The sequence below is a fragment of the Empedobacter brevis NBRC 14943 = ATCC 43319 genome, from assembly GCF_000382425.1.
Taxonomy (GTDB): domain Bacteria; phylum Bacteroidota; class Bacteroidia; order Flavobacteriales; family Weeksellaceae; genus Empedobacter; species Empedobacter brevis.
This window is the reverse complement of record NZ_KB908300.1, coordinates 1-57671: the sequence shown is the minus strand read 5'-3', so window position 1 is coordinate 57671 and position 57671 is coordinate 1. Positions and strand designations below refer to the sequence as shown.

Annotated in this window: 46 protein-coding genes and 1 tRNA gene; 22 read left to right on the top strand and 25 right to left on the bottom strand. The window is 32.5% G+C overall.

From position 1 onward, the window contains the following. Nucleotides 1–328: 328 nt before the first annotated feature. The 7 genes from H277_RS0114130 to H277_RS0114100 all read left to right on the top strand — a co-directional run bounded on the left by H277_RS0114130 (nt 329) and on the right by H277_RS0114100 (nt 10011). Nucleotides 329–973 (top strand): 2OG-Fe(II) oxygenase, encoded by a 645-nt coding sequence (locus H277_RS0114130; protein ID WP_019976267.1) that lies wholly within the window; start codon nt 329–331, stop codon nt 971–973. A 120-nt stretch (nt 974–1093) separates the two neighbouring features. After that, a complete protein-coding gene (locus H277_RS0114125) occupies nt 1094–1774 on the top strand; it encodes a response regulator transcription factor (protein ID WP_026357621.1) in 681 nt (226 codons plus the stop codon). 1 nt (nt 1775) lies between these two features. Continuing rightward, nucleotides 1776–3113 (top strand): sensor histidine kinase, encoded by a 1338-nt coding sequence (locus H277_RS0114120; RefSeq protein WP_026357620.1) that lies wholly within the window; start codon nt 1776–1778, stop codon nt 3111–3113. A 140-nt stretch (nt 3114–3253) separates the two neighbouring features. Beyond that, on the top strand, nt 3254–4423 hold the full coding sequence (locus H277_RS19165) for a multidrug effflux MFS transporter (protein ID WP_019976264.1): 1170 nt from the start codon (nt 3254–3256) through the stop codon (nt 4421–4423). 145 nt (nt 4424–4568) lie between these two features. Next, nucleotides 4569–5819: a TolC family protein gene (locus H277_RS0114110; RefSeq protein ID WP_019976263.1), complete on the top strand. Its 1251-nt coding sequence runs from the start codon at nt 4569–4571 to the stop codon at nt 5817–5819. 4 nt (nt 5820–5823) lie between these two features. Next, nucleotides 5824–6915, top strand: coding sequence for an efflux RND transporter periplasmic adaptor subunit (locus H277_RS0114105; protein WP_169337522.1), 1092 nt, complete (start codon nt 5824–5826; stop codon nt 6913–6915). Nucleotides 6916–6918: 3 nt separating this feature from the next. Continuing rightward, nucleotides 6919–10011: an efflux RND transporter permease subunit gene (locus tag H277_RS0114100; protein WP_019976261.1), complete on the top strand. Its 3093-nt coding sequence runs from the start codon at nt 6919–6921 to the stop codon at nt 10009–10011. A 76-nt stretch (nt 10012–10087) separates the two neighbouring features. Here the strand turns inward: H277_RS0114100 and trxB are convergent, their stop codons facing one another. Beyond that, entirely contained in the window at nt 10088–11029 is a 942-nt protein-coding gene (trxB, locus tag H277_RS0114095; RefSeq protein ID WP_019976260.1) for a thioredoxin-disulfide reductase, read from the bottom strand. Nucleotides 11030–11099: 70 nt separating this feature from the next. After that, complete coding sequence (gene holA / locus H277_RS0114090; RefSeq protein WP_019976259.1) at nt 11100–12110, bottom strand: DNA polymerase III subunit delta; 1011 nt, start codon at nt 12108–12110, stop codon at nt 11100–11102. Between the two features lie 3 nt (nt 12111–12113). Between holA and H277_RS0114085 the strand changes: the two genes are divergently transcribed. Continuing rightward, nucleotides 12114–12563, top strand: coding sequence for a type I restriction enzyme HsdR N-terminal domain-containing protein (locus tag H277_RS0114085; RefSeq protein WP_019976258.1), 450 nt, complete (start codon nt 12114–12116; stop codon nt 12561–12563). A 367-nt stretch (nt 12564–12930) separates the two neighbouring features. Here the strand turns inward: H277_RS0114085 and H277_RS0114080 are convergent, their stop codons facing one another. The 3 genes from H277_RS0114080 to H277_RS0114070 all read right to left on the bottom strand — a co-directional run bounded on the left by H277_RS0114080 (nt 12931) and on the right by H277_RS0114070 (nt 15550). Continuing rightward, nucleotides 12931–13566, bottom strand: coding sequence for a carbonic anhydrase family protein (locus H277_RS0114080; RefSeq protein ID WP_019976257.1), 636 nt, complete (start codon nt 13564–13566; stop codon nt 12931–12933). A gap of 48 nt (nt 13567–13614) precedes the next feature. Then, nucleotides 13615–15159: a SulP family inorganic anion transporter gene (locus H277_RS0114075; RefSeq protein ID WP_019976256.1), complete on the bottom strand. Its 1545-nt coding sequence runs from the start codon at nt 15157–15159 to the stop codon at nt 13615–13617. 100 nt (nt 15160–15259) lie between these two features. Continuing rightward, nucleotides 15260–15550 carry a hypothetical protein gene (locus H277_RS0114070; RefSeq protein WP_146810445.1) on the bottom strand — a complete coding sequence of 97 codons (291 nt, stop codon included), beginning with the start codon at nt 15548–15550 and terminating at the stop codon, nt 15260–15262. Nucleotides 15551–15829: 279 nt separating this feature from the next. On the opposite strand from H277_RS0114070, the gene H277_RS0114065 reads away from it, so the two are divergent. From H277_RS0114065 to H277_RS0114040, 6 genes are all read left to right on the top strand, one after another. After that, entirely contained in the window at nt 15830–16648 is an 819-nt protein-coding gene (locus H277_RS0114065; protein ID WP_019976254.1) for a hypothetical protein, read from the top strand. A 183-nt stretch (nt 16649–16831) separates the two neighbouring features. Further along, complete coding sequence (locus H277_RS0114060; RefSeq protein ID WP_026357618.1) at nt 16832–18718, top strand: S9 family peptidase; 1887 nt, start codon at nt 16832–16834, stop codon at nt 18716–18718. Nucleotides 18719–18914: 196 nt separating this feature from the next. Continuing rightward, complete coding sequence (locus H277_RS0114055) at nt 18915–19616, top strand: hypothetical protein (protein ID WP_019976252.1); 702 nt, start codon at nt 18915–18917, stop codon at nt 19614–19616. Nucleotides 19617–19681: 65 nt separating this feature from the next. Continuing rightward, on the top strand, nt 19682–21868 hold the full coding sequence (locus H277_RS0114050) for an ATP-binding protein (protein ID WP_019976251.1): 2187 nt from the start codon (nt 19682–19684) through the stop codon (nt 21866–21868). Further along, a complete protein-coding gene (locus tag H277_RS0114045; RefSeq protein ID WP_081623234.1) occupies nt 21855–22412 on the top strand; it encodes a biliverdin-producing heme oxygenase in 558 nt (185 codons plus the stop codon). Before H277_RS0114050 ends, H277_RS0114045 begins: the two co-directional genes overlap by 14 nt. A 186-nt stretch (nt 22413–22598) precedes the next feature. Beyond that, nucleotides 22599–23867, top strand: a complete 1269-nt coding sequence (locus tag H277_RS0114040) for an alkaline phosphatase family protein (protein WP_019976249.1) — start codon at nt 22599–22601, stop codon at nt 23865–23867. A 55-nt stretch (nt 23868–23922) separates the two neighbouring features. Here H277_RS0114040 and H277_RS0114035 read toward each other — a convergent pair whose 3' ends face one another. From H277_RS0114035 to H277_RS0113970, 14 genes are all read right to left on the bottom strand, one after another. After that, nucleotides 23923–24879 carry an EamA family transporter gene (locus H277_RS0114035; protein WP_019976248.1) on the bottom strand — a complete coding sequence of 319 codons (957 nt, stop codon included), beginning with the start codon at nt 24877–24879 and terminating at the stop codon, nt 23923–23925. 69 nt (nt 24880–24948) lie between these two features. Beyond that, a complete protein-coding gene (locus tag H277_RS0114030) occupies nt 24949–25563 on the bottom strand; it encodes a deoxynucleoside kinase (RefSeq protein WP_019976247.1) in 615 nt (204 codons plus the stop codon). Nucleotides 25564–25773: 210 nt separating this feature from the next. Then, nucleotides 25774–26556 (bottom strand): hypothetical protein, encoded by a 783-nt coding sequence (locus H277_RS0114025; protein ID WP_019976246.1) that lies wholly within the window; start codon nt 26554–26556, stop codon nt 25774–25776. After that, on the bottom strand, nt 26557–27324 hold the full coding sequence (locus tag H277_RS0114020; protein ID WP_019976245.1) for a sulfite exporter TauE/SafE family protein: 768 nt from the start codon (nt 27322–27324) through the stop codon (nt 26557–26559). Nucleotides 27325–27405: 81 nt separating this feature from the next. After that, nucleotides 27406–28722, bottom strand: coding sequence for a hypothetical protein (locus tag H277_RS0114015; RefSeq protein ID WP_019976244.1), 1317 nt, complete (start codon nt 28720–28722; stop codon nt 27406–27408). A gap of 62 nt (nt 28723–28784) precedes the next feature. Next, a tRNA-Arg gene (locus tag H277_RS0114010) sits at nt 28785–28856 on the bottom strand. 38 nt (nt 28857–28894) lie between these two features. Beyond that, nucleotides 28895–29911, bottom strand: a complete 1017-nt coding sequence (locus H277_RS0114005; RefSeq protein WP_019976243.1) for an acyl-CoA dehydrogenase family protein — start codon at nt 29909–29911, stop codon at nt 28895–28897. After that, entirely contained in the window at nt 29895–30482 is a 588-nt protein-coding gene (gene pnuC, locus H277_RS0114000) for a nicotinamide riboside transporter PnuC (protein ID WP_019976242.1), read from the bottom strand. Before pnuC ends, H277_RS0114005 begins: the two co-directional genes overlap by 17 nt. Nucleotides 30483–30670: 188 nt before the next feature. After that, nucleotides 30671–31027 carry an MmcQ/YjbR family DNA-binding protein gene (locus H277_RS0113995; RefSeq protein WP_019976241.1) on the bottom strand — a complete coding sequence of 119 codons (357 nt, stop codon included), beginning with the start codon at nt 31025–31027 and terminating at the stop codon, nt 30671–30673. 88 nt (nt 31028–31115) lie between these two features. Beyond that, nucleotides 31116–32567, bottom strand: coding sequence for a SusD/RagB family nutrient-binding outer membrane lipoprotein (locus H277_RS0113990; RefSeq protein ID WP_019976240.1), 1452 nt, complete (start codon nt 32565–32567; stop codon nt 31116–31118). Between the two features lie 23 nt (nt 32568–32590). Continuing rightward, nucleotides 32591–35794, bottom strand: coding sequence for a SusC/RagA family TonB-linked outer membrane protein (locus H277_RS0113985; protein ID WP_019976239.1), 3204 nt, complete (start codon nt 35792–35794; stop codon nt 32591–32593). 245 nt (nt 35795–36039) lie between these two features. Next, a complete protein-coding gene (locus H277_RS0113980; protein WP_019976238.1) occupies nt 36040–37593 on the bottom strand; it encodes a calcineurin-like phosphoesterase C-terminal domain-containing protein in 1554 nt (517 codons plus the stop codon). A gap of 162 nt (nt 37594–37755) precedes the next feature. Continuing rightward, nucleotides 37756–38337 (bottom strand): DUF5715 family protein, encoded by a 582-nt coding sequence (locus H277_RS0113975; protein ID WP_019976237.1) that lies wholly within the window; start codon nt 38335–38337, stop codon nt 37756–37758. 43 nt (nt 38338–38380) lie between these two features. Further along, a complete protein-coding gene (locus tag H277_RS0113970; protein ID WP_019976236.1) occupies nt 38381–39025 on the bottom strand; it encodes a DUF5715 family protein in 645 nt (214 codons plus the stop codon). 261 nt (nt 39026–39286) lie between these two features. Here H277_RS0113970 and H277_RS0113965 point away from each other — a divergent pair, with 261 nt between their 5' ends. The 3 genes from H277_RS0113965 to H277_RS0113955 are packed head-to-tail and all read left to right on the top strand — an operon-like array spanning nt 39287 to nt 41945. Further along, entirely contained in the window at nt 39287–40162 is an 876-nt protein-coding gene (locus tag H277_RS0113965) for a carbon-nitrogen hydrolase (protein WP_019976235.1), read from the top strand. Nucleotides 40163–40173: 11 nt separating this feature from the next. After that, nucleotides 40174–40887, top strand: coding sequence for a subclass B1 metallo-beta-lactamase EBR-6 (locus tag H277_RS0113960; protein ID WP_019976234.1), 714 nt, complete (start codon nt 40174–40176; stop codon nt 40885–40887). Further along, a complete protein-coding gene (locus H277_RS0113955) occupies nt 40884–41945 on the top strand; it encodes an agmatine deiminase family protein (protein WP_019976233.1) in 1062 nt (353 codons plus the stop codon). Before H277_RS0113960 ends, H277_RS0113955 begins: the two co-directional genes overlap by 4 nt. Before the next feature lie 326 nt (nt 41946–42271). Here the strand turns inward: H277_RS0113955 and dinB are convergent, their stop codons facing one another. From dinB to H277_RS0113925, 5 genes are all read right to left on the bottom strand, one after another. Next, nucleotides 42272–43351 (bottom strand): DNA polymerase IV, encoded by a 1080-nt coding sequence (gene dinB, locus H277_RS0113945; RefSeq protein WP_019976231.1) that lies wholly within the window; start codon nt 43349–43351, stop codon nt 42272–42274. Between the two features lie 18 nt (nt 43352–43369). After that, nucleotides 43370–45637, bottom strand: a complete 2268-nt coding sequence (locus tag H277_RS0113940; RefSeq protein WP_019976230.1) for a cation:proton antiporter — start codon at nt 45635–45637, stop codon at nt 43370–43372. Between the two features lie 247 nt (nt 45638–45884). Continuing rightward, nucleotides 45885–46781, bottom strand: a complete 897-nt coding sequence (locus tag H277_RS0113935; RefSeq protein WP_019976229.1) for a tyrosine-protein phosphatase — start codon at nt 46779–46781, stop codon at nt 45885–45887. Between the two features lie 15 nt (nt 46782–46796). Beyond that, nucleotides 46797–47504, bottom strand: a complete 708-nt coding sequence (locus H277_RS0113930; RefSeq protein ID WP_019976228.1) for a class I SAM-dependent methyltransferase — start codon at nt 47502–47504, stop codon at nt 46797–46799. A gap of 50 nt (nt 47505–47554) precedes the next feature. Then, nucleotides 47555–48523 (bottom strand): YpdA family putative bacillithiol disulfide reductase, encoded by a 969-nt coding sequence (locus tag H277_RS0113925; protein WP_019976227.1) that lies wholly within the window; start codon nt 48521–48523, stop codon nt 47555–47557. A 144-nt stretch (nt 48524–48667) separates the two neighbouring features. Between H277_RS0113925 and H277_RS0113920 the strand changes: the two genes are divergently transcribed. The 5 genes from H277_RS0113920 (at nt 48668) to H277_RS0113900 (ending at nt 55812) form a co-directional block, all read left to right on the top strand. Then, on the top strand, nt 48668–49255 hold the full coding sequence (locus tag H277_RS0113920; RefSeq protein ID WP_019976226.1) for a TetR/AcrR family transcriptional regulator: 588 nt from the start codon (nt 48668–48670) through the stop codon (nt 49253–49255). 11 nt (nt 49256–49266) lie between these two features. Beyond that, on the top strand, nt 49267–50580 hold the full coding sequence (locus H277_RS0113915) for a TolC family protein (protein WP_019976225.1): 1314 nt from the start codon (nt 49267–49269) through the stop codon (nt 50578–50580). Between the two features lie 12 nt (nt 50581–50592). Next, nucleotides 50593–51663 (top strand): efflux RND transporter periplasmic adaptor subunit, encoded by a 1071-nt coding sequence (locus tag H277_RS0113910; RefSeq protein WP_019976224.1) that lies wholly within the window; start codon nt 50593–50595, stop codon nt 51661–51663. Nucleotides 51664–51676: 13 nt separating this feature from the next. After that, complete coding sequence (locus H277_RS0113905) at nt 51677–54853, top strand: efflux RND transporter permease subunit (RefSeq protein ID WP_019976223.1); 3177 nt, start codon at nt 51677–51679, stop codon at nt 54851–54853. A gap of 137 nt (nt 54854–54990) precedes the next feature. Continuing rightward, a complete protein-coding gene (locus tag H277_RS0113900; protein ID WP_019976222.1) occupies nt 54991–55812 on the top strand; it encodes a hypothetical protein in 822 nt (273 codons plus the stop codon). A 40-nt stretch (nt 55813–55852) separates the two neighbouring features. On the opposite strand, the gene H277_RS0113895 is transcribed toward H277_RS0113900, so the two are convergent. Further along, the gene (locus H277_RS0113895) at nt 55853–57145 is read right to left on the bottom strand and encodes a serine hydrolase domain-containing protein (RefSeq protein ID WP_019976221.1); all 1293 of its coding nucleotides are present in this window, start codon (nt 57143–57145) and stop codon (nt 55853–55855) included. Between the last annotated feature and the right edge of the window lie 526 nt (nt 57146–57671).

Below are 57671 nucleotides of genomic sequence, written 5' to 3'. Positions count from 1 at the left end.
TAGTATCTTATAAGATTCATAGCTATTTACATGGTAATCAGAACGAGTTATCTGAAAAGAGTGTTTCTTGCTAAAATTTTAATCTTGACATGAGAATAGTTACGTCTTAATCACTTTCTCAGCAATCTTTATTAGATGTTCATTTTTAGTGATTTATATTTTGTTGTGAAGTTTGAAAAAATGGTAAAAGGTTACCAAGAAAGATGGTGAAACAATTGAGAAACAATTAAAAAAGTCACTCCGTTAAAATAACGGATAAAAAAAATAAAAATCATGATTATGTTTTTCTCAATAAAAATTACTTTTACTAAAGTTTTCATAACAATGAATGAGTAATATTACATTAAACCCAATTTATGAAAAGATTATTGATGACTTATCAAATCAAAAATACTCTATTTCAGACTTTTTTTTCTCGGTAGAGGAAACAAAACAACTTCGCGAAGCAATTATTCGAACGGAAGATAAACACGATTTTCATCAAGCAGCCATTGGAAATTCTCAAAATGAGCAAGTCATAAAGTCTATACGAGGAGATAAAATTAAATGGATGGATGAAATGAATAAAACAAAAACAGAAGAAATTTTCTTTTCTAAAATCAATGATTTTATTGATTATTTGAATAAAACATGTTATATGGGAATTGAGGAAAGTGAGTTTCATTATGCGATTTATCCTGAAGGAACTTTCTATCAAAAACATGTTGACGCCTTCAAGAATGACGATCGTCGAACACTTTCTATTGTTCTTTATCTGAATGATGAACAATGGAAAGATGAATTTGGAGGTCAATTAACGTTGTTTTTACCAGGTGAAGATAAGGAAGAAAAAGAGTTGGATATTCTTCCGTTAGCTGGACGTTTGGCTGTTTTTGACAGTAAAACAATTCCACATGAAGTAAAAACTGTAAACCGTCCAAGATATAGTATAACAGGTTGGTTAAAAACACGTTCGACATCAGTCGTTATTTAGGACATATAAAAAAAGAGCTTGTAAAAAGCTCTTTTTTTATGAATTAAAATAGGATTAGAATATCAATTGTATTTATTTCTTGCTGTTAAAATGATTAATTTTGGAAAAACTGAACGAATTATGCAAATTTTAGTGATTGAAGATGATAAACGAATTAGTGATTTCTTAATCAAAGGATTAGAAGAGAATGGTCATTTGGTTACACTTTGCAAAGATGCCGAAACAGTTTTAGAAAAATTTCTCAACATACATTTTGACTTGATTATTTGCGATATTATGCTACCAAAAATGGATGGAATTCAATTGGTACAAACACTTCGTTACAAGAAAATATTCACTCCAATCTTAATGCTTAGCGCTTTGAATACGGTGCAGGATAAAGTTTCAGCTTTGGATTACGGTGCAGATGATTATATTACAAAACCATTTCATTTTGACGAATTGTTGTCACGGATTAAGGCGTTGACACGTAGAAATCAATTTCGTTCTCAAGAAAAACCTGAAAACAAATTGATTTTTGATTCATTGGAAATTGATTTGGATCAATATAAAGTGTATGTTAATCAAGAAGAAACTGAACTCTCTCCACGAGAATTTAAATTACTGAATTATTTAATTGAGAATAGTGACAAGACGGTTACGCGAATTCAAATTTTGAATGCAGTTTGGGGAATTACATTTGATAATCATACAAATGTAGTGGATGTTTACATTTCCTATTTGAGAAATAAAATAGAGAAAAACGGAACGAAATATATTCACACAGTGAAAGGGGTTGGTTATATGTTTAAAGCGGATTAAAATGAAGCTGCAGCATCGATTATCAATTTATTCTGTCCTGTTGTTTGGTGTAATCGTATTGATTGTATCCTCAGTTGTCTATTTTTCTTTTTATAAGTTGATGGAGAAAAAGGAATTGCAATCACTGCAGAATAAAACCTTAATAGCTGCTATTTATTATCTGGAAGAGGATGAGTTGTCAAAAATTGAACATGAAAATATAGCCAATCAATTACAAAAAGCGCTTTCCAGAAAAAATATAGTTGTTTATGATTCGTTAAATAAGATGTACAATGGTCATATGAAAACTGATAAGCAGATTTCAACAGATTTTATTGAACGAATACGTCGCAATAATGTGGATTTCCAAACGTCCAAAGATTTTTTCTACAATGGAATCTATTATAAAGATAATCAAGGAGATTTTGTCGTGATAGTTCGTGAACCAAAAGACGAATTCAATGATCAAATGCAATCGTTGTTGCATATTTTAATCACTGTTTCTTTAGTAGGGCTCTTATTTGTTTATCTTTTTTCAAATTACTTGGGCTATATCGCGTATGAGCCTATTATTAACATCATTCATCATATAAATGAAAGGGATACAAAAAATTTTAATGAACCCATCATTTTAAAAAAATCATATTCGGAAATTGAAGATTTATTGAAAACATACAACCATTTTATTGAGCGGATTTCACAGGTTTTTAATATACAAAAGAACTTTATCAATTATGTCTCTCATGAATTGAGAACTCCTATAGCTGCTTTATTGGGAACTTTGGAGGTGACTGATCATAAAAAGCGTACAGTTGAAGAATATGAAGAGGTCATTAAACAATTAAAACAATATACCAACGATCTTCAGGAAACACTAGATCAGATGATGTTGTTATCTGGTGCCAAAACCAGTTTTGAATTTAGTCAGATTCGCATTGATGAGGTAGTGTGGCAAGTGATTGAAAATGCTGTTATGTACCATCAAGCCAAGATTAATGTTGAAATTAACGTTGAAAACAATGCATTGCTTTCAATTCAAGGAAATGAAAAACTGTTAGAACTTGCTTTGAACAATATTTTGGGTAATGCAATTAAGTATTCCGACAATCAACCTATTCAAATAGTGTTTATCGAACACAATAATCAATTAGAATTACATATTATCGACCAAGGAATCGGGATTGTCGAATCGGATTTAATGCAAATCAAAGACAACTTTTATAGAGGTCAGAATACGGAAAAATATCAAGGAAAGGGAATTGGTTTGTCAATGGCCAATATAATTTTAACTTTGCATAAGATTGATTTAGTAATTACAGCAAATCAACCAAAAGGAACTATTGTAAAATTACTTGTTTAATATTTCTAGAGAAAAATGTTTTTTTATTTAAAAATTAGCTGAACGTATTCATTTTAAAATTCTCAATTTATGGAGAATTAAATTAAATGGGAGTTACTTCTATCTCCCACAGAATATCTATTCACTAAATTTTAAATATAATGAACAATCAAAACAAGTCATTTTTATGGCTTATCATATTTCTTATTGGGTTTCCTCAAATAAGTGAAACCATTTATACCCCGTCATTAGCAGATTTAGCTAAGACGTTTCATGTGAGTGGAAATCAAATTCAGCAAACTTTAGGCATTTATTTTATAGGTTTTGCAATTGGCGTTTTCTGCTGGGGAATTATTTCAGATTTTATTGGCCGAAAAAGCAGTATGCTTTGCGGAATACTGTTGTATATACTGGGATCTTATTTATGTTTAATCTCAAAATCATTGGAATTTCTACTTTTTTCCAGATTTATTCAGGCTTTTGGTGCAGCAGCTGGTTCTAATGTCAGCCAAACCATTTTAAGAGATGTATGTACCGATAAAGAAAGAATGGTCATTTTTAGCAAAATTTCTGCTGTTTTGGCTTTTTCTCCGGCTATTGGTCCATTGTTAGGAAGTGTAGTAGCCGAAATATGGAATGTATCGATGGTTTTTAAATTATTACTTCTAATTGGAGTGCTTGCTTTTTTATGGTCGAGTATAAGTTTGAAAGAAACGTTAAATCGTGACATAAAAATAACAGACAGTTACAAATCAATTGTTATTTCTATTTGTAAAGATCGTTATTTTTGGCTTTATGGTACTCTAATCGGCACGATAAACGGTGTTATTTTTAGTTATTATGGAGAAGCACCATTTATCTTTATTGAAGATTATCATTTTTCAATTATTGAATATGGATGTATCGGTTTTATTGTGGCTGCGGCCTGTTTTTCAGGGGCTAATTATTGTAGAAAAAAGATAGGATTAATTGATGCAAAACAAATTTTAAACAAAGGAAATTTGTTTTTCTTTACAGGAATAGCTGGATTATTTATTCTCAATTTTCTTCCATTAAAAGAGAAGGTTAATGTCTCATTTTTATTGGCAGGAATTTTCTTAATGATGTTTGGCTTATCGGTAATATTACCAATTTGCTTAAGTAATGCGTTGAATAATCATAAGGCATATTTAGGAATTGCCGGAGCATTATTGGGATTATTTTACTATTGTATTGTAGGGGGATTAACCATAATAATGAGTATGCTTCATGGAACGTCAGCAATTGCCTTTCCTTTATTTTTATTCTTTTGTTTTTTAATGAATGCTTTTGTCATTAGTCGACTAAAATAGCATTAAATAGCCATCTTATTCGTTAGCTTTTGCAAAGAATAAGATGGTTTTCTACTTTGAATTGCTTTTCTAATCTATTTCTAATTTGTTTTAAAAGTTCCCTTAATTTGAGGAAACTACTTTTGAACTTTGAAATTAGAACAAAGTGAAAACGATTTATTTAGTTGCAATCCCTTTTGTTTTGGCTATACAAACAAAGGCACAAACTGTCACATTAGACAATTTAGAAGCAGCATTTCTTCAAAAAAATTATGAATTAATTGCCAATAGGTTTAACATCGATCGAATTGATGCAGAGATAGTTCAAGAGAAAGTATGGAATAATCCGACTTTAAGTATTTCTGAAGTTAATCTTTGGAAAACATACAATATTGAAGAACAACCCTATCTGATTGGTAAATATGGGAGAAATCAACAGATTTCGGTTGAATTGGAACAATTGATTGAAACTGCAGGTAAACGAAAAAAGAGAGTAGCGCTTAAAGAACTGGAAAAAAAATCAGCTCTTTTTGATTACGAGGAACTACTTCGTGAATTGAAAAAAGAATTAAGACAGACCTATTTTTCTTTGGCACATGTACAATTGGCGAAGCAACAACTTCAAAACAGCATCGATCTGTTTGAACAGATGAATACGCAATATAAGAGGCAGGCAGACTTAAAAAATGTTCCGAAAGCCGACTTTTATAGGCTTCAGACCGAATTGATCGGTTTACAGAAAGATCAAATTGAATTGAATAATCAAGGTGTTGAATTGTTGAACAAATTAAAACTGTTGACTCAAAATACTGAATTAAAGGTAGAGGATATCGATTTTTCTCTTTTTGAACAGCATTCTAAGTTAATTCCATTGGACATCAAGCAGCAGGCAGTCAATCAGAATATTGGAGTAAAAAGGCAGGGAAATGAAATTGACTTAGCTGAAAAACAATTGGTTTTGGAGAAAGCACAACGAGTTCCTGATTTGGCCTTTCAAATCAATTATGATCGGGGAGGAAACATTATGCGTGATTTTGTAGGAATTGGTTTAAGTGTCGATTTACCGATTTTTAATACCAATAAAGGGAATATAAAAGCAGCTGAAATCACTGTTAGTCAGCAGAAAATAACAATGGATGCTGCATATTTTGAGTTGGATAATACAATTGATCGTATTCAGAACCAACTTGTTCTTTTAGATAAATCATTATTGAAATGGAAAGAACTGAATGATGATGATCAATTGACAATGATCGATAATTATAAAAAACATTTGCAAAATAAGCAGGTAACACTTCTCGAATTTATAGATTTTATTCAAGCCTACCGCGAATCCCAGCAGGCTTATTTAGAGTTATTGGAAAATTATCAATTGACAGTTGAAGAATTGAATTATATCGTTGGACAAGATTTATAATATGATGAAAAAAACATTTTATTTTTTAACCGCTTTTACTGTGTTTTTAAGCAGTTGTAATCAACAAGAAACACAAGAAGAAATTCCGCAGGAAACAAAGTTTTGTTTAAATGATCAACTAAAGAAGTCGACAGAAATTGTTTCGATTTCTGAGCAGCCAATTCATGAGCAATTAACTTTATCAGGTAAAATTGAATACAACGATAATGACCTGGTTGTTTATAAAAGTCTTTTACAAGGAGTAATTGACAAAGTTAATTTTGAATTGGGTAATTATGTTCACCAAGGACAAGTTTTAGCTGTCGTGAGATCGAACGAGGTATTAGATTTGACCCAACAGAAACGCTATTATCAAAACCAAATGGAGTTGATTAGAAAACAAATCAGAACGAAAAAAGAATTGTTAAATGATGGAATGGCTTCACTACCAGAAGTGACAGAAGCTGAACATGAATTGCAATCAACACAAATTGAAATTGATAAAATCAATGCGACGTTGAAAATGTTTCGCGCAGTAGGAAACGGACAATTTCAAATATTGGCTCCTAAAAATGGATATATCGTACAAAAAAATATGAGTGTAGGACAATCAATTACAGCTGATTCAGACGATAATCTTTTTTCTATTTCCAATTTAAAACAAGTTTGGGTAATGGTTAATATTTATGCAAATAACCTACAGTATGTTAAAACAGGTGATGCTGTAAAAGTGAAAACTGTTGCTTTCCCGGATCGTATATATACAGGTAAAATAGATAAGGTGTATAATGTTTTTGATGACAATGAGCATGTACTGAAAGCACGTGTTGTCTTGGATAATCAGGACCTGAATTTAATGCCTGGTTTGAGTGCTGATATTATAATCAATAAACAAAATGTAATCGGTAATGCATTTGCGGTTCCAAATAAGGCGTTGGTTTTTGAAAACAATAAAGAGTATGTTGTCGTTTATAAAGACGATTGTACAATGGAGGCAAGAAGGATAACAAAAATAGGACAGAATGAAACATATACATTTGTTAGTGAGAAGTTCAAGTCAAATGAAAAAGTGATTTCACGTAATGCCTTGATGATCTATGAAGAATTAAATAAATAACAAATGAAAAAGTTAGTTCAAGCTGTCGTAACTTTTTCGTTACGCAATACCACCTTTATCTTATTTGCAACTTTTACGCTTCTTTTTGCAGGAATATTTTCTTTGAAACATACACCTATAGAAGCTTTTCCTGATGTGACCAATACTAGGGCTCGTATTATTACACAATGGCCGGGAAGGAGTGCAGAAGAGATGGAAAAGTTGGTAACTCTGCCGGTTTCTAAGGTGATGAATAGTATTCCGCATAAATCAAATATTCGCTCAATTTCTCTTTTTGGATTATCTGTTGTAACGGTTCAATTTGAAGATGGAGTAGATGATTTTTATGCTCAACAATATGTATCCAACAAATTAAGTGGAGTTGATCTCCCTGAAGGAGCTGATGCTGATATAGAACCGCCTTCAGGAGCAACAGGTGAAATTTTTAGATATGTCATAAAAAGTGACCTTCCGATTAAAGAAGTAACAGCAATTCAGGATTGGGTAATAGAAAGAGAGTTACTAGCTGTACCGGGAGTGGCTGATGTGGTTAGTTTTGGAGGAGAAGAGAAAACCTTTGAAATTAAAATCAACCCGACTGAATTAAAGAATTATGATTTATCACCATTGGATGTTTATGAAGCTGTTTCTAAATCGAATATCAATGTAGGAGGAGATGTTATTCAGCAAGGAGATCAGGCTTATGTGGTTCGCGGAGTTGGGTTATTGGATAAGATTGAAGATATAGGCAATATTACAATCAAATTAAATGGTTCGACACCTATTTTAATCAAAAACGTAGCAGACGTAGTCGTTTCAAATAAACCGAGATTGGGACAGGTTGGTTATAATGAACATGATGATATGGTAGAAGGAATTGTGATCATGTTAAGAGGAGAAAATCCTTCAGAAGTAATTACAAACCTTAAAGCAAAAATAGAAGAACTAAATAGCAGGACTTTACCTGATAATGTCAAGATCGAAACTGTAGTTGACCGGACTAAATTGGTTGATAATACCGTACACACTGTATCGAAGAACATTATTGAAGGAATTTTACTGGTTTCGTTAATTGTATTTATCTTTTTATACAATTGGAAATCGACATTTATTGTGGCTTCGGTTATTCCATTATCGTTTCTTTTTGCTATTATCATGTTAAAGATACAGGGGTTACCTGCCAACCTGATTTCAATGGGTTCTTTAGATTTTGGGTTATTGTTGGAAGGGACTTTAGTTATTGTGGAAACTGTTTTTGTGGCGTTGGCTACTATGCAGCATAAAGTAGGAGCCGAACGTTTTGCAAAAATGAGCAAAATGGGCGTCATTAAAAAAAGTGCCGGTAGTGTGGCATCGTATATTTTCTTTGCTTTAATTATTCTGATTGTTGCTTTATTGCCAATCTTTTCTTTCCAAAAAGTAGAAGGAAAAATGTTCTCTCCTTTGGCATTTACATTGGGATACGCATTACTAGGTTCTTTGATTTTGAGTTTAACTTATGTACCGGCGATGTGTAAACTGCTTTTCAAAAAGAATATGGATGAAAAGGAGAATTTTATCACCCGATTTTTTCAAAAAACCATATTTGGTTTATATGCAACCGCATTCCGCTATAAAAAAGCAACGATTGGAATATTTTTGGGAATATTAGCCATTTGTTTGTTTAAATTCTCTCATTATGGATCAGAATTTCTTCCCAAGTTAAACGAAGGAGCTATTTATATTCGAGCAACTTTACCCAATAGTGTCAATTTACAAGAATCAACTCGCTTGACGAAAGAGATGAAAGAATTGATGCAGAAGGATTGTGAGGAAATCGATTTTATATTGACACAAACTGGACGGCCAAATGACGGAACAGATCCTACTGGTTTTTTTAATATTGAATTCAATGTGCAATTAAAAGATGAAAAAGATTGGAAACGAAAGATATCCAAGGATGAGATCATACAGGAAATGAGAGCTAAACTGAATCATTATCCGGGGATCGTATTTGGTTTTTCTCAACCAATTCAAGACAATGTTGAAGAATATGTAGCAGGGGTTAAAAGTTCATTGGTCATAAAAATTTTTGGCGACGATTTATATGATTTAGAGAAATATGCGAATAAAGTAGCCGCATCTATAGAAAAGGTGAATGGAATTACAGATATCAATGTTTATAAAAATATAGGTTTACCAGAACTTAGAATAGAATTGAGCGATACCAAAATGGCAAAGTATGGAATTAGCACAGCAGATGTTCAGGCAGTGATTGAAATGACGATTGGAGGTCGCGCTGCAACGAAATTTTATGAAAATGATCGACAATTCGATGTAATTCTCCGTTTTCAGGAAGCTTATCGCGACACTCCAGAGAAAATCGGGAATATATTAATTCCCACAAGTAATGGACAAAATGTACCATTGCAGGAAATTGCATCAATTGGTTATCAAACAGGGCCGGCATTTATTTACCGAGAAGGCAATAGTCGATACATTGGAGTTGGTTTCAGTATAGAGGGGCGTGACTTAGGAAGTACCATTGATGAAGCAAAAAAAGTTGTAGCAAAAGAAGTTAAGCTACCCAAAGAAAATTATATGGAATGGGCAGGGGAGTTCGAAAGTAAAGAACGGGCAGCGAAACAATTGATGCTGGTAGTCCCTATTTCATTGGTTTTGATTCTACTATTATTATACACCAATTTTGGGAATGTAAAAGATACAGCTATTGCAGCTTTGACTTTACCTTTCGCATTTATTGGAGGATTTATTTCGCTTTGGGTAACCGGAACAATTTTCGGAATATCTGCCGGAATAGGATTTATTATTCTTTTTGGAGTAGCGACTATTGATGGAATAGTTTTAATCGGTGTGATTCGCGACAATATAAAACATAAGATAAAGTTGAAGGAGGCTATTATTAGTGGAGTCAAAAGTAGAATTCGTCCAGTTGTAATGATTGCACTCATGGGCTCGATGGGATTATTACCAGCAGCTCTTTCCACCGGAATGGGGTCAGAAATTCAAAAACCATTGGCTATTATGATTGTAGGAGGGTTGATTATTTGTTTGATTTTATCCTTTACAATTCTACCGGTTGTTTTTTATTATACCTATCGGAATAAATACGAATAGTCATTTTACAGATTTCTTTTAAATAAAAATAGCGGACAAGTGTCCGCTATTTTTATTATATCATGAAATATTAAAATTAGTCAAAAAACTCTGCAACATAACGTTCTGCGTCCAATGCAGCAGCACAACCAGAACCGGCAGCAGTAATTGCTTGTCTGTAAACTGAATCCTGTACATCTCCGGCAGCAAAAACGCCAGGAACATTTGTTTTGTAAGAACGATCTTGTGTGATTAAATACCCTGTTTCATCCATATTCAATTTCCCTTTGAATAGTTCTGTATTCGGTTTGTGTCCAATAGCGATGAAAACACCATCTACTATTAATTCTTTTTCTTCATTTGTAACATTGTTGATAATTCTAGCTTTCTCAACGACATTATTTCCTTCTAATCCAATTAATTCATGGTTGTATAAAACCTCCAGGTTATGTGTGTTGGCAACACGATCCTGCATAGCTTTAGAAGCACGCATTTCATCTTTACGAACCAATAAATAGACTTTATTACAAAGTTTCGACAAATAAGTTGCTTCTTCAGCAGCGGTATCACCACCACCAACAACAGCAACATCCTTTCCACGGTAAAAGAAACCGTCACAAGTGGCACAAGCAGAAACTCCGCTACCAGCATATTTTGTTTCATCATCTAAACCTAAATATTTTGCGGTAGCTCCAGTAGAAATAATAATAGAACGAGTTGTGTATTCACCGTTATTCGATTTTACAGTATGTACATCGCCTTCTTTCTCTCCAAATGAGACTTCTGTTACATATTCATATTTAATCTCTGTCCCAAAACGTTCAGCTTGTTTTTGTAAATCAGCCATCAATTCTGGTCCGGTAACGGCTTCCGGGTAACCTGGAAAATTTTCAACATCTGTAGTTGTTGTTAATTGCCCACCTGGTTCCATTCCTGTTAAAATTAAAGGATTCATGTTTGCACGCGCTGCATAGATTGCAGCTGTATAACCTGCAGGTCCCGACCCAATAATGATGACATCTCTTACGTTATTTTCCATTGTCTTGTTTTATTTTTTACAAATTTAGTATTTCTTATTTAGTTTTTTTGATGGATTGAATAGATGAAAATTATAGATGCATAATTTTATATACTAATTCAATCAATAATTGACTTGGTGTGACATTACCTGTTGTTCCAACACCTTTTCCTTTCAAATCATATTCGCGGATGAAAGAGATAATTCTCGTTGCTTTTTTGAGTGGATAATTATTCGCAGCTGTCATCATTCCTTGGACAAAGTAAGGATTAATACCTAAGACTTTTGCTAGATTTTGCTTCGATTTATCTGCCGTCACATGAACCTGAATAATATTCGTAAACAAATTGAAAATTGTAGTGATTGAAACAACATACGGATTGTCCTTTGGATTTTTCTCAAAATATTTGATGATTTTGAACGCTTTTTCAATGTTTTTTGTTTCGATGGCATTTCGAAGTTCAAAAACGTTATAATCTTTACTAATTCCAATATGTTCTTCGATGTGATTTGTTGTAATTGTTTTGTCTGCTCCCACAATTGTAAATAATTTATCCAATTCGTTATTTAAACGAGATAAATCTGCACCAACATATTCTGTCAGAAGAAATTTGGCTTTTTGTTCAATTTTAAATTGATTATCCGAAACTTTTTGTTCGATCCAGGCAGGAAGCTCACTTTCGTAAATCTTTTTAAACTCAAAATAAAACCCTTTCTCATTTAGAATTTTATAGATTTTTTTGCGTTTGTCAAGAGAATTTCCTTTGTAATTAATGATTAAAACAGTCGATTCTTGTACTTGATTGGCATACATTTCCAATTGATCGATTGTACGGCTCATGTGTTGCGCTTCTTTTACAATAACAACCGCTTTTTCTGCTCCCATAGGATATTGACGTGCCATCCCGATTAATTGTCCAATTTCTATATCTTGCCCGTAAACGATGGTTTGATTAAATCCTTTTTCTTCTTCCGGTAAAATAGTTTCTTCCAATAAATCAGTAATTTGATCGATGAAAAACGGCTCATCGCCCGCTAAGAAGTAAATCGGTTTATAGTTTTTGTTTTTTATATCTTTGATCAAAGATTCTACAGGACTCATACAATGACTGAATTAGTACAATTAAATTTTTCCGAAAAATACCAAATAAGATTGAAACAAGCCCAAGATAAACTGTATATCTTTTGCCTAATTAGAAAAAAATGGTTGGTTTATACGCCTGAAGAATGGGTTAGGCAGCACGTTCTAAATTATTTGATAAACGATTTAGGCTATTCTGTTTCTGCTATAGCTTTGGAAGTTCCGGTTGATATAACAGGAATGCGAAAACGTGCCGATATTGTAGTTTTCCGACAAGAAACACCATGGATTATGGTAGAGTGTAAAGCACCTCATATTACAATTTCACAAGCTACTTTTGATCAAATTGCTCGTTATAATATCGTTTTAGGAAGCCAGTTGTTAATGGTAACGAATGGTTTGAATCATTTTTATTGTAAGATGGACTTTGAAGAAAAACGGTATGATTTTTTGAAAGAATTGCCCAGAAAATAAAAGTTTTATAAGCTATAAATAATGAGATATGTTTAATCCTTTAAGAAGAAATATATAAGGACTAAAAAAACAAGGCTTTGGCCAGAAGAATAAGTTAACCATTTCGATTCCAGATGGAAATTATCAACCTTTCTATGAAAGACTTGGAGTTGACACAAAAGAAATAAGAGTACTAAACAACGATGAATTTCTTTTATAATAGAAAAAATACGAGAGAATTCTATTCATTCGTGTTCTGTAAATGATATCAGAAAATACCCTTTGGTGCAAGTTAAGTGAGGTTAACAATAATAAAACAAAAAGCCACTCGCAGAGTGGCTTTTTGTTATTTAAAATCTTATCTAAAGAATTAAAGAATTAATGTGTTTTATAACCAATTTACAACACCTGTTTCTACACAGTAGTTTGCACCAATAATTTTGATTTTTCCTTCTTTTTCTAAGTTATTTAAGGTTGTGCTTTGATTACGAATATCTTCTATTGTTTTCTTTACATTTTGATGATTTAATCTTTCTAATAAATCAGCATTTTTAGAAGAACGTTCTTCTCCTTCTTGAATAATTTCATCAATAATTGGAGTAAAATGATCTACTAAATGACATAAATTATTCATCTCCGTTGTATGAATTGTAGCAGCATCTAATCCGCCTTTTAATGCACCACATTTAGAGTGTCCCAAAACAACAATCAATTTTGACCCGGCGACATTGCAACCAAATTCCATAGAACCTAAAATATCTTGGTTAACGAAATTTCCTGCAATCCGTACACTAAAAATATCTCCTAAACCTTGGTCAAAAATTAATTCGGCAGAAGTACGGCTATCAATACAGCTTAAAACTACTGCAAACGGCCATTGGCCTTCTCTTGTATCATTTACCTGTGAAAGCAAATCTCTGTTTGCTTTCAGATTTTTAACAAATCTTAGGTTTCCTTCTTTTAAAAATTCTAAAGCTTTCTCCGGAGTAGTTGTTGATTGAGTTTCTGATGTATGTGTTTTCATTATATTTAATTTTAATGTGAGTGGTTTAATTTTATATTTTTTATTAGATTAATGAGCTCCTGAAACTAAAACGTAACCGAAGAATTCTCTAAATGATGGTGGATTATCGACTGTTCCACGTTCGGAAATCAATCGAATGTTAATATTATTATTTTTTGCTTTTACTTTAAATTCATCCAGATATTCGATGATATCATAATCTAAAATTCTCGTTTTACGAACATCTAATTCTAAGTTAGAACCAGGTTTCAAACCGTCCAATTCTTTTACAATAGCTCCGCGGTTAACAAATGTAACCTCTTCAGCAAAGTTCATATGGAAAATATTTCCCTCTTTTACTAACATGACGTGAGAATTGTTGTAAGATTTAATTAACGAAACCACAACTCCAACTATTAAACCTATAATAATACCTTTCAATAAATCGGTAGCAAGAATAGCGATAACTGTTACAGCAAAAGGAATTAACTGATCTTTTCCTAATTTTTTCATGTCCAAAAATTGCTTCGGATTCCCTAATTTGTAACCAATGACTAATAGAACTGAAGCTAATACGGCATTTGGAATTAAATTTAAAAATACCGGAATAGAAATAACACTCACCAATAATAAAACACCATGTGTAATTGTAGAAAGTTTTGAAAGTCCTCCACTCATAGCATTGGCAGAAGAACGAACAATAACCTGTGTTACAGGTAGTCCTCCAATTAATCCTGATAAAGAGTTTCCAATACCCTGTGCAATTAACTCACGATTTGTAGGTGTTTGACGTTTTAACGGATCCAATTTATCTGTTGCTTCTACTGATAATAAAGATTCTAATGAAGCAACAATTGCAATTGTAAATGCAACTTGCCACACCAAAGGATTTGTCAAACCAGCTCCAAAATCAGGTAATGTGAATTGTCCGAGAAAGTCAGAAACGCTTTCAGGAACAGGAACTTTTACCAATAAATCTTTGTCTATTGCAAACACTTCATGATTTGTATCTCCAATTGTGATTTGATATAAAATACCGATTAATACAGCAACCAAAGAGCCTGGTAACAATTTGAAAAAATTAGATTTTTTCGCTAAAATGTTGTCCCAAACAATTAAGATGAATAAAGAAATAAGTGTTATAATTATAGCTCCTGGCGTGATTAAATCGAAGCTAATGTTATCAAAACTAAAAACTTCTTTGTAACCTAATGCTAAAGGAATTTGTTTTAAAAAGATAGATATACCAATTGCACATAACATTCCCTTGATGACAGAAGAAGGGAAGTAATAACCAATTACACCGGCTTTTAAAATTCCTAAGAGTATTTGAAAAATACCGGCAATCACAACAGCAACCAAGAACAATTCGTATGCTCCTAAATCGGTAATAGCTGTTAATACAATAACAACTAAACCAGCTGCAGGTCCAGAAACACCAATTTCTGATTTTGAAATTAATCCGACAACGATTCCTCCTACAATACCAGCAATAATACCGGCAAATAATGGAGCACCACTAGCTAACGCAACCCCTAAACATAAAGGTAATGCAACGAAAAAGACAACAATACTCGCAGGTATGTCTTTTTTCCAATTTTGAAAAAGATTCATATAGTTTTAAAATGAATTATTTAATTTTTAAACAATAAGGTAAATTGCACTTCTAAGTCAATAACTGAACAAAAATTATGCAAAAAGATGAATTAAAAAGTTAAATAAATTCAGGAGGAGGTGTAGTAACACCATTGTTCAGAGATGAGTATATCTTAGAATGATGAAAAACTGAATATGTTTTTTGTTTTGCTTTAAAAAAAGTAAACAAATTTATAACATGAAAATAATGTATTTTTTCTGTAATTTCCTTAGAAGAACTTTGTTGATTATTTTCTTCTTCTGTTGAAGTTTGAGAAAACAATGCTTTTGAATTGTCATTTGTAGTATCGTCGCATACATTTTGCTCTAATCTCATCTGATAATCCAAATACCCCGCTAACCCTTGCATGTTCGTACTGAACACCAAAAGCAGCGTGAAAAAAATTCCAATAGTATGTTTTATCAGGTAGTCCTTCATTATGTCACAAAAATATATTTTAATTTTTAATTACAAAATACTTGAAAACTTTTTTAATAAATATTTATCATTTTATTTTATGAGGCTTAACAAAGTTTATTGATTAAAAATATGAACACAATATACAATTGATATCATAAATCATTTTTACTCAGTTTTTTTAAGAATAAATTTGCAAAAAATTAAATTTTGAGAAAGTATATAAGTGTAATGTTTTTAGTTGCTTTGGTTGCAACTACTTTTGGTCAAGGGAAAAATAATAAAGGAAAATTTTATATTTATTGGGGTTGGAATCATGCTCAGTATACAAAATCGGATATTCAGTTCAAAGGTAACGGATACGATTTTACACTAGATAATGTGGCTGCTCATGATCGTCAAACTTCTTTTGGAATGAAATATTTCCGACCAGGTTCAATGACGATTCCTCAATACAACTTCCGTTTAGGATATTTTGTTTCGGATAATTGGAACATTTCTTTCGGGATTGATCACATGAAGTATGTAATGGATCAGGATCAGGTCGTTAAGATGAATGGATCAATCAATACAGGTTCTGAATTTGATGGAAACTATCATCAAATAGATAAAAAATTAACAGAAGATTTCTTAACTTTTGAACACACAGATGGTTTAAACTATGCTAATTTAGAAGTCCGTCGTTTTGATAACATTCAACATTTTCCAATTACAAAGAATGGAAAAGGGATTGATGTGAATGTTACAGCTGGTTTAGGAGCAGGTGTTTTATACCCTCGTTCTAATGTGAAGTTAATGGGAAATGAACGTTACGATGAGTTTCATTTAGCAGGATTTGCAACTGCTGCAATGGTTGGAATCAACTTTACTTTCTGGGATTATTTCTTTATCCAAGCAGAGATGAAGGGAGGATATGCCAATATGAATGATATTCGTACTACAGCTAATAAATCGGATAAAGCGAAACAAGATTTTTTCTTCTCTCAACAAAACTTAGTTTTTGGTGCAATCATTCCTGTTTTTACTCATAAAAATAAGTTAAACTTTTAATTAAAAGGTTAAATATAAAATATATAGCTTAATTTTAAACATCGATTAGACGATTTGAAAAAATTATTAGCGGAGACATCATTTGTGTACATTATGTGCTGAATGATGTCTTTTTTTATGCTCAATTTTGAGCTTTCTCCATAAAGAATTACTATTTTTACAAGGAAATTGAATAAAATTAACATGAATAGATTTTCGATATTGGTCGCGAGTATTTTGATGACGACAACAGCAATGGGACAAAAAGTAATGACGCCAGAATTGTTATGGCAGGTAAAAAAAGTGGCTCCGGTTGGAGTAACAAAAGATCAAAAAAATCTTATTTACAAAGTAACTTCTACAGATGTTAAAACACAAGAAGATACATCAAAGACTTATATAATTTCGTTGGCTGGAGGTAAAGCTTCTGAAATTGAAGACTATAAAACTCTTTTAGCAGACGAATCTCTAAATAAAACGCAAAAATATAAAGCAGAAACTGAAAAAATTAAATTACAAAAAGTTTTTGGGTCAGACTATTATCCTGAGATGGACAAATCAAATGTTCAGATTTACAACGAATTAAATTATAGACATTGGGATACTTGGAACGATGGAAATTATGATCATTTATTGCTGTCTGAAAACAAAGAAAATGCAACAAAAATTGATGTCTTAAAAGACGAACCTTATTCAGTTTCTGAATTTGTGTGGTCGCCTGACGGTACGAAGATCTTATATGTTTCTAAAAAGAAATTTGGGACAGAATACGCTTTAAGTACAAATACAGATATCTATCAGTATGATTTAGGGACGAAAACAACAACAAATATTACAGAAGGTAAAATGGGGTATGATAATACACCAAGTTTTTCTTCTCAAGGAGATTTTGCTTTTTTGAGCATGGAACGTGATGGATATGAAGCGGATAAAAATGATTTGATTGTTCGTCGTGGTGCTGTTGAGCTGAATATTACAAAACATTGGGACGGAACAGTCCAAGGTTACAAATGGAACAATGACGGAACAAAAATTTATTTCAATGCTCCGGTTGGAGGTACCATTCAATTGTTTGAAGTTGATGTAAACTTCAAAGCGAGAAAAATGCCAGCAATCAAACAAATAACAACAGGTGATTTTGATATTGCTGACGTAAAAGAAATTGTTGGAAATAAAGCAATTGTAACCAAAACAGATATTAACCATGCAGCAGAAATCTATGTTGTTGATCTGAAATCAGGAGCTTTAACACAATTAACGAATGAAAACAAAGACATCTTCGAAAATATTGCATTGAGTGATGTAAAAGCTAGAAAAATAAAAACAACAGACGGAAAAGAAATGCATGCCTGGGTTGTTTATCCACCAAACTTTGATCCAACTAAAAAATACCCAACACTATTGTATTGTCAAGGAGGACCTCAATCTGCATTAACTCAATTTTATTCTCCTCGTTGGAATTTTCAATTAATGGCTGCGCAAGGATATATTGTAATTGCTCCTAACCGTCGTGGAATGCCGGGGCATGGAGTAGAATGGAATGAACAAATTTCGAAAGACTGGGGAGGACAGGTGATGCAGGATTATTTAGCAGCTATTGATGATATTTCAAAAGAGTCTTATGTAGACAAAGATCGACGTGGTGCTGTTGGAGCATCTTACGGAGGATATTCAGTTTATTATTTAGCAGGTATTCATGAAGGCCGTTTCAAATCATTTATTTCCCATAATGGTGTGTTTGATTTGAAATCAATGTATGGAACAACAGAAGAAATTTTCTTTACAAACTGGGATGCAGGTGGAGCATGGTGGGAAACGAATAACAAAGCTGCTCAAAAAACATATACTCATTTTGATCCAAGCAGTACAGAATTGGTAAATAAATGGAATACACCGATGTTAATTTATGTTGGTGGACGAGATTATCGCGTACCAATGGGACAAGGACAAGAAGCGTATCAGATTTTGCAATTGAAAGGAATAAAATCCCGTTTCATCTATTTTCCGGAAGAAAATCACTGGGTATTGAAACCACAGAATTCTGTAATTTGGCACACGGAGTTTTTCAAATGGCTGAAAGAAACATTGTAAAAACCTTTTATAAAAAAAGAACTGATCAGTTACAATGATAACTAAAATTTAAAAGAGGAATTTCTTTAGAAATTTCTCTTTTTTTATTTCTTTGAGAATCAATGACAATATCTAATAAACGATTCAATTATTTTTTAAAATTTTGTAGAGTAGAATAAACGTTGTAAATTCAAAAACAGAAGTCAAAACCCAATTTATGAGTAAGGATAATAACAAAATATATTTTTCAAATAGCCCATTTACTAACGGACACAAAGTAATAGATTTTGTTTGGAGTGCTCGCCTGGATGAAAATTTTGATCTTTGGATGGATCTCCATTTAGAGTCAGATAATTACGATGAAGAAGAAGAATACAAGGACGACTTGGATGAAATAGATGATATTTCACAAGAAAATGCCGAAAAACAACTTTGGATTAATTATGATCATGCCATCATTTCGAGTACATATTGGAATAACAAAGGAATAAAGATTGAGCTTGTCGATCAATTAGATTTTTCTCTTCTCAATAAAAAAGTTTATGAAGTAGATCCTCTTCCAATTGATCTTGATCAACCTGAAGAATTAGCTTTTGGGGTTTCAATGTTAGGAAATGATACTATTGCTCAACATGAAATTACATTTTTAGACACAGATGAGCTTGGCGTTTTTGATATCAAATGGAAAGGAAAAATAGCAAATACATATTTAGGAGAAACGGATTTTAACTATGATTTTTATGTGTATATGAAGAATATAAAATTTAATGGAATCAAAGTACATCCTTCTCTCGAAAAAGATAAAGTGACCGACTTTTTTGCATCTCGAATGATTCATTTCAATGATTTTGAATTGGTAGAGACAGATGAATTAGAGTTAGAAAATTATATTTTAAAATTAAAAAGACAAGAAGAATAAAGACACTTTTTTAAATCAAAACGATTTTATTGTGTCGTTTAATCATACTCTAAGCAACTCACCTTATGATCAACCAAATCATCAAAAACTGTGAAGATGAAGAAATTCAATTTCTTAATGAGATACAATCCTTCGGTTATCTGATAGGAATTCATAAGAAGACTTATGAAGTTGAATTTGTTTCTCAAAATATTGATGAAGTATTTCAGATTTTACCGACTGAAATATTAGGTTTAGATCTAAACGAAATTCACAATTTTGAAATAGATTTCAATGAAATTTTAAATCAGGAAAAAGGAGAATTTCTAAGAGGTCATACTCAAATAAATTCCAACAGTTACCATGTAACAACATTTTATACAGACCATTTTATTTACCTGGAATTAGAAAAATTTACTACATCAGAGAACGCATTATATTACAGTTATTCAGAACAAATACTTTATTCTAAAACGATTGATGATACATGGAACTATTTGATTTCTTCTATCAAAAAATTGACTGGATATGATCGTGTAATGCTGTACAAATTTTTGGAAGATGATAGCGGAATCGTAATAGGAGAAAAAATAAACGAAGGATTAGAACCTTATTTGGGATTACGTTACCCTGAATTTGATATTCCGAAGCAAGCTCGCCAATTGTATTTGAAGAAAAAGAGCCGAATGGTTTCGGATGTTGATGGAAAAAGAATTCCATTGATTAGTTCCAAAAATCAGAAAATTGACTTGATGTATTCTTCTGTAAGAGCGCTTTCACCGGTACATCTCCAATATCTTCGAAATGCTGACTGCTTGGCCAGTTTCTCAATTTCAATTGTAATTAATGAGAAATTGTGGGGAATTGTAGCCTGTCAAAATCACTTGTCAAAATATATTCCGAATCAGGTTCGCTTGCAAACGGAATTGCTGACTGATTTAGCAAGATTGACTTATGTGAATTTTAAATCGAGTGAACAGTTGAAATTTCAAAATCATTTTAATGAAATTATTATCAAACTCAAGGAAAATCTTTTAACAGAAGAAAACCTTGAGAATTCGATGAATACTAATTTGAATCAGGTTTTGAACTTAACAAAAGCAGATGGGATTGCTTTGGTTAATTTTAATAAAGTTTTTACAGAAGGAGAAACGCCGGGAGAAGATGAAATTTTAAGGATAAAAGAATGGGCTGCGAAGAAAAAGTCGGGGCAATTGTTTACATCAAATTCCTTTTACATCGACTATGGAGAAAAGTTGAATCTCAGTATAAATGCTGCCGGTGTGATGTTTTGTTTTTTAGATCAAAGTTTTAAACATTTTATCATTTGGTTCAAAAAAGAACAGGTTCAAAAATTGAATTGGGCCGGAGAACCTAATAAAATTGAGAAAGTGGAAATTGTTGATGATAAAGAAATTCTTTATTTCTCACCAAGAACTTCTTTCAAAATATGGCAAGAAGAAATAAAACATAAATCATTTATTTGGCTGGAAAGGGAGAAATATGTTGCAAAAGAAGTTGTAAAATTAATTATTGAAACACTCCATCTTCAATCATTTAAAATCCATAGTTTATATGAACAATTAAAAGAGATAAACGATGAATTGGATTCATTCTCTTATACTGTTTCTCATGATTTGAGAACACCTTTATCCATTATGAAACTGAATTGTCAAATGCTGCAGCGAAGTTTGAGAGAGGATCAGGTAAAAAATGACCGATTGAAAAGTGTGATCGATGAAATAGATGGAATGACTCAAATGATGCAGGACCTTTTGGTATTGAGTAAAGCTAAAAAATCTGAAATTATTTTGTCAACAATCGAAACAAAACCAATTGTCGAAAAAATTGTACATGATGTTCTGTTGTATTATAAAACAAAAAATACAGAAGTCATAGTAGAGCGCATTCATAATGTTTTAGGAGATAAAACAATGTTTTATGAAGTGTTATTAAACATCATAGGAAATGCGGTGAAATATTCTTCACAAGAACAACATCCGAAAATTATGATTTCATCTGAAATTGAAAATGAAGATGTTATTTTTGAAGTAAAGGATAACGGGATTGGAATTAAACAGGAAGATTACAGTAAAATGTTTAAACTTTTTAGCCGTATGTCGAATACCGGGAATATTTCAGGAAATGGCGTAGGGCTTTCTATTGCACACCGAATGATGAATAGAATGAATGGAAAAATAACTTTTAATAGTAAAGAAGGAGAAGGAACAACCTTTGTATTAACGTTTAAAAAATGTAATGATGTTATCTGATTATTTAAAAGAAAAAACAGCAGCTTATCATAGTGAAATTGAAGAGAAATTAGAATCGAATAAACTGTTTAACAGCACATTTACAGATAAAAATTACTATAAAATGCTGCAAGTCAATCATATTTTTTTGAAATCCTATGAGGATTCGATTAAACAGTTTTTGAATGAAAAAGATTTAGAAAATTTAGCTTTAACAAAACTTGATAAATTAGTTTTAATAGAAAGAGATCTTCAGGAGTTAGGTTTAGAAGAAATAAAAACGCAGAAACAATTCGAGTTACATAATAGAGCGGAGGCTATAGGAGCTCTTTATGTTATCGAAGGCTCTATGTTAGGAGGAAATGTGATTGCGAAAACCTTGAAGAAATATCCTTTCTTAGAAAATAAAAGTTTCAATTATTTTGGGCATTATGGAGAAAATCTCGGGCACATTTGGAAAACATTTATCGCTTATATTAATCAAGAATTTACGACAGAAGAAGAAAAGCAACTCGTTTTTGAAGGCACGAGAAAGGCTTACGAAGATTTGATCGCTTTTGCTTAAAAAATAAATTTATAAACTGGTTTAATACAAATTGAACCAGTTTTTTATTTCATACTATTTTTGAGGACGATTGAGAAGAGCTATTATAAACCTAATTTTAGGAGCGATGAATAATAATTATCTTTTGCCGCTAGATTTGATATTTTTTTAATTCATTCTAAGACTAAAACTTTCTAAATTTGAAACATGAAAAAAACAATACTTAGTATATTTTCTGCAATTGTTTTAACTGTTTCAGTTACAACAAATGCACAAGAAGTCGAAGAGCAAATTATAATTGAAAACCGCGTAAATGATATCAAACAACAAGATAAACCTTATGTTATTTTGATTTCTGCTGATGGTTTTCGTTATGATTATGCCGAAAAACATGGCGCAAAGAACTTAATGGAATTTGCTAAAAATGGAGTGAAAGCTGATGCGATGTATCCATCTTTTCCGTCTGTTACTTTTCCCAATCATTACACAATTGTTACAGGATTAACACCTATTCATCATGGTTTGGTAGGAAATAATATGTATGATAGAGAAACAGGAGAACGTTATTCTTTGGGAAATAGAAATGCAGTGATCAATTCGAAATGGTATGGAGGAACACCTATTTGGAATCTTGCAGAACAAAATAAAATGTTGGCTGCTTGTTATTATTGGCCGGGTTCTGAAGCACCAATTAACGGAATGTTTCCTACTTATTCATATAAATATTCTGAGAAGTCTCCAATTGATTACCGCATTCAACAAGTTGTAAACTGGTTAGAATTACCGGCAGAAAAACGCCCGCATTTAATCACATTTTATTTTCCGGAAGTTGATCACGCCGGACATTCATTTGGCCCCGATGCAAAGGAAACAAAAGAGGCGGTTCATTTTGTAGACGAGTCCATCAAAAAATTGAATGATGCCGTTGGAAAAACAGGTTTGAAAGTGAATTTTGTTTTTGTTTCTGATCACGGAATGACAAGAATAGACAATGAAAATCCATTGAAGTTGCCCATCAAAATAGATGACTCGAAAGTTCAGGTTGCATCAAATGGTTCGTATGTAAGTTTGTTTGTGAAAAATAAAAATGATATTGAGTCAATTTATAAAGAAATAAAAGCTACGAAGAATCATACGTTCGATGTTTATAAAACAACAAATGTTCCTTCTAAATATCATTTTGACACAAAGAACGATAGATACAATCGTATTGGGGATATTATCCTGATTGCGCATGCACCAAATTATTTTTCGAATAACAATGCGCCGAAAGGTTCGCATGGTTTCTATGTGAAAGAAACCCCTGAAATGAAAGCAACTTTTATGGCTTGGGGGCCGAATTTTAAAAAAGGAAAAGAAATCAATGTATTTCCAAATACGGAGGTGTATCCAATGCTGGCAAAATTATTAGGTTTACCAATCACAGAAAAAATTGATGGATCAAATCAATTAGCAACTAAAATTCTTGTGAAATAATTAGACTATAAAATCAAAAAAAGGACAACTTTAAGTTGTCCTTTTTTTGATTTTATTAGTTTTTCTTAAAATTCAAATTTGAGATTACAATGGCAAAAATGATAATCGCAATTCCGGTCCATTGTATGGCTAACACTTGCTCCTGTAAAACAATAAAAGCCATCGTAACAGAAACGGGTAATTCTATTGAAGATACAATACTTCCTAGTCCTAATCCTGTATTTGGAAAACCTTTATTTAATAAGATGGGAGGTAGCACTGTTCCGAATAAAGATAAAAACAATCCCCATGTAAAGAAGATTTCAAGATTTAAAGGATGAATACTTGTTACATCATCAGAAAAATTTCTGTATAAATCCATTAAACCACTAAAATAGTATGGTCCCAATTGGCTGAAAAATACAAATAAAGCGACAATAATACCACCCCCAAAAAGCATATATATACTCTTTTTATACGGAGGCAAATAAGTGGCGACACGATTTGAGGTAAACATAGTTGTTGTAAACGAACAAGCTGCTAGGAATCCCCAAAATAAACCTTTCGGGTTGAGTTCTATTTCCTGATTGATTAAATTTGTAGCCAAAACTGTTCCTGCTAACACAAGTAGCATAGCCACTAATTTTTTAGCAGAAGGAATTTTTTTACTCAATACACTTTCTACTAAAATACTTAACCAGACAGTTTGCATTAACAATACAATTGCAATTGAAACATTGATATATTGTACGGCTAAATAATAAAATAAACTTGTGAAACCCAGGGAAGTTCCGGCTAGCATAAGTCTTCTTTTATCTTTAGGTTTTACTGCTGGTGTATTTTTATTCTTTTTAGACATAATCAAATTAATAATCCCTAAAATGATAATCCCTAAAACAAATTGAGAAGCGGTAACTTCTGCTGTCGTATAGCCCTGATCGTACGCTACTTTTACAAAAGTTGCTAACATTCCATAAAAACTAGAGCCCATTGCGACAAACAAAACCCCCTTCAATAAATTCTTATTCTCCATAATTATTTTTCACAAAAAAGGCTTGATATTTTATTAATCAAGCCATGCAAGTTACTATATTTTGATGAACTAAAAAAGCCCGTTTATTTCTCCTTCTATCTTGTTGAAGATGAAACCTAAGTCTTCTTTATTTTCAACAAAATCTAAATTGTCAACATCGATTACCAAGATTTTTCCTTCTTTGTAATTTGAAATCCATTTGTCGTATTTTTCATTTAATCGACTTAAATAATCAATGCTAATAGAATTTTCATAATCACGACCACGTTTTTGTATTTGCGCGACTAAAGTTGGAATAGAAGCTTTAAGATAAATCAGTAAATCCGGAGCTTCAACAAAACTAGTCATTAAGTTAAAAACACGTAAATAATTATTGTAATCTCGTGTAGATAAAAGTCCCATATCATTTAAGTTGCTCGCAAAAATGTGCGCATCTTCATAAATTGTACGGTCTTGGATAATATCTTTACCACTTTCTCTAATTTCTTTTACTTGATTGAAACGGCTTCCTAAAAAGTAAATCTGAAGATTGAAGGCCCATTTCTCCATATCATTGTAAAAATCATCCAAATAAGGATTCATTTCTACATCTTCAAATTGAGCTGTCCAGTTGTATTGTTTTGCTAAAAGATTTGTTAGAGTAGTTTTACCTGCTCCAATATTTCCGGCGATGGCGATATGCATTTTCCAATTATTTTAACGTTTGCAAATATACTAAAGCTTAATTTTCAAAACAAAATCTAAGCGAGCAACCCATAGAAAAAACTTTTTTTAGAAAAAAATTATTCCGATCGATTTATGTATTTTTATTCCGTTTGAAAGACCAATTACTTTTCATTATAAAATAAATTGGATCGAATGATTTATGATTTAATTTATTGGATAAATAGTTTCTTATTTTATAATAGCGTACACATTTACTTTATCCCCGTCAAGGGTGTAAAAGTTTGTTTCGTTGAAAGCCATACTTTTTACTTTTTTTAACTCAATAAAAATTGTTGAAACCTTAGAATTCATATTTATTGAGATTAGTTCGTTGTTTTTTACATAGAAAATAACATCTTTGTAAAAATAGAACGGTTGATTTTCTGTATCTAATTCAAAATTGGATTTAAAGTTTCCATAATCATCATAAATATAAATCGTTTTCTGCGCCTTTAAGTAAACGGAATTTTTATAAACATGGATTTTATCGATGGATTGATCGCTATTTTTCAAATATATCTGTTTCGAACTTAAAATTGGTTTTTGCAATTGGTAATTAAAATACATCAGTTTATTTCCGATTATATCATAAAACCAACAAAATTGATTGTCGACAACTTTTAAAGCAACCGGCATAAAATCAGTGGATTTTAGTTGGATGATATCTTGAATAGGATTGAGGTCTTCGTCTAAAATGGTAAGCTGATTAAAATTTGAATAAACATAAGAGCGAAGCGGATTAGTTGTATCAACAGAAGTAATTACATTTTTTAAATCCACAATTTTATTTTTTTTGGTCTGAAATCTTTTTTCAACTTTCGTATCAGAAATCAAATAAATGGAATTATTGAGATCAGTATCAATGGTTTTTGTCATTTTATTTTCAAGCAAAATTGAATCTTTCAGCTCAAATTGTTGAGCTAAAGCATTAAAAAATGTCAAAATAAAAAAGAGTGAAAAAATGATTTTCATTTATTTGAGAATTACTTCATAACCAAATCTACAAATTGAGAGCATGATTACCAAAATAAATATGTAACGAATAAATTTGTTTCCTTTGTTAATGGCTAGTTTAGCTCCAATAAAGCCACCTAATGCATTGCAAACGGCCATTGGTAAGGCTATTTTCCATATAATTTGTCCCTTGATCAGAAACAAACAAATCGATCCGAAATTGGTAGCCAAATTGATTAATTTGGCATTGGTATTTGCCTTTAGGAAATCCATTCCCAAAAGTGTCACAAAACCTAGAATAAAAAAAGTTCCCGTTGCAGGACCAATGAAACCGTCGTAAAAACCAACAGCCACACTTACGATACAACCATTGATAATTGCAATATGATAAGGAATCTTTCGTTCTGTAGCTTGCCCAAAATCTTTCTTAAAAATGGTATAAACAGCCAGAATAATAAGAATGATTAGTAAAACAGGTTTCATAAAGTCGTTGTTAATAATCGTCAACAGCTGCGAGCCTAGGAAAGCTGAAACAAAAGCACATATTGCCATAATGGCAAAAAGTTTCCAATCTATTTTTACTTTTTTCAGATATTGAAAAGTTGCTAATGCTGTGCCACTAAATGCCGGAATTTTTAAAGTTCCAATAACTGTTGAAACAGGTAAGTTAGGTAAAAATGCGAGGGATAATGGAGTTTGAATTAATCCTCCACCTCCAACAATAGCATCTATAAATCCCGCTAGAAATGCGGCAGAACACAGATAAAATAGAATTTCGATTTCCAATATTGAAAAATTTTGTCAAATGTAGAAATAGAAAAGGACAAAACCTTGGTTTTGTCCTTATTCAATTTTATAATGTTTAAATTATTTTACAATAAATTTAACGGTTCCATAAGATCCGTCTGTATAAGCTACCCGTGCAAAATATACTCCGGCTTTCAACGCTGAAATATTAACATTTTTAGCATTCACTTCAGCTAATCTTGTGCCTGTTAAATCACCAACAAGAACACTTTTAATTTCTTTGTTCGAAATCATATTCAGGACTCCTCCGTTTACAACGGCTTTTAATTCTACTTTAGAGACAGTTTGCTCATTAGTTGATAATGAACAGCCAGGGATGCCATTTAGTTTTAGAACACCTCCAGTTCCTGAAGTATCGCTAGTATAATGACCTACCCAAATTGATTCACAGTCATAAGCACCAATAAATAATCTTTGTATATCTTCATCTATTTTTGTCCAAGTGGCACCATTGTCATTTGTATAAGAAGAACCCGTACCTAATGATGATTCCGTACTAAATCCTGTAGAAATAAATACTCCATCTGAACCGGGAATATAAGATAAATCTCCATCATAATAGTTTGAAGCTGTTTTAAGGTCCCAATTTTCACCACCATCTTCTGTATACCATAGTAAACCGGTATTGTCAACTAATAGTCCATAAGTTGAAGAAGAAAATGACATATTGGCACTGGAAGATTCTCCAGAAAAATCATCTACAGGAGAAAAGTATGAATCCCATGTCATTCCTCTGTCTTTTGTGTGCAAAATACGCCCTGTACTAGATGTTAACCATAAGTCTTCCCCTAAGAAAACTCTTCCTGCTACATAACCATATTCTTCATTAGTTAGAGGAGAGGGAGCGGTAGATAAAGTTGTCCATGTATTACCGCCATCAGTTGTTTTATACATCTCATATTTTCCATTAAGCGGATCTCCAATAACTAACCCATTATTAGCATCGAAAAAATGTACAATGTTTCCAAAAGATCCATTCGAAAAAACACCGGATACTTTTGCCCAGTTTGCTCCTCCATTTGTAGTTTTCCATAAACCATTTGCAGTTCCTGAACCAGATGCTGGTGCAGTTACGATGAAAGCTGTAGTTCCATTAATAGCCCCTACATCAGAAATGAGTGCATTTGAAGGTAGATTAGAAACTAAATTTGCTTTCCAGTTTGTTCCTCCGTTTGTGGTTACTCCGACATATTTAGGATATGTTTGTGTTCCGGCACCGTCAAAGTATGTAATCCATGCAGTGGTAGGATCAACAATTGAATATTCTCTTGCTCCAAAAGATTGTACTGGAATACCACTGTTCTGAGTGGTGTAAGTTTGTCCATAAGAGATAGCCGAAATAGCTATCGATAGAAGAGACAGTAATTTTATTTTCATAATAAGTGTTAATTTAATTGTCACCAAATTAATGAATTAAACTTAAAATAAAAAATAAAAAGTGACCGCGAAGGGATTCGAACCCTTACTGTCAGAACCGGAATCTGATATTCTATCCATTAAATTACGCAGCCTAATGGTTTGCAAATATAGAGAAATAGACGAATTGTAACTAAATTTTCGTTCTAAAATTTCGATGTTGTGTTGCGGTAAAATAATCCCTGAAGATTTGATTGATTTCTTCTTGTTGTTTTGATGCTTTAATTCCGAGTTGAGGGTACAACTGAATAATAAATTGTGTGATTTGTGTGACAGTTTCAATTCCGAAAGTATGAATTTCAGTTTCTAAATCTTCTGAAATAGTAGAATCTTCCGCTAATAAATTTTCAATAATGTTTGCATAACCAGTAGATTTAAGCGTATTTATTTTTATAAATTCCTCAAAAATAACGAGTTGTTCAACTGAAATAATTTCAAGGCTTTTTTCTATAAAATGTTCTGCCATTCCAAGGTAATTTACAAGAAGTGTTAAATCCGCAAAGCTTCTGAATGGAATTTTTTCTACTGAATCATTGCTGTAAAAATGATTGTAAACGAAACTATAATCTTGGTGAACAAGCTGGTTTTTTACTTCAAAACTGTGAGAAGAAGTTGCAACCATTCCCATTGATTTCCATGTTTGGATTAATTTGACCTGAGATTTATCTAAAATAAAAGATTTAAATTTAGGTTCTCCATTTTCGTCTAACACTTCTTTACCATCCTCAATTATTGTTGCATTTAGAGTAAAATGTGTCAGATAAGGAGCGCCTGTTGCATAGTGCCATAATCCATTTATATGATAATTTTCTCCTTTTTTTTCAGCAGTTCCGCCAAGCATTCCACTTCCCCCAAAGCATGTTTTTCGAGATGAAAATAGCTTAAATGCAATTTCAGGTTTTAAGTTTCTTGCGAAATAATTTGCCCCACTACATAGTGTAATAAACCAGCCCAAGCTCCCGTCAATTCTAGCAATTGATTGTAAGGTGTGTAATCCTTCGGAGAATTGTAATCCTAGACCATTGTATTGTTTCGGAACCCATATATTTAACCACTTTTGAGTATGGATATAATCAAGAACAGATTGATTAAAGGTCTCTTTGTTTAATACTTCTTTTCGAAGAGTTGTTTTGTCAAGCATTTTTTTCATTCAAAATTTTTCTCCAATTAAAATACCCGGAAATTGCAACAGAAAACAAAATCAATGATAAAAAGGCGTATAAATATAAATTCTTGTGTATCATCAATGGAATAGAGATGATGTTACTTATATTTAGAAGAATCCAGTTTTCTAGTTTTCGTTTTGCCATTAACCACATCCCAGCCCAAGCAAATGCACTAACTGCTGAATCCCAGATAGGAACATCGGAATCGGTGAAATGAGTTAAAGCGAAATAGAAAATGGTAAAACTTAATAGAATAATTCCAATGACGAAACTCCATTCTCGCTTGTTTGTTTTTGATATTTCGATTTCATGTTTTTGTTTTCCAAACTTCCAATATAACCAACCGTAAATACTCATCACTAAATAGTAAATATTAAGAGTGAACTCTGCATAAAGTTTAGAATTGAACATAACGAAAAGAGATAGGGTAATACCTGCAATTCCGAATAAATAATTTTTTGGATTGTTGTATCTTGCTAATACAACTTGAAAAATTGAAAAAAGTACACCTAGCCATTCTTGCCAGGTCGTTTGTGAAATAATTTCCTTCATCATAATTTTTTTTCTTGATGAGGAGATAGAAGTTATGACTAACATCAATCCCTCCGCCAGTATTACCTGGATCAGGTGTAGAACATTTTTATGTTCTTGGGTATATTCTCAGCCAATATTTAGCACCCCATTGCGTGGCAAAGATGAAAATATCTGTAGATATTTCCTAAAGAAATGAAAGAAATTAAATTTTAATTACCCTTTAATAATTCTGGTCTTTTTGATTTTGGTAAAGTTAAGATGACAAGATTATAAGAATCTTTGATCCATTCTTTAATTTGAGAATCTTTGACGTCTTGATGAATTTTAATGGTATTCCAGTGCTTTTTGTTCATATGATAGCCAGGAGTTACAGCTTCATAAGTAGCACGTAATTCTAAGGCCTGATCAGGATCACATTTGAGATTGAGTGAATCAAATTCATTAATATTACATAAACAAAACATTTTTCCCGCGATATAGAAAACCAATGTAGATTGATCAAAAGGAAACTTTTCTTCCACTTGTGGGAGTCCTAAACAGTATGTTCTTAATTCTTCAATGTGCATGAGATAATTTTTTATGAAAGTTACAAATAAAACGAAAACGACCTTGTATACAAGGTCGTTTTCTATAAAATGTGACATGTAAATGCAATTAATTTACATCCCACCAAACACGCGTATTGATATCATCAGCTCCCATTTGTTGGATGGCTTGCTGGTAACCTTCAGGATTGTAGTTTCTTACACTGGTAGGGTAAAGTAAACGACGAGGCATTTTAGCATTATTCAACATGGTAGAGGTTGTTGGTAATTTTGGAAATCCTGTTCTTTTATACTCAAACCATTGTTGGTAATCTGTAAAGAATAAAGCAAAATATTTTTGTTCGATAATACGTTCTAACGTATTGTTGTACCTTATTTTTTCTTGTTCCATGAAATCAGTAGTAGGTTCAGTGTTTGTCCACAACAGAATGGCAGCTTTAACAGCTTTTTCGTAATGAGCTTTTGCGTCACCTCCTAAACCTTTTTGAGCGATTTCAGCTTTGATAAATTCAACTTCAGCATAGGTCATCAATGGTATTTTCATTGGAGCGACAACGATTGCATTATTCGGAGAAGAAGGATTGAATTTGAAATCTGAACTATTTCCTTCATATGCGGCGGGTATCCCTTTGTAACCTAGAGAAGAACCATCTAAACTCGAAGCTTTGTTAACTAAAATTGGTAAACGCGGATCGGTTGTTTCGTTCATTTGATCTATAAAGAAAGAGGTAAATGTTCTGCTGTCTCTGTAATCCTGTTCTCTTGGCCATGGAGATAAACTTGGTGCTAAACCAGAAATTTGAAGAATTGCTGATTCAGATTCATTTTCAAATACCGGATAGACAGTTGGATTATCAATAATTTTTTTGATTTCAGTTAATGCCGAGACATTACGATTCGAAATTCGTAACAATAGCCTCATTTTTAATGAATTTGTAAATTTTTTCCAACGAATAATATTGTTGTTTCCATTGTTATTTGGAAAGAGGATATCATTCCCATACTTCAGTCCTAAATTATTTACATACAGTGAATTTGCTTTTTCTAAGTCACTGATTAACTGTTTGTAAATATCTTCTTGTTTGTCAAATTTCGGTTTGGTAATTCCTTCTTCAGCTCTTGCAGCTTCAGAGAAGGGAACATCGCCAAACATATCCGTTAGGTTAGAGATCACGAGAGAACGTATCGTTAGAGCAACGGCTTGATAATTTACATCGCCTGCTTTTTGAGAAACCTTCAACATTTCTTCTAAATTCACAAGGTTCTTATACGCATTGTTCCATGTAGAATTACCTGTTCCTGTTGTCACATCATAACGATGAAGGCCCATTGCATTGCTTGGATAGGGAATGTGTACTTGCATCAATTGAGCTGTGATGTCGTAATTTTTAAGCACATTATTTTCCGCTAAATCGTATAAGACAGGATTTAATACAGAGCCTGAATTAATTTCTGTGATTAAGTTGGGATCTTCATTCGTTTTTTCAAAATCATTTGTGCAAGAAAAAACGGTTGAAATCATGGTTAAAGCGAGTACTATTTTAATTGAAATTTTTTTCATTTTAATAAATTGAATATTGAAAATTATAATGAAGCTTTTAATGTGATACCATAGGTAGCAGTTGATGGCATTTGTCCCATTTCAACTCCGGGAACATACATATTTCCATTTAATGAAGCTGTTTCCGGATCATATAAAGGAAAATCACTGATGGTGAATAAATCACGCCCGTAAACAGTTAATGATAAAGCTTCCAAACCTGTTTTGGATAATAATCTTTTAGGAAAATCAAACGTGAAACTAACTTCTCTTAATTTTAAATAGGATGCTTCAAATGAATTTGATTCTACATTTGCCCGACGGTTGTATTCTGCATAATAAGTTGCTACATCAGCTTTTGTAGTGTTCGGAGAATATGTTCCGTCAGCATTTAAAACAACTCCATTTCCTATGATATAACCTTCTTCTCGTCCTGGTAATGAATCGGCTAATTTGCCTTGTTCCATCATTTTATGATAAGTTTGAGAATAAACAATTCCTCCATATTGACCATCTAAAGTAAAACTAAAACGAAAAGATTTATACTTGATTTCGTTTGTGAACCCGGCTTTCCATTTAGGTGTTGCATCTCCTACATACTCTAGTAAACCATTTTTAATTGGAACCCCGGTTTTAGCATCATAAATAATTTGTCCTGCTTCATTACGAACAAATTTTTCCCCGTATAAAGCATTATAAGCTCCCCCTACTTTGGCAATTTGATAAACCGTTCCGGATTGGTCAAGAATCATTTGATCATCTTCGATTCCTTCAACTAAAGATTTTATCTTACTTTCATTCTTTGCCCAGTTGGCTGTCATTCTCCATTCAAAATTTTTATTTTTAACAGGTGAATACGAAGCGGTTAATTCAATTCCTTTGTTTTCTATTTCACCTCCATTTACAACTCGTTTAGAGTAACCTGTTGTGATATCGTTAGGCAATTCGAAAATTTGATTTTTTGTACTTTGTTGATAAACTGTAAAATCTAAACTCACTCTTTTTTTGAATAACAAAGCTTCAAAACCTGTTTCCCAAGAGGTCGTAGTTTCAGGTTTGATATTCGGATTAAATAATTTTCCCGAAACAACTGCAGAAGCAGTAAAATCACTTTGCTCATAATATCTATTGGTCCAGCCTGGTGTTCCACCATTTCCTACTTTTGCAAATGACAGACGATATTTTAAATAATTCACAGGCCCTTTAATTTTAAATAAATCGGATAAAATAAAGCTGGATGATATTGAAGGATAGAAGAATGAACTATATTTAAGCGCTACAGAAGAATTCCAATCATTTCTTGACGTTATATCTACAAAAATCATATCTTTCCATCCAAAAGAGGCCATTCCATATAATGAATTTTCTTTCAAATTAGAATCGTATGTACGGGTAAAAGGAGAAGTTAATCCATTCGAAAGCTTATATACGCCCGGTGAAGCTAATCCATTTACCCAAGCGGTAAGATTACGGTATTCATAATTTTTTCTATTTCCTCCAAGATTTGCAGTCAATCCAAAATCTCCCCATTTATCAGTATAAGTCAATAGGAAATCGACATTTGTTTCCGTTTTTGAAATGTCTTGTCTTTTGTAGTAACCATTTGGTGTACGGTTCATGTCAAAAGGACGTTTTTGTTCACGTAATTGGGTATAGGTATTGATAGCGGGGCGTAGCATTAAATTTAATTTATTTGTCAATTTAAAATCAACTTTAACGTTTCCTACAAGTTGGTTGCTACTCATTGGATTTACCGCTTCGTATGCAATGGCGTATGGATTGTCCATATAGGAACTATAAGGGCGAATCATTTTTACTCCATCAAAATCTTTTTTCCAAATAGGTTTGTACCAAGCCAAATCAACATTTGGATTTTGGAAAATCATAAAGTAAGCTATTGACCCATTATTATATCCGGTTCCGGGCAAATTATCGCTTGTTTTTCGGGTATAATTTAAAACAGTCGAAACTTTGATACGGTCGCTAACTTCGTAGTTTCCATTGATAGAAGCCGTGTAGTTTTCGTATCCTGTATTAGGCATAATCCAACTGTTTTTTTGATGACCAATAGAGGCTCTTATGCTTCCTTTTTCATTACCGCCTGAAAGGGTAACAGAATTACTGAATGTGAATCCTGTTTGCCAAAATCCTTTTCTATTGTCTTTATAAGGACGCCATAGTGTTCTTTCAGTTCCTTGCTTTTCTAAATTTGGATCATATTGAAAGAACTGTTGTCCATTAAATTTAGGCCCGAAAGCAGAAGAAGTACTACCTGTATTTGGTCCGTCTACAGAAGTCTGGTACGAATAATAAGGGTTGCCATTCTTATCAAAACTTTTTCCTGTTCCTTGTCCATATTCATATTGAAAATCTGGCCAGTTATTTACCACATCAACTGCAACAGTGGATTTATATTCTAATCCAAGCTTTTTTCCTTTCTTTCCTGATTTTGTTGTTATAATCAATGCTCCATTCGCAGCTTTGTTTCCATATAAAGCAGCAGCAGCGGGACCTTTTAAAACTGTAACACTTTCAATATCGGCTTGATTAATATCGGAAATACCATTTCCAAAATCGATAGGTGAATCATCTCCCATATAAGCCGTGTTGTTTCCGGATGAGGTCATTTCTGTACTCATAGGAACTCCATCGATGACGATTAGAGCATAATTTTTTGATGGATCAATAGAATTGGCTCCGCGTAAAATAATTTGCTGAGAGTTAATAGGTCCGTTTCCTCCGGAGATAATATTCAAACCTGCAACTTTTCCTTTCAAACCAGATGACCAGTTGTTTGCCTCGGCTGTAGCCAATTCTTTTGCATCAATTTTTTGCTGCGCAAATCCAAGTTTTTTCTGTTCTCGTTTTATTCCTAAAGCAGTGACAATGACTTCATTTAGTTGATTTGCTTCTTCTTGTAAAATAATTTTAATTTGAGAAATATCTTTTGGCGTATATTCTACATATTTATGTTGAGAAGAATTTACCAGTAGAGTTGGATGTGTAACATTAATTGAGATAAATTCAAAGTTACCATCACTGTCCGTAAAAGTCTTGAATGAAGTTCCTTTGATGATAATTTCGACATCTGCTACTCCAAATCCATTTTGGTCAACTATTCGCCCTTTGATAGGGTTTTGATCTTTCGAAATTGTATAGTTATGAATTGTATTACTATAAGTTTTAGCATTGGCGTGTAAACTTAAAAATCCACTAAGTAGAAGTAGTGGTAATTTTAATTGCTTCATGACTGTGAGTATAAATATGTTTATGTGTTAAAAATTTTAACAAAACTAACCGTTCTTTTCTTGAGTGAGTTTAAATAAGGATTAAGAGATTTTTAAGTAAACATTACTAAAATAGAGGTGTTGAAAATAATTTTACATTAAACAAAGGGTTTATTGATTTTTATTTAACAGTATAAAATTGTAATTTATCTTATCCAAAAAAGCCACTTCGTAAAGAAGTGGCTAATCAAGATGTGTAAAAACGGTTATTTGATAACTTCAAAAGAAGATTTTTCTGTAAATGTATGACCATACAAATCAGTTGCTTTTACTTCGATTTGATATGTACCTGTTTTTAGTTTATTTGGTAATCGAACCGACCAAATATGTTTTGATATTTCCGGAGCGGAAGGTCTATTTCCAATATTTGTAATCTCAGCATTATCGATTTTCATGATAGTTTCCATATAGTTGTAATCGACTGTAGGATCCCAATTCATTTCTTTCCATTCGCCATTGTTTACTCTATATTCAACTTTATTTGATTCGTGTCCCATGAAGAAATTTGCATAAAGAAATGCCCTGTTACGTTTTCCTTCTTTTACTTTTTTTGTGTGGTATAAATCAATTTGTTTCTCTTTAGGAGAATTAGCTACTTTATAGTCAAACTTATATTGATTACCATCTATATGTAAAAAAGCATATCCTTTAGGTGTTCCGTCACGCATCGTAGATGCCGGAACTCCTTTTGCATCTTTTGGACCTGAATACCAATCACCGGAAGTAGTCCCTACATTATATTCATGATGAGGTTTCTGCTGTGCCCAACCGTCCTGATTAGTATAGAAAATCTGTTCCTGAAAATGCGTATGTGCAGACATCGAAACAGTATTTGGGTAATCTTTTAATAAGTCGAATAATTTGTTTCTGTCTTCCGGTCGTGTGTCACGTAATGGAATGTGAAATGCTAAAACAATCAAATGATCCTTGGGTACAAATTTTAAATCATTTTTGATGAATTCCAATTGATCGGGACGGAATCCTCCCCAATATCCTTTTCCATCTCGCGGATCTGGATACAAAATATCATCCAATACAATGAAATGAGCCTTACCGATATTATACGAATAGTTATTTGGTCCAAAATTTTTCTCAAACGTTTCATCCGCATACTGATCTTCTTTCGCGTCATAATTCATATCATGATTTCCCATGACATTGTACCACGGTAAACCAACTTTTGAGACAGTTTTGATATAAGAGGGATGAAGGTTTAAATCGTCACCAACCAAATCACCTAAGGAAAGTCCAAATTCCATTCCTTTGATTCCTTTTACATCGTCGATTATACCTTTTGAGAAATAGTCAATTTCTTCTTCTGTATAAGCTTGAGGGTCGCCAAAAATTAATGCTGAAAATTTTTCATTTTCTTTTGTAGGAATTAAGGCGAAATCAACACTTTTGGGAATGCTTCCTGTCGGAGCAGAACCTGTATATTCTAATTTTGGAGAACCATTTGGTTTATGAATATAGAAGAATTGAGGCTGATTAAATTCATTCGTTGGCGTTTTATAATTTGTAGGTTTAACGACAAATAAAATTGTTTCATTATCAATACTGATTTGATATTCTCCTTTTTCATTGGTAGAAACAACTTGTTTCCCGTTACTCACTTGTACATTCGCCAAGCGTTTTTCAGATTTATCAAATTTGTTGTTTTGATTTTTATCTTCAAAAACGATTCCTTTTGCAATTTGTTGGGCGTGTAAAGAAGTATAAAAACCTCCCATTAATACCAGCGATAATACGATTTTTTTCATTGTGTGCATCTCTTGTTTTGTAGATGCTAAAATTCTATATTTTATGCTGTTTTTAGATTAATACAAGAATAAGTAAAGATTAAATAAAGGTAAAATTATACCCAATATAATAGTGGTTTATATAGGTGGTGGGGTGTGGTAAAATGAAAAAATCGTTCAGAATTAATAATTCCGAACGATTACATGAAAACATTTCATTTTAGATTCTTTTACAAAATATATTTTTCCTGTTTTGACATAAGTTTTTAAGATTTGTTCTAACTCTTTTTCTAATTTAGAATCCGGTCTTATTTTGTGATTAAACCGTACATAGGAAATGTCAAATGCAGCACCGAAATTATGCGAACTGTCATTAGAAGAAGCATTTTTATTAACTCCTCTTAATCTGTTTTGATCATGAAGCGTTCGTGTCATTGAGGTAACAACAAAAAAATTCTGTCCTGTAGTTTTTACAAAATCACGCGCAATACTACTTAAAACATCACGTCCTTTTGGTATAAGATAAGAGTGACTGTGTGTTAAATCACCAACTCGCCAACCATAACCACGTTGCTTTATTTTGACTAATTTTCCCTGATTGATGTATTTATTCAATTTTTTATCACCATCAATCAATTCTAGTTTATGAGATTTTGCGGCGTTCAAATGCTGAATATATTCCTCGGAAGGTTCAATTATTACTCGTTTCTGAGCATAACCAACAAAAGAACAGCAAATAAAAAACGTAACTAAAAATTGTTTCATGACCCAACCCTTTCCTGCAAAAATAGAAAAGAACTTTAATAAATTACAGCGTTGTTGATTTAAATTGATCAGGGTTTCTCACTGTTACATGAAAACAACGCTGTCTGTATTCTTTTATATAATAGATTTTTCCATCTTCCTGTAATTGTTTCAGAATTGCTTCTAAATTATCACGATGTTTTTTATTGTACGTGTATTTGTTATTAAACTTGGTATACGATAAATCGAAAGATGCACCATAGTTATGAGAACTGTCTCCTTTCGCTGCATTACTGTTTACTCGTCTCAAACTAGCTTGACTTTCTTCTGATCTGGTTAAAGAAGTAACTGTAATCGTTGCGTTGTTTTCGTCCAAAAACTTAGAAGCTATTTTTTCTAAGACACTTTTAGCTCTGTTGTTTAAAAAAGCTTTACTATGAGTTAGTTTTTCAATTGTGTAACCATTTCCTTCTTCAGGAACAGCGACCAATTTTTTCGTTACAACTAAACCTTCAATATCATCAAAGCTTTTAATGATTGGAATGCTGAACGATTCAGCAGCCATTAAATGGTCATCATACGTAATTTTTTTTGTTGTGATAGAAGTGGATGAAGAAGCAGTGTTTTCTGCTAAAATGTAACTTTCTTGACTTTGAGCTGAAGCAAAAATTCCGCTAAAAAGACAAGAAAGAGCAATTAATTTTTTCATGTTATAAATTATTACCTGGCAAAAATAAAAGGTACAGTTTAATAAAGACTTGTTAAAAATTATAATATTTAGGTAAATTTTATTTAAAATTTTCTTAATTTTTTTCGCTATTTAGCATTATCAGATGAATTGAAGTAATTCTTTAAAAGAGAATATTGATGTATAAATTATTCTTAAAAATTGTCTCTAATTAATTATATCATACTAAATTCCCTATTTTTGTCATTATTATTCATTTTTATTTTTAGACCTATTTATAAAATGGCAAAAGTTAAAGTTGGAATGGTACAAATGACTTGTACTAATAACAAACAAGAAAATTTAGACAAAGCAATAGAACAGGTAAAAGTAGCTGCTGAGAAAGGAGCTCAGATTGTATGTTTGCAAGAATTGTTTACTTCATTATATTTCTGTGATGTAGAAGACTATGATAATTTCGATTTAGCAGAATCGATTCCTGGTCCATCAACAGATGCATTATCAGTCGTAGCAAAAGAATTGGGAGTAGTTATTATTGCTTCTTTATTCGAAAAACGAGCGCAAGGCTTATACCATAATACAACCGCTATTCTAGATGCTGACGGACAATATTTAGGAAAATACCGTAAAATGCACATTCCTGATGACCCTGCTTTCTATGAAAAATTCTACTTTACTCCTGGAGATTTAGGATACAAAGTATTTGATACTAAATTTGGAAAAATTGGTGTTTTAATTTGTTGGGATCAATGGTACCCGGAAGCAGCTCGTATTACTGCCTTAATGGGGGCTGATATTTTATTTTATCCAACAGCTATTGGTTGGGCAACCGATCAAGATGAGGAAACAAATACAGATCAATACAATGCTTGGCAAACAATTCAACGTTCGCATGCCGTAGCAAATGGTGTACCTGTTGTTTCTGTAAATCGGGTAGGGTTTGAACAGGATGGAGCGATGAAGTTCTGGGGTGGATCTTTTGCTACAAATGCACAAGGGAAGTTGTTGTATTTGGCTTCGCACGACAGAGAAGAAACTGAAGTTGTCGAGTTAGATCTTAACGAATCTGATTTCTTCCGTAAACACTGGCCTTTCTTAAGAGACCGTCGTATCGATTCTTATCAATCCATCACGAAACGTTTCATAGACGAAGATTAATGATTTTGTAGATGAAGAAAATAGTTTCTCTTTTAACCTTAATCAGTGTTTTTGCATTTGGTCAAATCAAGCCGATACAAATAGACTCTATTCGTAATAATCTTTTTGTTTATCAAACGTTCAATACATTTCAAGGAGTTGAATATAATGTAAATGCAATGTATTTGGTAACGAAAAAAGGTATTGTTTTGTTTGATGTACCTTGGCAAAAATCACAGTACCAAACATTGAATGATCTTTTAGAAAAAAAATATAATTTACCAGTTATTGCAGTTTTTGTGACACATTCTCATGAAGATAGAGCAGGCGATTTAAGTTTTTATAATGATTTGAATATCCCGACTTATGCTTCTGCTTTAACGAATACTATATTGAGAAAAGAAGGAAAAGCGACTTCAAAATTCGAAATTGAACTGGGAAAAACGTACACATTCGGAAAAGAAAAATTTGTGGTCGAATACTTTGGTCAAGGGCATACGGAAGATAATGTTGTAGTTTGGTTTCCAAAGTATAAAGTTTTGAATGGAGGTTGTTTAATCAAAGGTGCGGATGCTATAAATTTAGGGTATACCGGAGAAGCAAATATAACTGAATGGCCAGAAACCATGAAGAAGTTGGTTTCAAAATACCCTACTATAAAACAAGTTATTCCGGGACATGATAACTGGAAAGCGTCCGGGCATATTGAAAATACGTTTAAACTTTTAGAAAATAATAAGAATTGAACACGATAGATACATCCAAATTTCCAAAAGAGTTAGGATATAGATTTCCTGCTGAATGGGAAGAGCATGAGGCAACTTGGTTGTCTTGGCCACATAAAGAAGAATCTTGGCCAGATCGTATTCAGTTGATTTATCCGGCTTATGCTGAATTTATTGCTGAATTAACGAAAGGTGAAAAAGTTCGTATTAATGTAAAAGATGAAGAAATGAAAGCGTTTGCTTTGTCTTTTATTGAAAAAACGGATGCAGATTTGACAAAAGTTGAATTTTATTTTCATGAAACAAACGATGCATGGTGCCGCGACCATGGCCCTGCTTTTTTATTAAATTCAGAAAATAAAGAAAATCCTAAAGTAATTGTAGATTGGGGATTTAATGCTTGGGGAGGAAAATATCCTCCTTTTGAAAAAGATGACATTATTCCTACAAAAATTGGAAAAGAATTCAATCTTCCGGTTTTTTATCCGGGAATTATAATGGAAGGAGGTTCGGTAGAATTTAACGGGAAAAATACATTATTGACGTCCAAATCTTGTTTGTTGAATGAAAACCGTAATCCGGAATATTCTCAACAACAAATCGAAGAATTTTTAAGAAATTACTATGGTGTTTCTCAAATTCTTTGGGTTGAGGATGGAATAGTCGGTGATGATACAGACGGACACATTGATGATACCATTCGTTTTGTAAATGAAGATACGGTTTTAACAGTTGTTGAAACTGATGAAACTGATGATAACTACGAGTTGTTACAAGTAAACCTTCGACAATTACAAGAAATGTATTTAGAAGACGGACGTCGACTAAATATCATCGAATTACCTATGCCGGATGCTGTTTATTGTGAAGGAGAACGCTTACCAGCTTCTTATGCAAATTTCTACATAGCGAATAAATCAGTTATTGTGCCAACATACCGCTGTGCGAAAGATGCGATTGCATTAGATATTATTCAAAAATGTTTTTCGGATCGTAAAGTTGTAGGAATTGATTCTACAGATATTATTTGGGGACTGGGGTCTTTTCATTGTTTGAGTCAGCAAGAACCCAAAGTATAAAATAAAAATACAAGTAAAAAGCTGAGTAGGTTAACTCAGCTTTTTTAATTAGGTTGTGTCAACTATTGAGAATTCAAATAGCTTTCATTTGGTTGTTGGTTAGTAATGTAAATAAACATTGCTTTTTTGTCCATACAAATGTCAGGATTAATTTTTTTTAACAAAAGCTTCATGCATTAACGAAGTGTCTACAAATAGAGAAAAAAATAATACAAACTATCTACATTATCTCTTTATTTATAAAGAGTATTTTAAGCGTATAGATCTATGATAATGTATTTTTTATATTTTGTTATTTCGGAAAAATATAAAATCTGTTTAAAAAATTAAAGCATTTCTTTGAAAGGAATTTCCAATTGCGTTCCAATTCTTTTTTGGTTATTTTCAAGATTAGATATTGAAACTCCCAACAGTCTGACGGGTTTCTGAGAAGAGTAACCTTCTGCCAATAAATCGTTACAAATTTGATCAAATAGAACTCTGTTTTTGATTGGAAATGAAGCAGATTTACTTTTGGTAGAAACTGTAAAATCATTGTACTTTATTTTTACAGTTAATGTTCTCCCATAAATGGTTGTTTTTAAAGACCAATTCCAAACATCTTCCATTAAAGGAAATAATGCAATTTGCATTTCTTCTAAAGTTTCCAGATCGTGACTGAAAGTAGTTTCTGAACCTGATGATTTTCGCAACCGTGCAGGATTTACTTCTCTGAAATCTATACCTCGTACAATGTTATAATAATATTGCCCGGATTTTCCGAATTCACGTAAAAGCTTTTCCAATGTTAGATTTTTTAAGTCTAAACCTGTATGTATCCCCATCATTTGCATCCGTTCTGCTGTGACTTTTCCAATTCCATGAAATTTTTTGATGGGAAGAGTGTGAATAAAAGATTCAGCCATTTTTGGAGTAATGACATAAAGCCCATCCGGCTTGTTATAATCTGACGCGATTTTAGCCAAAAATTTATTAAAAGAAATTCCGGCAGAAGCCGTTAAATTCGTTCGATCTTTTATTTTTTGTTTGATTTCTTTTGCAATGTCAGTTGCTATTTCAATGTTTTTATGATTTTGTGTAACATCTAAAAAAGCTTCATCCAAAGATAATGGCTCCACCAAATTCGTATATTCAAGAAATATAGCGCGAATTTGATCCGATACTTCTTTGTAGACATGGAAACGAGGTTTGACAAAAATTAATTGGGGGCATTTACGTTTTGCAACAACAGAAGACATAGCAGAACCAACACCATATTTTCTTGCTTCATAACTTGCTGTCGCGATTACACCACGTTCTTCATTTCCGCCAACAGCAATACATTTTCCTCTCAGTTCAGGGAAATCTCGCTGTTCTACAGAAGCAAAAAAAGCATCCATATCGATGTGAATAATCTTACGCTGCATACTGCAAAATTACTCGCTTTATTTTAAATTATAATCTTGAATAAAAGTTTTTAAATTTTTCTTATCTGCAACAATTGTCAAGTAATCACCTAATTCTATTGGGACATTTCGATCGGGGTTATGAATCATTTTTCCATCACGTTCAATGGAAACAACAATCCCTTTTGCTGTATCTTTCACCCATCCAATTGATTTATGTTCTAAGACGCAGAAATCGTGTGGAATCACAACTTTATCCAATGTGAAATTATCTGTATTTTTCAAATCATTATTTTCAGGTGGAGTTTCCCCTATAATTTGTAGGTATTTTTCAAAACGTTGAATATGTTCATCTGTTCCAATGATTCCAATTTTATCAAAAGGATACAAAATAGATTCCGAATTAGGGGTCTGAATAATTCGATCTCCACGTTTGATGTAGGCAATATTAATTTGAAATTTAGTTCGCCAATCTAAGTCGCCTAAAGGAACGCCGATAAAATTTGCATTCTGAGGTACAATCATATCAGAAATATGGGTGTTATCCCATGTGTATTGAAACTTTACTTTCTTTTGACGTTCTTCAATTTTTTTGTTCAAAATTTCGCGTTCATTCAAATTATAAATAAATTTTGTCTGAATATAATTGTAAAACTTATTGAAATATTTGGATAAAAAATACATCATAATCAAAAGTCCAATTGTTAAAACAATAGAAGCAATTGTACTTGAGAAAAATTGATTGTAAATGAAAATAACCGCAACAACAACTAGTGTCAGGCGAATTGAAATGATTGTAATAATAGGAGCGCGGTTGTAATTCGATTCGTCCCAGAATTCTCTGATGATTTCTCTTTTCGGACGATTACCAATAATTGCCCAAATGAAAGGAATACAAAGCACAAAAGTTAAAACAAGACTTACTAAACTTGCACCAAAATAGGTAAACCAATCTGTAAGTAGGAACAACAAATAACTTTTTACGATAAGTGTAATTGCGATAATAATAATTCCGTTAATAAAAATAGTAGAAATTGTTTGCTTGATAATTTCTTTCCATTTGTTCTCATTCTGAATGTGCTGTGTATCAGATGAGTATTTTTCGATACCCTGAATAAATTTTTGAGGTAATATTTTTTCCAAAAAAGAATATACCTTATCCGATGACTTAATCAAATACGGAGTTGTAAAAGTTGTAATGGCAGAGACTCCTACTGCAACAGGAAATAGGAACTCACTGGTTACACCAAGTGAAAGTCCTAAACCTGCAACAATAAATGCAAATTCACCTATTTGTGCCATGCTCATACCGACTTGAACAGACTGTTTTAGAGGTTGACCGGAGATAATAGCACCTAAAGCTGTAAAAACTAATTTTCCAATAATGGTCAACAATGTGACAATGAAAATGGCCCATTTGTGCTCATACATCGAGACGGGATCAATCATCATTCCAATTGAAATAAAAAAGATGGTTGCAAATAGGTTTTTTACAGATTGAAAATTATGTTCAATTTTTTCAGCATAGACAGTTTCAGCAAGGATAGATCCCATAACAAAAGCACCCAATTCAATTGAGAAACCTGCACTGTCTGCAATGTAAACCATTCCGAGACAAAGTCCTATCGAAATAATTAACAAGGTTTCGTCATCTAAATATTTTTTAATTGAACGTAAAAAAGTTGGAATAATAAAAATACCTCCAATAAACCAGACAGCTAAAAAGAAACCCAATTTTACAAAGGAATTGATCATTTCGGTTCCGTCAAAATGCTGACTGACTGCCATTGTAGAAAGCATTACCATTAATAAAATGACAACGATATCCTCAACAATTAAAATTCCGAAAACGACGTTCGCAAATTTTTTTCGCTTTAAGCCTAATTCATCAAAAGCTCTGATAATAATGGTTGTGGAAGAACTCGCCAATAAACCGCCGAGGAAAATACTGTCCATCGTCGACCAATTCATGAATCGGCCAACAAAATAACCAACGGTGACAATACATATAATTTCAACAATCGCTGTAATAGACGCTGAACCTCCGACATTGAGCAGTTTTTTGAAACTAAATTCAAGACCAAGACTAAAAAGTAAAAATATTACACCGATTTTTGCCCATATTTCAACATTATGCTCTTCTGCAACAGTAGGGATATATTCAAAATGAGGACCAACCAAAAATCCGGCAATAATATAGCCTAAAACTAAAGGTTGGTTGATGCGTTTAAAAATAAGCGTTGTAACAGCGCCTACACAAAGAATTAATCCTAAATCGATAATGAGTTTTGGCAAGTGACCTTCCATAAATTGCGTTTAATTCCCACTAATTTAAAGATTTTTCATGGATAATGATTTGTTTAATCATTGATTAAGTTTATGTCATGATTAATTTTTTGTAAAAATAAAAAGTATGAATTAAGATTGATGGCTTTTTATTGATATCCTGGCTAGATCTGTTAAAAACGAGCGAAGTGTACTGATTCATATCTTTTGGCAATCGGATCCAATACACGAACAAGAAAATCGTCTTGTGCTCGGTTGTCTTTTGTTTTTAGCGCAACGTCTCCGATTTTTTTATGTAGGTAAACTTATTGATGTAATCGTTTCTTTTTTCATCAGAAATATTCAAAACGGTTTTAATATATAAGTCAAACGAACCATATTTCGCATCAATTTCGTCAAAAGCAGCTTTTAAATAATCATATTCTATCCAGCTTAATTTTTCCAAAACTTTTAAATCTGCCTTTGGAAATAAAAAATGTAAATGCTTAGCTTTATTTAACCGTTTCTGGATAATATGTTTTCTTAGATTATTGGACAAAAGGTAGTCCTGATAAATGGTTTCATCATCAAAATTTAAGATTTTTAGGATGAATGCACTTATCATTCCTGTTCTGTCTTTTCCTGCTGTACAATGATATAAAATAGGATTATCAGCATCGAGAATTTTAGTGATAATTGTTTTGATCATCTCCGGATTCTCAATTGGATATTCCTGGTAAAATTTGATCATCCGGTTGTACGCGTCAGTTGCATTTACTTTACCTTTTAAAACTAATTTCCTGGCTTGATTTAATTGATCTTCTTTGTCTGTAAAAGCAGGATAATGATTATAATTGACATGAGGAATTACAACATCCGGCTTTTTAGAAATTTCATCATCAGTCCTGAGATCTATAATATTTTGAATATCGAACTGTTTTATTTTGTCTGTATCTTTTAATTTGTGAAGATCTGCACTGCGATAAAGTAAACTATCTTTCAGAAACCTCCCGTCGCGATTTGTTAGTTTTCCCAATGCTCTTAGATTATTTACTTTCTTTATATGAGTTTCTCTACTGGTTGAAAATTCTGAAAATTCAACATTCTCAATTTTGTAACTGCTACAAGAAAATAAGAAGCTATTTAGAAAAACTAAAAAAAGAGCTGTGATACATTTTATTTTCATCGTTTTTATTTTTTATTACACTAAAGTAATTTTTGCGAGATAAGAATCTTCTTCAGTTTTCACTTTTACGCATTTTAGCTGATGATAGTTGCAGGCGTTTTTTAATGTATTAAAATCTAAGTATAACCACTGAATTGTTTCTTCTTGTTCTCCTTTGTAATGAACGGTGAAATCTAATTCGCCATAATAATTTCCATTGCTCGGAATCCATTTTCCACCGTCTTCATCCTCATCAAACATATAAATAATGTCTGTTCCGTCAATTAATACTTGGCCGTTTTCAGTTAAAAGTTGTTTGATTTTATCTAAGAAAACATTGATTAAAACTAAATTTTGGAAAATTCCGGTTCCATTCATTAAAAATAGAATAGTGTCAAATTTTTCAGTTTCGTCTAATTCGAGAAAATTTTGAACCTTTACATTTTTTAAACCACGTAAACGACAGGTTTCAATGGCCTTAGGGGAGATATCAATAGCAGAAACCTCTACCTCTTTTTCCTGTAAATAAAGCGAATGAGATCCGGCACCACATCCTACATCTAATGTTTTACCTTTGGTTAAGTCCAATGCTTTTTGTTCCAAAAGCGGCATTTCATCATAATCTCGAAAAAGATAATTGATAGGCATTACATCCAATTCAGAGATAGATGTCTCTGTATACAAATCTTCAGGAGAATTATTGGTTTGATAATCTAATATAGCTTGTCCGAAAAGGTCTTTCATTTGTTATTTTTTTATTGTTCTGAATTTGTTTTCAGAATCTCATGTTATGTTTATTTTGCTAAAATATCTTCAATAATTTGTTGAGCGTGTATACGCGAATTTTCAATAAACCAAATATTCGTTAACATTCCTCCGCAAACAACCCCTGCTAAATACAATCCTTCTATGTTTGTTTCCATTGTTTCAGGATTATAGCTAGGTGTTTTTAATTCATCATTACTTAGCGTAATCCCACAATTTTCTAAAAAATTAAAGTTAGGGTGATAACCTGTCAAAGCCAAAACGGTATCATTTTCTATTGAAAGGTGACCTTCAGGAGTTTTGATGTTTACATTGTTTTCTTCAATTGAGGTAACAGTGGAGTTAAAATATGCGTTGATACTTCCTTCAGCGATACGATTTTCAATGTCAGGACGAACCCAATATTTTAATCGATGCGTAAAACCTTCTCCACGAATTACCATGGTCACATTTGCACCTTTTCGGTAACATTCTAATGCTGCATCTACCGAAGAATTATTTGCTCCGACAACAATAACATTCTGAAATGAATAAGGATGCGCTTCTTTGTAATAATGATGAACTTTTGGCAAATTTTCACCTTCAATATTCAACAGATTAGGAAAGTCATAAAAACCGGTAGCCAGGACTACATTTTTTGATGAATAGTTATTTTTTGATGTTGTTACTTCAAAGTCAGCAACCCCAATTTTATTGATTTCTAAAACTTTTTCGTAAAGATTTAAATTGAAATTAAAGTATTTATGAATATTTCGATAATATTCCAAAGCTTCTTGTCGACCAGGTTTTGGTGCAATACAATTAAAAGGAATATCACCGATTTCTAAGCGTTCGGCAGTTGAAAAAAATGTCATATACAAAGGATAGTTGTATAAACTATTTGTTAAGGCACCTTTTTCAAGAATTAAGTAAGAAAGATTGTTTCTTTTGGCCTCTATTGCACAAGCTAAACCAATTGGTCCGGCACCTACAATAATCAAATCATATTGTTCTTTCATCGGGCAAATTTACGGATAATCAAGCCGGTATATTGTATTATTTTCTTCAAAAATTATAAAAAAAATATTTAACCGTTTGGATTAACAAAAAATATTAATAATTTTGTTTGACAAATTTGTTAAAAGTAAAATGATCATATAACGATGAAAGATGATACAGAAGAATTAATCAAAGAAACAGCGAAGAGAATGTTTTTTGCCGAAGGTAAATTCAATGCGACAACACAAGAAATAGCAGATGAGGCAAAAGTAAACAGGACGTTGATTAATTATTATTTCAGATCGCGAAACAATTTGATTAGTATTATTTATGAAGAAGCCACGCGTGTAAGTAATGAAAAGTCTCGTTCTATTCTGGATAGAAATCGCGATATAAAAGAAATGATAGGTGAGTTTATAGAAGATTCTATTGCAACTTCAATAAAATATCCATATCTGGAAACATATATTGTAACGGAGATGAATAAAAATAACACAATGTGTTCTAAACTGATGAAAGACGATTTGGACGAGGTTGTGATTGTTTTTTATGAACGTTTGGAAGAAGAAATGGTAAAAGGAACGATTGAAAAAATGGAACCGATCCAGTTTTTGTTAAATATGATTTCTTTGATTAATTACCCTTTTACAATTCGCCCGCTTTTACAATTAGATTTAAAACTTAGCGATGCCGAATTTAAACGAATTCTTTCCGAGAGAAAAGAAATTATCCTTAATACACTTTTTAAATAAGACATAAATCGATGAAGAGATTTAAATTATTCCTTTCTATAACGATTGTAGCATTAATGAATGTGACAAACGCTCAAGAAATTATAGCACTCAAAGATGCGGTAAATTTTGCATTACAGCATAAAGCAGATGCAAAACGAGCTGATTTAGCAATCAAAAAAGCGGAATATAAAATTGATGAAGCAAGAGCTGGAGCTTTACCTCAGGTTAGTGCAAATACGGGATTGCAGTATAATCCTATTATACAAGAAATGGCCTTGACAATGGGAGGAGAAACAACTGTAATTAAAATGGGGCAACCTTGGAATTCAAGCTTAGGTATTACAGTTAATCAAAATATTTTTGACCAACGCGTTTTTACAGGTCTTAAAGCGGCAAAATCGACACGAGAGTTCTATCAGATTAATGCAGATTTAACAGACGAACAAATCATAGAACGTGTTGCAAATGCTTATTACCAGGTTTTTATCCAGGAAGAAAAATTAAAAACGATAGAGAAAAGTTACGAAAACACGAATAAAGTACGAAATGTTATCAAAAGCCTGGTTGATAACGGATTGGCAAAACCAATTGATTTGGATCGGATTATTGTGCAATTAAATAACATTTCTTCTTCTCGCCAGCAATTGATAAATGCCGTTGACATTAATAAAAATGCCTTGAAATTTTATATGGGGTACCCAATAGAGCAACCCATTCTTTTAACAGAAGAAACAATTACGCCTAATTTAGTTTTATTAGAAGATCAGATTGATGTAGAAAACAGAACAGAATTTAAAGTTTTATCCAAACAAAAGGAGTTGCTAGGTTTTGCAAAAGAAGCAGAACGCGCAAATCTTTATCCGACAGTTGGTTTGGCTGGGAATTACGGCGTACAAGGTTTTGGTGAGAAATTTATTACCTCAAAAAATTATACGTGGTCAGATTTAGCTTCAATTGGTTTGAGTGTAAAAGTTCCGATTTTTTCAGGAGGAGCTACAAAAGCAAAAATCAATCAGGCAGAAATTGATTTGTTAGATATCGAAGAGCAAATGAATGATACAAAACTTGGTTTGAATCTGGAATATCAAAATGCAAAAGCACAAATAGAAAATACATTGAAAAGTGTAGATATTCAGGAAGAAAATGTCATGTTAGCTGAAAAAGTTTTGGACAATACACAAAATAATTATCAACAAGGTTTAGCAAATCTAACAGAGATTTTAGATGCTGAGAATGCGTTGACAGATGCTCGAAATAATTACTCGAATGCTTTATTGGAATATAAAATTGCTGAAATAGCATTGATCAAAGCAAAAGGAGATTTAAAAACATTAATTCAATAATAGACCGATTTTATGAAATCAGTAAAAACTTTACTTTATATATTAATTGCAGCCGGTTTAATTGGTGGCGCGATTTACATTATCAAAAATAATAAAGCAAAACAAGAAGAGGAAGTTGCGATTGTAAACGCAAATAATGATGAGGTTGTTGTAAAAACGATCAAAGCAAAATATGAAAGTCTAAATACAGAGTATACTTCTAACGGAACATTTGCACCATTTCAAGAAATGAGTTTTCCTTCAGAAATATCCGGACGAATAGTTCGTGTATTGGTTGATGAGGGAAGTTATGTTTTTGTTGGACAGACATTAGCTACCATTAAAAAAGATGCGATTGAGGTTGATGTAACTCAGGCACAAAATAATTTACAAAATGCAATTATTGATAATCAACGTTATGAAAATGCTTATAAAACAGGAGGTGTTACGAAACAGCAGTTGGATAATTCGCGTTTGCAATTAAAAAATGCGAGAGCAGCAGTCTCTGCTCAAAACTTGCGTGTACGTGATACGAATGTAAAAGCAACAATTTCCGGGGTGATTAATAAACGTTATATTGAACCGGGATCTGTTGTAGCTCCGGGCTCACAAATGTTTGATATTGTAAATGTATCGAAGTTGAAACTACAAGTTACAGTGACCGAAGCCGAAGTTGTAAATCTGAAAGTTGGACAAACAATCAAAGTATTAGCAAGTGTTTTTCCTGACCAAGAATTTGCAGGAAAAATATCTTTTATTGCGCCAAAAGCAGATGCTTCATTAAATTTCCCTGTGGAAATTCAAGTTTCGAATAATTCTGGTTTAAAAGCTGGTATGTATGGAACGGCAGTTTTCTCGACAAAAGATGATGTAAATGCAGGGAAAAATGTATTAGTTGTTCCTGCAAATGCTTTTGTGAACGGAATTAGTTCTGGACAAGTTTTCGTGGTTGAAAATAATACAGCAAAATTAACGAAAGTTGTGATTGGAAAAACGGTTGGAACTGAAGTTGAAATTATCAGCGGATTAAAAGATGGGGCTGAAATCGTGACAAGTGGTCAGATTAATCTGAAAGACGGAACGAAAGTGAAAGTTGTAAAATAAGAGTAGTTTTTCCATGAAAATAGCAGAAATATCAATTAAACGTCCTACGATGATTATCGTGTTATTCACGATTTTGACTTTGGGAGGATTGTTTAGTTATACGCAAATGGGATACGAATTAATCCCAAAATTTGAAACGAATGTTGTTACGATTTCAACGGTTTATCCTGGAGCTTCTCCAAATGAAGTTGAAAATTCTGTAACAAAAAAGATAGAAGATGCGGTTGCAGCCTTAGAAAATGTAAAGAAAGTAGAATCTAAATCATACGAAAGTTTATCGGTTGTGATGGTGACGTTGAATTCGGATGCCAATGCTGATTTAGCACTGAATGATGCACAACGTAAGATTAACGCAATCGAAAAAGATTTACCGGATGATGTTGATCCGCCTTCGTTAACAAAGTTTTCTTTAAGTGATTTACCCATTATAACAGCTGGTGTGACATCGAGTAAACTGACAGAGAAAGATTTGTATGATTTATTGGATAAAAAAATTGAACCGGTTTTATCTCGTGTAACAGGAGTAGCGCAGGTCAATTTGATTGGTGGACAAGAACGCGAGATCCAGGTAAGTTTGGATCCTGTAAAACTAAAAGGATATGGTTTGTCTGTTCCTCAGGTACAGCAAGCGATTTTGACCTCGAATTTAGATTTTCCGACGGGAAGTGTAAAAACGCGTGAAAATTCAACAATTATTCGTCTTTCGGGTAAATATAAATCGGTAGATGAGTTGAATAGTTTAGTTATTTCATCAATGAATGGTATTCAGGTTCGTTTGTCAGAAGTCGCTTTTGTTCAGGACTCTCAAAAAGAAGTAGAAAAAATAGCCCGTGTTAATCAAAGTTCTGCAATTATTGTTCAGGTTGTAAAGCAATCAGATGCAAATGCAGTGGCTGTTTCTGAGTTGATGAAAGAAACAATTCAGAAAGTTGAAGCAGATTATAAAAAAGAAGGGCTTAAAATTCAGATTGTTAATGATACATCAGATTTTACGTTGGCAGCTGCAGATCATGTTATTTTCGATTTAGTTTTAGCGGTAGTTTTGGTGGCAATTGTGATGCTTTTATTTTTGCATAGTATCCGTAATGCTTTTATTGTCATGGTTTCTATTCCGGCGTCGTTAATTGCAACATTTATCGGAATGTATTTAATGGGCTATACGTTAAACTTAATGTCGTTACTTGGATTATCGCTTGTCGTTGGTATTTTGGTGGATGATGCGATTGTGGTTTTAGAAAACATTTACCGTCACATGGAGATGGGAAAGTCGAAAATTAGAGCATCATATGACGGGGCAAAAGAAATTGGATTTACAGTAACTGCGATTACATTGGTAATTGTAGTTGTATTCTTGCCAATTGCAATGAGTTCTGGTTTGGTATCAAATATTATTTCCCAGTTCTGTGTTACAGTTGTTATCGCAACCTTGTTGTCTTTATTGTCTTCCTTTACAATTGTGCCTTGGTTGTCATCTCGCTTTGGGAAATTGGAACATATTACGGGAAAAAATATTTTTGAAAAATTTATTCTTTGGTTTGAAAAACAATTGACGAAATTCACGCATTTTATTTCTGATATGTTAGAATGGTGTTTAAAATCTACATCGCGTCGAATTGGAGTATTCATTGGTGTTTTCATTGTTTTATTCGGAACGATTGGAATTCTGATGGGAGGAAAATATATCGGTGGAGAATTTTTTCCTAAGACAGATAAAGGAGAATTCTTGGTGCAGATGGAGTTACCAAAAGATGCAACAATTGAAGAATCTAACTTTGTAACACAAAAAGCGGAGAAGTTTTTACGAGGTAAAAAAGAAGTTGTTGATATGATTACCACTGTTGGTCAGAGTTCAGAAGGGTTCGGGGCTGCTCAAGCGACAGCTTATAAGTCTGAAATTGACGTTATCTTGAATGACAAGTCTGAACGTGAAGATAATTCGTTTATTTATGCAGCGAAAGTAAAACGCGAATTGCAAGAAGAACTGGTTGGTGTCAAAGTGAAAACTGTTCCGGTGGGACTTATTGGAGCTGAACAGGCGCCGATTGCGCTGGTTGTGACTGGTCCGAATTTGGAAAGTGCAATGAAATTTGCTGAATTAGCGAAACATGAATTAGAACAGATTAAAGGTTCTTCGGAAGTGAAGTTGACGACAGAAGCTGGTAATCCTGAAATTAATGTGCAGGTTGATCGTGATAAAATGTCAGCTTTAGGATTGAATCTTCAAACCGTAGGATTGACAATGCAGACTGCTTTTTCTGGAAATACAGATGGAAAATTTAGAGCAGGTGAATACGAATATGACATCAATATTCAGTACAATGATTTTAACCGATCGAATATCAATGATGTCAGAAGCCTGATTTTTGTAAATGATAAAGGACAGCAAATTCGATTAGATCAATTTGCGACTGTTACACAAAGTTCCGGTCCAAGTTTCTTAGAGCGTCGTGATAAAACGCCTTCTGTTACAGTAGAAGCTCAATCTGTTGGACGTACAACAGGAGATATTGTGACTGATTTTAAAGAAAGCCTGAAAAAAATAGATAATAAAAAACCAACAGGAGTTTCCTATGTTTGGGGTGGAGATGAGGAAAATCAATCAGAAGGTTTCGGGACGTTAGGCTATGCATTATTAGCAGCTGTTATTTTAGTTTATTTGGTAATGGTTGCTTTGTATGACTCGTTTATTTATCCTTTCGTGGTCTTGTTTTCTATTCCATTATCATTAATCGGAGTATTCGTAGTTTTAGCATTAACAAATAATTCATTGAATATTTTCACGATTCTCGGAATGATTATGTTGATTGGTTTGGTGTGTAAAAATGCCATTTTATTGGTTGACTTTACCAATCATAGAAAAGAAGCTGGGGAAACTACGCACAATGCTTTAGTGCAAGCCAATCATGCGCGTCTTCGTCCAATTTTGATGACAACAATTGCAATGGTTTTCGGGATGATTCCAATTGCATTAGCAAAAGGAGCAGGAGCGGAGATGAACAACGGTTTGGCGTGGGTAATTATTGGTGGTTTAGTGTCATCATTATTCCTAACCTTAATTATTGTTCCTGTGGTTTATTCATTATTCGATAGTGCAATTCGTCGTTTCTCAAAAGGAGAAAAAGTAGATTATGAAGCAGAAATGGTTGCTGATTATGAAGCAAGACAAATAAAAGAAGAGTGGGAAGAGTAATCTTTCGCTTTTAGATATTTAATCAAAGTCGTTCAGAAAACTGAACGACTTTTTTATTTTTTAACTATAATTAGTGAGTTTTCTAAATTTTAAAAACTTTACTTTTGAACTCAATATTAAATGAGACTTTCTAAAAGATGAAAAAACTATTTTTATTGGCAACATTATTTATGGTGTCAACACTTTTTGCCCAACAAGCGACCAATACGTTAGAAGGCGTTTTTACAACCAAAGCAAAAGACGAATTATACAATCCATTCAAATTTGACGGAAAAGGAAAAGTAACCATCAACGAGTTTGGCGAAGATGGATACGAGTTTTTCGAACGCAATGATTCGGTTGTAATTTTTGTTGAAAAAACAGTTTTTATCTTCAAAAAAGAAAAAAATCAATTGAAAGGAATTTCAGATTGGGTGGATAAAAAAGTTTATAAATCTAATTTGAAATCTTTAGAAAATAAACCACAAACGGATTCCAAGTTAGCACAACGCGCAAATTGGATGGCTCAAAATTATGATATCAATTTTAAGAATAATGCTACATTTCTTTTCGACTTAGATGAAAATAGTTTGATTCAAAAATTGAAAGAAAACGAAGCTGCAAATGCTAAACTTTGTAAAGAAGGTTTTGATGAAAGTTGTAAAGTTGTATTTGCCTATAAATTTGCAGAAGAATCTGGTGGTGTTTTCGAAACTTTAAATGCTGCGGACGAACTAAAATTAAAACCGAATAAAGAATTAGAACAATTAGCACAACGAGTAATTGATTTAGGTAATCCGGATGGATATGGACTATTTTATACGTATTACTATTTTACAGGAGAAAAAGAGAAAGCTGAACAATTTTTGCAAAAAGGGTTAGATTTAGGTTCTCCATATTGTAATGAGATTTCTATAAATTCTGCTATGAGCGAATTTGGAGAGAGTCTCCAATCTGAAATAGAAGATTCTGAAGATTAGAAGTATAAATAAAAGCTCAACAAATGTTGAGCTTTTATTGTTATTTATTTAATAAATATTTTGCTACAGCATGATAGGCAGGTAAAGAATAAGGATCATTCGCACTATTGGAGGCAACTGGGTTTGAAGCAAAACGAACAATAACCATTTCAGCTTTTGGGTCTATATAAATAGCTTGTCCATGTACGCCGCGGGCCATAAATGCTTGATGCTCGTTATGTGTTACCCACCACATATTTTTATAACTCCAATTTTTTAACAAGTTATAATTCGCTTTAGCAAAAACTTCCTGATTTCCTCCTTTCTTTATATCATCTACTAATTTTGACGGTAAAATTTGTGTATGATTAAAGTAACCATTGTTTCGAATCATTTCTCCAAACATTGCCAAATCTCTTAAATTAGCATTAAATCCTCCTCCGGCAAAAGCTATTCCCGCACCGTCTATTTGATAATATCCATCAAAATTGGTTCCCAGAGGTTTCCAAAATTTTTCAGCCAATACTTCTTGTAAAGGTTTATTCAGAACTTTTGTGATGATCCATCCCATAACATCTGTATTAACCGTTTTATATCCAAAAATTTCTCCATGAACTCCGTTTTTCTTCACAGTCTTTAAGTAGTCATAATAATTTGTAGGACCATGATAATTTGCAGGTTTAGGAAAAGGATTTCCTGCAGCAGAAAATGTCCATACTTCTGCATTAGGATCACTATAGTCTTCACTATATTGTAAAGCTGTTGTCATATTCAGAACTTGTCGTATAGTAGCATCACCAAAAGCAGAATTTTTAAGCTCAGGCACATAATAACTGCATGGTTTATTTTCATCAAGAATGCCTTCAGCAATTAACATTCCTCCTAAAGTTCCGACAAGTGTTTTACTAACAGACATTAATGCATGCGTTCCGTGCCGATTCAATTCTCCAAAATAATTTTCGTACACAATATTTCCTTTATGTAAAATAAGAACTCCATCGGTATAATTTTTTTGTAATGATTTTTTCCATGTCATCGTTTCTTTACTTCCTAATGGAGAGAAAGTGATAGTATCTATAGAAGTGTCTAATTTTGTAACCCATTTATACCTGTTCTCTTGAGCAGAAGGGACGTTTGCTGTTGGGAAAAATTCGCGCATATGGCAAACACTGTAACGCAGAGCAGGAAAATTAAAGAAACTGCCATCTACAGCAGATAAAATATTTTCTTTTGACGGAGGAAATCCTTTCATCCAATTAAAATTCTTCGGATCTGATTGCTCTGCTGTCAAAACTTTTTGTGCGTAATTCATTTGAGTCGTTACTAAAATTAAACACGTTATTATTTTTTTCATAGTTGTAAATAATTATTGGTTGATAGATGAAGAAGTAGAGGAGAGGGCTTTGTTTCAAAATTACAAAAAGCAATTCAATATTTTTTAATTTTAGTTTATACTTAAGTATTCTATAAAATTAATTCCCCCTCTTTTTCTCCTTTCTTTTTTTCGAATAAGAGCAAAGCACTAGTGATTTTCCGGGCCAACCTCTATAGATTTTGCCCTTGTTTAATCAGTAATCAGGTTGCATTATGGTTTTAATTTATGTTTTTTTAAAAAATATTTAGCGATATAACAATGAGTTAGGGTATTTGTGTAAAATAAATGTAAATTTCGTTTGGAGTTTCGGAAAAATGGGTTGTATATTTGCAATCCCAATACGAAAGACGAGTAGTATTGTAGTTGACATAGGAGCTTATAAATACCGGAAATTATTTAGTTAAAACTAAATTTTGAGAGTTATAAATAAGTATTTAGTTTTGCGATCCGATTCTTTTATGAATTGATGAGTAAAGTTAAAACGACTTGTTAAAATAAAAACTTT

Coding starts and splice junctions, on each gene's coding strand:
- H277_RS0114085 (WP_019976258.1), top strand. CDS start 12,114: ATGACTGAATTAGTACAATTAAATTTTTCCGAAAAATACCAAATAAGA.
- H277_RS0114070 (WP_146810445.1), bottom strand. CDS start 15,550: ATGCAAGGGTTAGCGGGGTATTTGGATTATCAGATGAGATTAGAGCAA.
- H277_RS0113985 (WP_019976239.1), bottom strand. CDS start 35,794: ATGAAGCAATTAAAATTACCACTACTTCTACTTAGTGGATTTTTAAGT.
- H277_RS0113935 (WP_019976229.1), bottom strand. CDS start 46,781: ATGAAAATAAAATGTATCACAGCTCTTTTTTTAGTTTTTCTAAATAGC.
- H277_RS0114055 (WP_019976252.1), top strand. CDS start 18,915: ATGAGTAAGGATAATAACAAAATATATTTTTCAAATAGCCCATTTACT.
- trxB (WP_019976260.1), bottom strand. CDS start 11,029: ATGGAAAATAACGTAAGAGATGTCATCATTATTGGGTCGGGACCTGCA.
- H277_RS0113960 (WP_019976234.1), top strand. CDS start 40,174: ATGAAGAAAATAGTTTCTCTTTTAACCTTAATCAGTGTTTTTGCATTT.
- H277_RS19165 (WP_019976264.1), top strand. CDS start 3,254: ATGAACAATCAAAACAAGTCATTTTTATGGCTTATCATATTTCTTATT.
- H277_RS0113980 (WP_019976238.1), bottom strand. CDS start 37,593: ATGAAAAAAATCGTATTATCGCTGGTATTAATGGGAGGTTTTTATACT.
- pnuC (WP_019976242.1), bottom strand. CDS start 30,482: ATGATGAAGGAAATTATTTCACAAACGACCTGGCAAGAATGGCTAGGT.
- H277_RS0114120 (WP_026357620.1), top strand. CDS start 1,776: ATGAAGCTGCAGCATCGATTATCAATTTATTCTGTCCTGTTGTTTGGT.
- H277_RS0114015 (WP_019976244.1), bottom strand. CDS start 28,722: ATGAAAATAAAATTACTGTCTCTTCTATCGATAGCTATTTCGGCTATC.
- H277_RS0114065 (WP_019976254.1), top strand. CDS start 15,830: ATGTTTTTAGTTGCTTTGGTTGCAACTACTTTTGGTCAAGGGAAAAAT.
- H277_RS0114005 (WP_019976243.1), bottom strand. CDS start 29,911: ATGAAAAAAATGCTTGACAAAACAACTCTTCGAAAAGAAGTATTAAAC.
- H277_RS0113995 (WP_019976241.1), bottom strand. CDS start 31,027: ATGCACATTGAAGAATTAAGAACATACTGTTTAGGACTCCCACAAGTG.
- H277_RS0114050 (WP_019976251.1), top strand. CDS start 19,682: ATGATCAACCAAATCATCAAAAACTGTGAAGATGAAGAAATTCAATTT.
- H277_RS0114030 (WP_019976247.1), bottom strand. CDS start 25,563: ATGCATATCGCCATCGCCGGAAATATTGGAGCAGGTAAAACTACTCTA.
- H277_RS0113910 (WP_019976224.1), top strand. CDS start 50,593: ATGAAATCAGTAAAAACTTTACTTTATATATTAATTGCAGCCGGTTTA.
- H277_RS0114125 (WP_026357621.1), top strand. CDS start 1,094: ATGCAAATTTTAGTGATTGAAGATGATAAACGAATTAGTGATTTCTTA.
- H277_RS0114080 (WP_019976257.1), bottom strand. CDS start 13,566: ATGAAAACACATACATCAGAAACTCAATCAACAACTACTCCGGAGAAA.
- H277_RS0114075 (WP_019976256.1), bottom strand. CDS start 15,159: ATGAATCTTTTTCAAAATTGGAAAAAAGACATACCTGCGAGTATTGTT.
- H277_RS0114035 (WP_019976248.1), bottom strand. CDS start 24,879: ATGGAGAATAAGAATTTATTGAAGGGGGTTTTGTTTGTCGCAATGGGC.
- H277_RS0113905 (WP_019976223.1), top strand. CDS start 51,677: ATGAAAATAGCAGAAATATCAATTAAACGTCCTACGATGATTATCGTG.
- H277_RS0113925 (WP_019976227.1), bottom strand. CDS start 48,523: ATGAAAGAACAATATGATTTGATTATTGTAGGTGCCGGACCAATTGGT.
- H277_RS0113970 (WP_019976236.1), bottom strand. CDS start 39,025: ATGAAAAAATTAATTGCTCTTTCTTGTCTTTTTAGCGGAATTTTTGCT.
- H277_RS0113940 (WP_019976230.1), bottom strand. CDS start 45,637: ATGGAAGGTCACTTGCCAAAACTCATTATCGATTTAGGATTAATTCTT.
- H277_RS0113930 (WP_019976228.1), bottom strand. CDS start 47,504: ATGAAAGACCTTTTCGGACAAGCTATATTAGATTATCAAACCAATAAT.
- dinB (WP_019976231.1), bottom strand. CDS start 43,351: ATGCAGCGTAAGATTATTCACATCGATATGGATGCTTTTTTTGCTTCT.
- H277_RS0114025 (WP_019976246.1), bottom strand. CDS start 26,556: ATGAAAATCATTTTTTCACTCTTTTTTATTTTGACATTTTTTAATGCT.
- H277_RS0113900 (WP_019976222.1), top strand. CDS start 54,991: ATGAAAAAACTATTTTTATTGGCAACATTATTTATGGTGTCAACACTT.
- H277_RS0113975 (WP_019976237.1), bottom strand. CDS start 38,337: ATGAAACAATTTTTAGTTACGTTTTTTATTTGCTGTTCTTTTGTTGGT.
- H277_RS0114040 (WP_019976249.1), top strand. CDS start 22,599: ATGAAAAAAACAATACTTAGTATATTTTCTGCAATTGTTTTAACTGTT.
- H277_RS0113915 (WP_019976225.1), top strand. CDS start 49,267: ATGAAGAGATTTAAATTATTCCTTTCTATAACGATTGTAGCATTAATG.
- H277_RS0114100 (WP_019976261.1), top strand. CDS start 6,919: ATGAAAAAGTTAGTTCAAGCTGTCGTAACTTTTTCGTTACGCAATACC.
- H277_RS0114130 (WP_019976267.1), top strand. CDS start 329: ATGAGTAATATTACATTAAACCCAATTTATGAAAAGATTATTGATGAC.
- holA (WP_019976259.1), bottom strand. CDS start 12,110: ATGAGTCCTGTAGAATCTTTGATCAAAGATATAAAAAACAAAAACTAT.
- H277_RS0114045 (WP_081623234.1), top strand. CDS start 21,855: ATGATGTTATCTGATTATTTAAAAGAAAAAACAGCAGCTTATCATAGT.
- H277_RS0113990 (WP_019976240.1), bottom strand. CDS start 32,567: ATGAAAAAAATTTCAATTAAAATAGTACTCGCTTTAACCATGATTTCA.
- H277_RS0114060 (WP_026357618.1), top strand. CDS start 16,832: ATGAATAGATTTTCGATATTGGTCGCGAGTATTTTGATGACGACAACA.
- H277_RS0113965 (WP_019976235.1), top strand. CDS start 39,287: ATGGCAAAAGTTAAAGTTGGAATGGTACAAATGACTTGTACTAATAAC.
- H277_RS0113895 (WP_019976221.1), bottom strand. CDS start 57,145: ATGAAAAAAATAATAACGTGTTTAATTTTAGTAACGACTCAAATGAAT.
- H277_RS0113920 (WP_019976226.1), top strand. CDS start 48,668: ATGAAAGATGATACAGAAGAATTAATCAAAGAAACAGCGAAGAGAATG.
- H277_RS0114105 (WP_169337522.1), top strand. CDS start 5,824: ATGAAAAAAACATTTTATTTTTTAACCGCTTTTACTGTGTTTTTAAGC.